Source organism: Nocardia sp. NPDC059229 (assembly GCF_042754165.1).
In the GTDB taxonomy this organism is placed as follows: domain Bacteria; phylum Actinomycetota; class Actinomycetes; order Mycobacteriales; family Mycobacteriaceae; genus Nocardia.
The window spans coordinates 1-56669 of record NZ_JBHZAK010000011.1 but is presented as its reverse complement, the minus strand read 5'-3'; the positions used below and the strand labels follow the sequence as shown (position 1 = coordinate 56669).

General features: G+C 66.9%; 52 protein-coding genes and 2 pseudogenes (1 of these 54 running past the window's edge). 31 read left to right on the top strand and 23 right to left on the bottom strand.

What is annotated here, in order from left to right; all coding sequences use genetic code 11:
• On the bottom strand, positions 1–482 hold the 5' portion of the coding sequence (locus tag ACFXHE_RS24370) for a phosphotransferase family protein (protein WP_379386524.1). 655 nt of this gene lie to the left of the window's left edge; 482 of the gene's 1137 nt are visible here — the first part of the coding sequence; its start codon is at positions 480–482; its stop codon lies off the left edge, out of view.
• Between the two features lie 325 nt (positions 483–807).
• Here ACFXHE_RS24370 and ACFXHE_RS24365 point away from each other — a divergent pair, with 325 nt between their 5' ends.
• Positions 808–2163: a DoxX family protein gene (locus ACFXHE_RS24365; RefSeq protein WP_379386522.1), complete on the top strand. Its 1356-nt coding sequence runs from the start codon at positions 808–810 to the stop codon at positions 2161–2163.
• On the opposite strand, the gene ACFXHE_RS24360 is transcribed toward ACFXHE_RS24365, so the two are convergent.
• Positions 2153–3115 (bottom strand): hypothetical protein, encoded by a 963-nt coding sequence (locus ACFXHE_RS24360; protein ID WP_379386520.1) that lies wholly within the window; start codon positions 3113–3115, stop codon positions 2153–2155. The two genes, ACFXHE_RS24365 and ACFXHE_RS24360, sit on opposite strands and share 11 nt — an antisense overlap.
• A 209-nt stretch (positions 3116–3324) precedes the next feature.
• On the opposite strand from ACFXHE_RS24360, the gene cobA reads away from it, so the two are divergent.
• Complete coding sequence (gene cobA / locus ACFXHE_RS24355; protein WP_379386886.1) at positions 3325–4533, top strand: uroporphyrinogen-III C-methyltransferase; 1209 nt, start codon at positions 3325–3327, stop codon at positions 4531–4533.
• Positions 4534–4585: 52 nt separating this feature from the next.
• Complete coding sequence (locus ACFXHE_RS24350; RefSeq protein WP_379386518.1) at positions 4586–6070, top strand: MFS transporter; 1485 nt, start codon at positions 4586–4588, stop codon at positions 6068–6070.
• Here ACFXHE_RS24350 and ACFXHE_RS24345 read toward each other — a convergent pair.
• On the bottom strand, positions 6067–7056 hold the full coding sequence (locus ACFXHE_RS24345) for an SMP-30/gluconolactonase/LRE family protein (protein ID WP_379386516.1): 990 nt from the start codon (positions 7054–7056) through the stop codon (positions 6067–6069). The genes ACFXHE_RS24350 and ACFXHE_RS24345 overlap by 4 nt on opposite strands.
• A gap of 56 nt (positions 7057–7112) precedes the next feature.
• On the opposite strand from ACFXHE_RS24345, the gene ACFXHE_RS24340 reads away from it, so the two are divergent.
• Together ACFXHE_RS24340 and ACFXHE_RS24335 are read left to right on the top strand one after the other, a co-directional pair.
• Positions 7113–7688: a TetR family transcriptional regulator gene (locus ACFXHE_RS24340; protein WP_364623986.1), complete on the top strand. Its 576-nt coding sequence runs from the start codon at positions 7113–7115 to the stop codon at positions 7686–7688.
• Positions 7689–7762: 74 nt separating this feature from the next.
• Positions 7763–8416 carry a metal-dependent phosphohydrolase gene (locus ACFXHE_RS24335; protein ID WP_379386514.1) on the top strand — a complete coding sequence of 218 codons (654 nt, stop codon included), beginning with the start codon at positions 7763–7765 and terminating at the stop codon, positions 8414–8416.
• A gap of 15 nt (positions 8417–8431) precedes the next feature.
• Here the strand turns inward: ACFXHE_RS24335 and ACFXHE_RS24330 are convergent, their stop codons facing one another.
• The gene (locus ACFXHE_RS24330) at positions 8432–8926 is read right to left on the bottom strand and encodes an Lrp/AsnC family transcriptional regulator (RefSeq protein ID WP_379386513.1); all 495 of its coding nucleotides are present in this window, start codon (positions 8924–8926) and stop codon (positions 8432–8434) included.
• 104 nt (positions 8927–9030) lie between these two features.
• Here ACFXHE_RS24330 and ACFXHE_RS24325 point away from each other — a divergent pair, with 104 nt between their 5' ends.
• Positions 9031–10158 carry a metallophosphoesterase gene (locus ACFXHE_RS24325; protein ID WP_379386511.1) on the top strand — a complete coding sequence of 376 codons (1128 nt, stop codon included), beginning with the start codon at positions 9031–9033 and terminating at the stop codon, positions 10156–10158.
• A 10-nt stretch (positions 10159–10168) separates the two neighbouring features.
• Here the strand turns inward: ACFXHE_RS24325 and ACFXHE_RS24320 are convergent, their stop codons facing one another.
• From ACFXHE_RS24320 to ACFXHE_RS24305, 4 genes are all read right to left on the bottom strand, one after another.
• Positions 10169–11584: an NAD(P)/FAD-dependent oxidoreductase gene (locus ACFXHE_RS24320; RefSeq protein ID WP_379386509.1), complete on the bottom strand. Its 1416-nt coding sequence runs from the start codon at positions 11582–11584 to the stop codon at positions 10169–10171.
• 289 nt (positions 11585–11873) lie between these two features.
• On the bottom strand, positions 11874–13361 hold the full coding sequence (locus ACFXHE_RS24315; RefSeq protein ID WP_379386507.1) for a gamma-aminobutyraldehyde dehydrogenase: 1488 nt from the start codon (positions 13359–13361) through the stop codon (positions 11874–11876).
• 37 nt (positions 13362–13398) lie between these two features.
• Positions 13399–14763: an aspartate aminotransferase family protein gene (locus tag ACFXHE_RS24310; protein ID WP_379386505.1), complete on the bottom strand. Its 1365-nt coding sequence runs from the start codon at positions 14761–14763 to the stop codon at positions 13399–13401.
• 12 nt (positions 14764–14775) lie between these two features.
• On the bottom strand, positions 14776–16266 hold the full coding sequence (locus tag ACFXHE_RS24305; protein ID WP_379386503.1) for a CoA-acylating methylmalonate-semialdehyde dehydrogenase: 1491 nt from the start codon (positions 16264–16266) through the stop codon (positions 14776–14778).
• A 134-nt stretch (positions 16267–16400) separates the two neighbouring features.
• On the opposite strand from ACFXHE_RS24305, the gene ACFXHE_RS24300 reads away from it, so the two are divergent.
• The 4 genes from ACFXHE_RS24300 (at position 16401) to ACFXHE_RS24285 (ending at position 23290) form a co-directional block, all read left to right on the top strand.
• Positions 16401–17972, top strand: coding sequence for a PucR family transcriptional regulator (locus ACFXHE_RS24300; RefSeq protein ID WP_379386884.1), 1572 nt, complete (start codon positions 16401–16403; stop codon positions 17970–17972).
• Positions 17973–18226: 254 nt separating this feature from the next.
• Positions 18227–21280 carry a BTAD domain-containing putative transcriptional regulator gene (locus ACFXHE_RS24295; protein ID WP_379386501.1) on the top strand — a complete coding sequence of 1018 codons (3054 nt, stop codon included), beginning with the start codon at positions 18227–18229 and terminating at the stop codon, positions 21278–21280.
• 80 nt (positions 21281–21360) lie between these two features.
• Positions 21361–22575 (top strand): FAD-dependent monooxygenase, encoded by a 1215-nt coding sequence (locus tag ACFXHE_RS24290; RefSeq protein ID WP_379386499.1) that lies wholly within the window; start codon positions 21361–21363, stop codon positions 22573–22575.
• A gap of 142 nt (positions 22576–22717) precedes the next feature.
• Positions 22718–23290 carry a methyltransferase family protein gene (locus ACFXHE_RS24285; RefSeq protein WP_379386497.1) on the top strand — a complete coding sequence of 191 codons (573 nt, stop codon included), beginning with the start codon at positions 22718–22720 and terminating at the stop codon, positions 23288–23290.
• A gap of 2 nt (positions 23291–23292) precedes the next feature.
• Here the strand turns inward: ACFXHE_RS24285 and ACFXHE_RS24280 are convergent, their stop codons facing one another.
• Entirely contained in the window at positions 23293–24135 is an 843-nt protein-coding gene (locus ACFXHE_RS24280; protein ID WP_379386496.1) for a hypothetical protein, read from the bottom strand.
• A gap of 250 nt (positions 24136–24385) precedes the next feature.
• On the opposite strand from ACFXHE_RS24280, the gene ACFXHE_RS24275 reads away from it, so the two are divergent.
• The 5 genes from ACFXHE_RS24275 to ACFXHE_RS24255 all read left to right on the top strand — a co-directional run bounded on the left by ACFXHE_RS24275 (position 24386) and on the right by ACFXHE_RS24255 (position 29519).
• Positions 24386–25900: an APC family permease gene (locus tag ACFXHE_RS24275; protein WP_379386495.1), complete on the top strand. Its 1515-nt coding sequence runs from the start codon at positions 24386–24388 to the stop codon at positions 25898–25900.
• Positions 25901–25913: 13 nt separating this feature from the next.
• Positions 25914–27302, top strand: a complete 1389-nt coding sequence (locus ACFXHE_RS24270; protein WP_379386494.1) for a purine-cytosine permease family protein — start codon at positions 25914–25916, stop codon at positions 27300–27302.
• Positions 27303–27307: 5 nt separating this feature from the next.
• Positions 27308–27757, top strand: a complete 450-nt coding sequence (locus ACFXHE_RS24265; RefSeq protein WP_354851255.1) for a nucleoside deaminase — start codon at positions 27308–27310, stop codon at positions 27755–27757.
• Positions 27754–28713 carry an isopenicillin N synthase family dioxygenase gene (locus ACFXHE_RS24260; RefSeq protein WP_379386492.1) on the top strand — a complete coding sequence of 320 codons (960 nt, stop codon included), beginning with the start codon at positions 27754–27756 and terminating at the stop codon, positions 28711–28713. The genes ACFXHE_RS24265 and ACFXHE_RS24260 overlap by 4 nt, the downstream gene beginning before the upstream one ends.
• A gap of 128 nt (positions 28714–28841) precedes the next feature.
• Positions 28842–29519: an NADPH-dependent F420 reductase gene (locus ACFXHE_RS24255; RefSeq protein WP_379386490.1), complete on the top strand. Its 678-nt coding sequence runs from the start codon at positions 28842–28844 to the stop codon at positions 29517–29519.
• Positions 29520–29595: 76 nt separating this feature from the next.
• Here ACFXHE_RS24255 and ACFXHE_RS24250 read toward each other — a convergent pair whose 3' ends face one another.
• Both ACFXHE_RS24250 and ACFXHE_RS24245 read right to left on the bottom strand, forming a co-directional pair.
• Positions 29596–29958, bottom strand: a complete 363-nt coding sequence (locus tag ACFXHE_RS24250) for a DUF4189 domain-containing protein (RefSeq protein WP_379386488.1) — start codon at positions 29956–29958, stop codon at positions 29596–29598.
• Positions 29959–30499: 541 nt separating this feature from the next.
• A complete protein-coding gene (locus ACFXHE_RS24245; RefSeq protein WP_379386486.1) occupies positions 30500–30898 on the bottom strand; it encodes a PPOX class F420-dependent oxidoreductase in 399 nt (132 codons plus the stop codon).
• 699 nt (positions 30899–31597) lie between these two features.
• Between ACFXHE_RS24245 and ACFXHE_RS24240 the strand changes: the two genes are divergently transcribed.
• A complete protein-coding gene (locus ACFXHE_RS24240) occupies positions 31598–31801 on the top strand; it encodes a DUF5988 family protein (protein WP_379386484.1) in 204 nt (67 codons plus the stop codon).
• 533 nt (positions 31802–32334) lie between these two features.
• Here ACFXHE_RS24240 and ACFXHE_RS24235 read toward each other — a convergent pair.
• From ACFXHE_RS24235 to ACFXHE_RS24225, 3 genes are all read right to left on the bottom strand, one after another.
• Positions 32335–33303 carry a zinc-dependent alcohol dehydrogenase family protein gene (locus ACFXHE_RS24235; RefSeq protein ID WP_379386482.1) on the bottom strand — a complete coding sequence of 323 codons (969 nt, stop codon included), beginning with the start codon at positions 33301–33303 and terminating at the stop codon, positions 32335–32337.
• An 83-nt stretch (positions 33304–33386) separates the two neighbouring features.
• On the bottom strand, positions 33387–33680 hold the full coding sequence (locus ACFXHE_RS24230) for a hypothetical protein (protein ID WP_379386480.1): 294 nt from the start codon (positions 33678–33680) through the stop codon (positions 33387–33389).
• Positions 33681–33781: 101 nt separating this feature from the next.
• The gene (locus ACFXHE_RS24225; protein ID WP_379386478.1) at positions 33782–34297 is read right to left on the bottom strand and encodes a hypothetical protein; all 516 of its coding nucleotides are present in this window, start codon (positions 34295–34297) and stop codon (positions 33782–33784) included.
• Between the two features lie 312 nt (positions 34298–34609).
• On the opposite strand from ACFXHE_RS24225, the gene ACFXHE_RS24220 reads away from it, so the two are divergent.
• Positions 34610–34990, top strand: coding sequence for a hypothetical protein (locus ACFXHE_RS24220; protein WP_379386476.1), 381 nt, complete (start codon positions 34610–34612; stop codon positions 34988–34990).
• Here the strand turns inward: ACFXHE_RS24220 and ACFXHE_RS24215 are convergent.
• Together ACFXHE_RS24215 and ACFXHE_RS24210 are read right to left on the bottom strand one after the other, a co-directional pair.
• On the bottom strand, positions 34987–35508 hold the full coding sequence (locus tag ACFXHE_RS24215; RefSeq protein WP_379386474.1) for a hypothetical protein: 522 nt from the start codon (positions 35506–35508) through the stop codon (positions 34987–34989). The genes ACFXHE_RS24220 and ACFXHE_RS24215 overlap by 4 nt on opposite strands.
• A 294-nt stretch (positions 35509–35802) precedes the next feature.
• Positions 35803–36963: an IS110 family transposase gene (locus ACFXHE_RS24210; protein WP_379386472.1), complete on the bottom strand. Its 1161-nt coding sequence runs from the start codon at positions 36961–36963 to the stop codon at positions 35803–35805.
• Between the two features lie 390 nt (positions 36964–37353).
• On the opposite strand from ACFXHE_RS24210, the pseudogene ACFXHE_RS24205 reads away from it, so the two are divergent.
• Together ACFXHE_RS24205 and sigJ are read left to right on the top strand one after the other, a co-directional pair.
• Positions 37354–38609 (top strand): annotated as a pseudogene (locus tag ACFXHE_RS24205) (NAD(P)/FAD-dependent oxidoreductase).
• Positions 38606–39525: pseudogene (sigJ, locus tag ACFXHE_RS24200) on the top strand (RNA polymerase sigma factor SigJ). Before ACFXHE_RS24205 ends, sigJ begins: the two co-directional pseudogenes overlap by 4 nt.
• Positions 39526–39825: 300 nt before the next feature.
• Here the strand turns inward: sigJ and ACFXHE_RS24195 are convergent.
• Both ACFXHE_RS24195 and ACFXHE_RS24190 read right to left on the bottom strand, forming a co-directional pair.
• Positions 39826–40734 (bottom strand): class I SAM-dependent methyltransferase, encoded by a 909-nt coding sequence (locus tag ACFXHE_RS24195; protein ID WP_379386470.1) that lies wholly within the window; start codon positions 40732–40734, stop codon positions 39826–39828.
• A 185-nt stretch (positions 40735–40919) separates the two neighbouring features.
• Positions 40920–41270, bottom strand: a complete 351-nt coding sequence (locus ACFXHE_RS24190) for a VOC family protein (protein ID WP_379386468.1) — start codon at positions 41268–41270, stop codon at positions 40920–40922.
• A gap of 76 nt (positions 41271–41346) precedes the next feature.
• Here ACFXHE_RS24190 and ACFXHE_RS24185 point away from each other — a divergent pair, with 76 nt between their 5' ends.
• The 3 genes from ACFXHE_RS24185 to ACFXHE_RS24175 all read left to right on the top strand — a co-directional run bounded on the left by ACFXHE_RS24185 (position 41347) and on the right by ACFXHE_RS24175 (position 44271).
• On the top strand, positions 41347–41907 hold the full coding sequence (locus tag ACFXHE_RS24185) for a TetR/AcrR family transcriptional regulator (protein ID WP_379386466.1): 561 nt from the start codon (positions 41347–41349) through the stop codon (positions 41905–41907).
• A gap of 220 nt (positions 41908–42127) precedes the next feature.
• On the top strand, positions 42128–42535 hold the full coding sequence (locus ACFXHE_RS24180) for an SgcJ/EcaC family oxidoreductase (RefSeq protein WP_379386464.1): 408 nt from the start codon (positions 42128–42130) through the stop codon (positions 42533–42535).
• Positions 42536–42861: 326 nt separating this feature from the next.
• Complete coding sequence (locus ACFXHE_RS24175; protein WP_379386462.1) at positions 42862–44271, top strand: FAD-binding protein; 1410 nt, start codon at positions 42862–42864, stop codon at positions 44269–44271.
• Positions 44272–44655: 384 nt separating this feature from the next.
• On the opposite strand, the gene ACFXHE_RS24170 is transcribed toward ACFXHE_RS24175, so the two are convergent.
• Positions 44656–45342, bottom strand: a complete 687-nt coding sequence (locus ACFXHE_RS24170) for a TetR/AcrR family transcriptional regulator (protein ID WP_379386460.1) — start codon at positions 45340–45342, stop codon at positions 44656–44658.
• 35 nt (positions 45343–45377) lie between these two features.
• On the opposite strand from ACFXHE_RS24170, the gene ACFXHE_RS24165 reads away from it, so the two are divergent.
• From ACFXHE_RS24165 to ACFXHE_RS24155, 3 genes are all read left to right on the top strand, one after another.
• Complete coding sequence (locus tag ACFXHE_RS24165) at positions 45378–46751, top strand: FAD-dependent monooxygenase (protein ID WP_379386458.1); 1374 nt, start codon at positions 45378–45380, stop codon at positions 46749–46751.
• A gap of 207 nt (positions 46752–46958) precedes the next feature.
• Positions 46959–47645 (top strand): sensor domain-containing protein, encoded by a 687-nt coding sequence (locus ACFXHE_RS24160; RefSeq protein WP_379386456.1) that lies wholly within the window; start codon positions 46959–46961, stop codon positions 47643–47645.
• Positions 47646–48061: 416 nt separating this feature from the next.
• Entirely contained in the window at positions 48062–48343 is a 282-nt protein-coding gene (locus ACFXHE_RS24155) for a hypothetical protein (protein WP_379386454.1), read from the top strand.
• A gap of 370 nt (positions 48344–48713) precedes the next feature.
• On the opposite strand, the gene ACFXHE_RS24150 is transcribed toward ACFXHE_RS24155, so the two are convergent.
• On the bottom strand, positions 48714–48887 hold the full coding sequence (locus ACFXHE_RS24150) for a hypothetical protein (protein WP_379386452.1): 174 nt from the start codon (positions 48885–48887) through the stop codon (positions 48714–48716).
• A gap of 293 nt (positions 48888–49180) precedes the next feature.
• On the opposite strand from ACFXHE_RS24150, the gene ACFXHE_RS24145 reads away from it, so the two are divergent.
• Positions 49181–50047 (top strand): tyrosine-type recombinase/integrase, encoded by an 867-nt coding sequence (locus tag ACFXHE_RS24145; RefSeq protein ID WP_379386450.1) that lies wholly within the window; start codon positions 49181–49183, stop codon positions 50045–50047.
• Between the two features lie 228 nt (positions 50048–50275).
• Here the strand turns inward: ACFXHE_RS24145 and ACFXHE_RS24140 are convergent, their stop codons facing one another.
• A complete protein-coding gene (locus tag ACFXHE_RS24140; protein ID WP_379386449.1) occupies positions 50276–50497 on the bottom strand; it encodes a hypothetical protein in 222 nt (73 codons plus the stop codon).
• 638 nt (positions 50498–51135) lie between these two features.
• Here ACFXHE_RS24140 and ACFXHE_RS24135 point away from each other — a divergent pair.
• Positions 51136–51462 (top strand): ricin-type beta-trefoil lectin domain protein, encoded by a 327-nt coding sequence (locus tag ACFXHE_RS24135; RefSeq protein ID WP_379386447.1) that lies wholly within the window; start codon positions 51136–51138, stop codon positions 51460–51462.
• 312 nt (positions 51463–51774) lie between these two features.
• Here ACFXHE_RS24135 and ACFXHE_RS24130 read toward each other — a convergent pair whose 3' ends face one another.
• The gene (locus ACFXHE_RS24130) at positions 51775–52269 is read right to left on the bottom strand and encodes a hypothetical protein (RefSeq protein ID WP_379386445.1); all 495 of its coding nucleotides are present in this window, start codon (positions 52267–52269) and stop codon (positions 51775–51777) included.
• A 309-nt stretch (positions 52270–52578) separates the two neighbouring features.
• On the opposite strand from ACFXHE_RS24130, the gene ACFXHE_RS24125 reads away from it, so the two are divergent.
• The 4 genes from ACFXHE_RS24125 (at position 52579) to ACFXHE_RS24110 (ending at position 56276) form a co-directional block, all read left to right on the top strand.
• Positions 52579–52968: a hypothetical protein gene (locus tag ACFXHE_RS24125; RefSeq protein ID WP_379386443.1), complete on the top strand. Its 390-nt coding sequence runs from the start codon at positions 52579–52581 to the stop codon at positions 52966–52968.
• Between the two features lie 33 nt (positions 52969–53001).
• Positions 53002–53526 (top strand): DUF4265 domain-containing protein, encoded by a 525-nt coding sequence (locus ACFXHE_RS24120; protein WP_379386441.1) that lies wholly within the window; start codon positions 53002–53004, stop codon positions 53524–53526.
• A 312-nt stretch (positions 53527–53838) separates the two neighbouring features.
• A complete protein-coding gene (locus tag ACFXHE_RS24115; protein ID WP_379386439.1) occupies positions 53839–55035 on the top strand; it encodes a hypothetical protein in 1197 nt (398 codons plus the stop codon).
• Positions 55036–55112: 77 nt separating this feature from the next.
• The gene (locus tag ACFXHE_RS24110) at positions 55113–56276 is read left to right on the top strand and encodes an IS30 family transposase (RefSeq protein ID WP_379386437.1); all 1164 of its coding nucleotides are present in this window, start codon (positions 55113–55115) and stop codon (positions 56274–56276) included.
• A gap of 150 nt (positions 56277–56426) precedes the next feature.
• Here the strand turns inward: ACFXHE_RS24110 and ACFXHE_RS24105 are convergent.
• A partial coding sequence (locus ACFXHE_RS24105) for a transposase (RefSeq protein ID WP_379386435.1) occupies positions 56427–56669 on the bottom strand: 243 nt, incomplete at its 5' end.

Below are 56669 nucleotides of genomic sequence, written 5' to 3'. Positions count from 1 at the left end.
TCCGGGGTGGCCTCGTGCAGCCAGCCGATGAATACGTACGGCGGATTGTCCTCGGGCACACGGCCGTTCACGCGGCGCATGACGAAGAACGGTGCGCCGAGCACATTGTCGGAACCGGTTTCCAGCCAGCACAGCGGGGGCACCGGCAGGTCGGTGGCCTCGGCGACACCGGCCATGACCGCGAACTGCGTTGCCAGGTCGTAGTTCTCGAACACCGGGAAGGAGCTCTGATCGGGCGCGAGCCGCGCCACGAAGGACCCGCCGGCCGCCTGCCCCTGCTCGGTCCACTCGGCGTCGAAGAGCAGCGTGGTGCTGGACATGCCGCCGGCCTGCGGCCGGGTGATCGAGGTGACCTGCGGCGGCTCGTCGGCCTCGACCTTGGTCCCGAGCCACTGCGCGAGTTCGGTCGCGAGTTCATCGAGGTTCTGGTCGGAGACCGTGAGTTCCATCCGCTGGTTGGGATCGGCGTGGGCCGAAGTCATGGGGTCCTCCCTGCGCGGGTGTAGCGGAGTGTGCCTGCGGGCTACCGGATGCGGCCGAGTCGCCGCTGTGGTAAGTCCGGTCGGCACGTTGGATGAAATGTAACGCGTTCTAAATAGCTCCGGTAGGGGATCGGCGAGACCCGTTTCACCAGTACCGGTGACCGGGATGTGGCTTTGTCGCCACGTCGTGGTCGTGCTGACACGTACGCCTCGAGAAGTAGTTCCTATCAGGCATATTCCGGGTCGGCTCAGGGTGAATCCGGAAGCGTGCGGGCCGCCGGACCGCCTACCGTCGAAGCTTCCGAATGGAAGTGAGGGACGGGGCATGAGCGTGCAGACAATCGACATCGCGACCGATCGGGAGCGGAGGGACACCGAACCCGCACGGTCCTGGAATCCGATCGGACGCATTCTCTTCCGCTTCGGATTCCTGTACTTCGGGCTCTTCTGCGTCTTCTACCCGCAAATGCTGATCGACTTCGCGGGACCGCTGCAACGCTGGCTCCCGGACGACTGGCCCCGCCTCTGGATGAGTGTGTCCCTGCCCGTGGTGAAGTGGACGGGCCACACCGTCTTCGGGACCGATGTGGCGCTGCACGAAACGGGCAGCGGTGATCAGGCGGTCTTCTGGATCCTGGTGTTCTGCCTGCTCGTGATCGCGGCGGCCGGGACCGTGCTCTGGACGATGCTGGACCGCGCCCGGACCGAGTACCACCGCCTGTCCGCGTGGTTCCTGTTCTTCATCCGGTTGTGCCTGGCCGGTCAGATGCTCGGATACGGGTTCGCCAAGGCGATTCCGACGCAGATGCCCGAGCCCGCGCTCACCACGCTGCTGACCTCGTACGGCGACTTCGCGCCCATGGGTGTGCTGTGGAGTCAGGTCGGCGTGTCACCGGTGTACGAAACCCTGCTCGGGACCGCCGAGGTGCTGGGCGGTGTGCTGCTGCTGGTGCCGCGCACCCGGTTGGCGGGTGTGCTGCTGAGCCTGGTGAGCATGGCGCAGGTGTGGGTGCTGAACATGACCTTCGATGTGCCGGTGAAGCTGCTGTCGTTCCATCTGATGCTGCTCTGCCTGGTCCTGCTGGTGCCCGAGGCCCCGCGGCTCACCGCGCTGCTGACCGGCCGGGCCGCCGGTCCGGCCGCCACACCAGAGCCGTTCCGCACGCGCCGGACGCTGCGCTGGGCGGCCGCCGCGCAGGTGCTGCTGATCGTGTGGTTGTCGGCGGGCTACGTCTGGATCGGGGCGGACAACTGGCACGAATACGGCGGTGGCAGCCCGAAATCCGAGCTGTACGGCATCTGGATGGTCACCGAATTCACCCGCGACGGCCAGCCGGTGCCGCCGTTGCTGACCGATGAGAGCCGCTGGCGGCGACTGGTTTTCGACCAGCCCAAGATGGCCGTCGTGCAGCGCATGGACGATGAGTTGATGCCGCTGGGCGCGCAGATCGACACCGGCGCACACCGATTGGTGCTCCGCGGCGCGCAGGCGACCACGGACCTGGCGGATCTCGGCTACGAGCAACCGACGCCGAACCGGCTGGTGCTCGACGGCCGGCTGGACGGCCACCCGGTCACCATCACGCTCGATCAGGTCGATCTCGGCCAGCTGCCGCTCCGGAAGGGCCGTGGCCTGCACCTGATTCAGGAAGACGCGAACTTCGGCAAGGTCATGGGGTAGTGATGTCGCTGATCTGGTTGGTCCACAGTGGATTCGGGGCGAGGAATTCGCCGGATCCGGCCGCGAACGCCCGCTGGGCGTCGGCCCTGCCGAGCAGCCGGGCGGCCAGCCAGGCGGTGGGATAGCCGAGGTAACCGGAGACGCCGGAGGTGCACGGCCAGGAGGCGTCGGCGCAATCCGGTTGGCCCTGAACATCATTGTGATTCGGGCCGACCAGGGTGCCCCACGCCTTCTGGACGCCGGCGGGCACCGCGTCGTAGAAGGCCCGCAGTGATTGCAGGCCGACGGCCGTTGGCGGCAAGGTCTGCTCGGACGGCGAGATGACGGTGTCGGCCGAACCGTTCACGAAGAAGACCGAACCGCCGGCCAGTCCATGGGTATCGGGGCACCAGCCCAGGAAGCACGACAGCTGGATGGGCAGCTCGATCGGCACCGCGGTCTTGATCCGGCCGCCCGAATGCATCATGGCGTTGAGGGCGCCCGTCGCCCCCTGCGAATGCCCCACCGCGCCAATCGCATCCGGGTCGAGCCGGTCGTGGAAGACGCTGCCCGGGTCCGTGGCCAGGGACAACAGCCGGTCGACCGCCCCCGCGATGTCGATCCCCGACCCGGTGGCCGAGCTCTCGGTGGCGATCACCACGAACCCCCAGGACGCGAAATGCCGCAGCAGATACGCGTATTGGTTCGGATGCGCGTTGGTCCCGTCACCCCAGGTGATGATCGGATGCCGGAACCCGTTGGCCCCCAGCTCGGTCGGATACCAGATGTCGTAGGCGGCCCCGGTGGAGTCGCAACAGGTGAAGGCGCGCTGTTCGGTCACCGCCCAGGACCCCGGCTGCGCATAGACGGCCTCCACCGGAGGATCGGCGTGACTGATTCCGAAGGGAATGCCGAGCACCACCAGTGCGGCGAGCAGGCAACAGCGAACAAGCACGGTGGCACTGCGTGTCATAGCTATTGAGCATAGAAATGACCGGCGCGTTGGATGCGCAAGATGACCGCGACCGTTGTGAACTCTGTATCGATTGCCACCCGGATGCCGGGCGATTGTCGTGCGCCCCCGCTCACGCCGTACCCTGAATCCTTGTGCAGAACCCCGCAGCCACCCCCGATGACCAGCCGGTTCCCGAGTCCCGGGTCGACACCGGCGATCCGAACTACCTGGTCGGCCTCGATCTGAACGGTCGTCGCGTGGTCGTGGTCGGCGGCGGCACGGTGGCGCAGCGGCGGCTCGGGCTGCTCATCGCCTCCGGCGCGGATGTGCACGTGATCAGCCGTGAGGCCACGCCCGCGGTCGAGGGCATGGCCACCTCGGGACAGCTGACCCTGGAGTTGCGTGCCTACGCCGACGGCGATCTCGACGGCGCCTGGTACGTCATGGCCTGCACCGACGAGCCCGAGACCAATGCGGCCGTGGTCGCGGAGGCCACCCGCCGCCGCATTTTCTGCGTCCGCGCCGACACCGCGCGGCTGGGCACCGCGGTCACTCCGGCCACCGCGCGCTACGACGGCATGACGATGGGCGTACTGGCCGGCGGACAGCACCGCCGCTCGGCCGCGGTGCGCAACGCGCTGCTGGAAGCCCTGCAATCCGGTGTGGTGACCGATGATTCGGCCCCCGTGACCCCGGGCGTGGCGCTGGTCGGCGGCGGCCCCGGCGATCCGGATCTCATCACCGTGCGCGGCCGTCGCCTGCTGGCCCGCGCGAATCTCGTTGTCGCCGACCGGCTTGCGCCGCCGGAGCTGCTGGCCGAGCTCGGGCCGGAGGTGGAGGTCATCGACGCGGCCAAGATTCCCTACGGCCGGGCCATGGCGCAGGAGGCCATCAATGCCGCGCTCATCGAGGGCGCGAAGGCGGGCAAGTTCGTGGTGCGGCTCAAGGGCGGCGACAACTATGTCTTCGGGCGCGGCTACGAGGAACTCGAAGCCTGCGTCGACGCCGGTATCCCGGTGACCGTGGTTCCCGGTGTCACCAGCGCGATTTCGGTGCCCGCCCTGGCCGGTATCCCGGTCACCCACCGCGGTGTCACGCACGAGTTCGTGGTCGTCAGCGGCCATGTCGCCCCCGACCACCCGGATTCGCTGGTCGACTGGCCCGCGCTGGCCCGGCTGCGCGGCACCATCGTGCTGCTGATGGCAGTCGAGCGGATCGAGAAGTTCGCCGACGCGCTGATCTCCGGTGGCCGTGCCGCCGACACCCCGGTCACCGTCATCCAGGAGGGCAGCCTGCGCACCCAGCGCATCCTGCGCGCCGACCTGGCCACCGTCGCCGAGCGGGTGCGCACCGAGGGCATTCGCCCGCCGGCCATCATCGTCATCGGCCCGACCGCGGGCTTCACGGCGGGTGCGCCGGACCAGGACAACTCCTGACGTCGCGTAATGAGTTCGGTTCGCCGGATAGTGCATCCATTACAGTGGGCGGGTGCTCGATAACCCCGCTGCGACGATGCAGTATCCGGTGACCAAGCGGGCGTTCGGGCTCGCAATTCTCGTCCTCAGCGGGCTTCAGCTGATGGTCGTGCTGGACGGCACCGTCATGATCCTGGCGCTGCCGCGACTACAGGAACAGCTCGGCCTGTCCAGCGCGGGCAGTGCGTGGACGGTCACGGCCTATGGTCTTCCGTTCGCGGGCCTCATGCTCCTGGGCGGGCGTCTCGGCGACTCGTTCGGCCGCAAGCGGATGCTGATTCTCGGCGTCGCGCTGTTCACCGTCGCCTCGGCGCTGTGCGGCACCGCGCAGAACGAAGCCTGGCTGATCGCGGCCCGCGCGCTGCAGGGCACGGGCGCGGCCATTGCCGCGCCGACCGCCTTCGCGCTGGTGGCGAGCACCTACGCGCCCGGCCCGGCCCGCAATCAGGCGGTCGCCATCTTCGGATCCATGGTCGGTGTCGGCTCGGTCGGTGGTCTGGTCATCGGCGGCGCGCTGACCCAGGTCGACTGGCGCTGGATCTTCTGGATCAATGTGCCGATCGGCCTTCTCATCGTCTGGGGCGCGATCTACCAGCTGCGCGACACCGCGCACCACCGCATGTCCATGGATGTGCGCGGCGCCATCCTGGGCACGCTGGCCTGTGTGTCGGTCGTCTTCGGCGCAACCGAGGGGCCCGAAATGGGTTGGGGCTCTCCGGTCATCCTCGGCACGCTGATCGGCGGCTTCGTCCTGCTGATCGTGTTCATCTTCGCCGAGCGTGATGTGGACAACCCGCTGCTGCCGTGGTCGCTGTTCAAGAGCCGCGACCGCGTGATCACCTTCGCCGCCATCTTCCTGACCTCCGGCGTGCTCGGCGCGACCACCTTCTTCGTCGCGCAGTTCCTGCAGAACGTGCTGCGCTACAGCCCGCTGCAGGCCGGTCTGGCCAGCATTCCGTTCACCCTCGGCGCGGGCGTCGGTACCGCGGTGGCGTCCAAGGCGTGCATGTATGTCCGGGCGCGCTGGCTGCTGCTGGCGGCCGCCCTCGTGCTGGCGGGCGCGCTGTATTTCGGTTCGACACTGGACAGTTCGGCCGACTATTTCCCCACGCTGCTGGTCATGATGTCGATCGTCGGCTTCACCGTGGGCACCGCCATCGTGATCCTGCCGCTGTGCGTGCTGGTCGGCGTGGACATGGCCCACATCGGCCCGCTGTCGGCGGTCGGGCAGATGTTCATGAACATGGGCACGCCGTTCGCGGTCGGCGTGCTTAGCCCGGTCGCCCTGTCGCGCACCCTGGCGCTCGGCGGCAAATCGGGCAAGGTAAGCGAGATGTCGCCGAGTCAGATCGATGCGCTGGGCAGCGGGTACACCCTCGTCCTGCTGGTGTGCGCCATCGGCACCGCGGTCATGGGCCTGCTGGCGCTGACGCTGCGGTACACGCCCGGGCAGCTGGCCCAGGCGCAGCACGCGCAGGACGAGGCTCAGAAGAGCTAGGGCACCGCGGTGACCGCGATCGCCGATTCGGTCAGGCTGCCGAGGTAGATCGCGCCGTCCTGTTCGGCGACCCCGGTGACCATGGCGTAGTCGGTGCCCTCGCGCTGCAGGTCGTGGACGAGATTCCCGTCGAAGTCGAAGGCCTGCACCCACACCGTGCGGGCCGGTTTCGGTTGCAGCGCTTCGGGAATCGCCCACACCAGCCGGCGCAGCACGCCGGGCAGCGGAAGTAGCATGTCCAGCAGCGGATTTCGCGGCGACACCAGCGCCACCCAGGCCAGCCCGTCACTGCCGAGGCCCATATTGTCGGGGAAGGCGGGCAGGTTCTCGGCGAAGTAGTCGTGGGTGCCCGCCTTCGGCCCGGTCAGCCAGTAGCGGGTGATGCTGTAGCCGCCGGTCTCGGCGACCAGCAGGCACGAGCGGTCCGGGGCGAGCACGATGCCGTTCGCGAATTTCAGCCCGTCGACCAGGGTTTCGACGCCGCCGTCGGGATTGCGGCGCAGCAGCCGCCCGGTCTCGGAGTGCTCGAGCATGTCGCCCATGTATTCGCCGAGCGACCAGTGCCGGGTGGATTCGGAGAAGTAGACGGTGTCGCCGTCGGCGACCACATTGCTGGTGAAGTTCAGCGGCACGCCGTCGACCTCGGACACCAGCACCTCGACCTGCCCGCCCGGCTTGTCCAGCCGCAGCAGCCCACGGTTGGCATCGCAGATCAGCAGCGAGCCATCGGGGTTCGCGTGCAGTCCCAGCGGCCGTCCGCCGGTGTGCCCGATCCGCTCGACCGTGCCGTCGGCCGGGTCGACCGCCACCAGGGTGCCGTCCGCGAGTCCCGCGACGACTCTGCCGTCGGGGGCGATGACCACATCCTCGGGCCCGTCGCCGGGCACCTCGAGCCGCCGCACGGGCGGCATGGGTGGCGCACTGTGGTTTTCGTGGGCGCGGGCCGTCGCCTTGGGCGGCGTCCAGCGCTTGGGCTGCATGGACATGGCTCACTGTAACCCGGCCCTTGGTCGTCAACAGTTGTTGGCCTACACTTGTGGGCATGACTGTGGAGACGGGGCCGCGGCGGTCGGATGCCACCCGCGCGGCGATTCTGGAGGCGGCGCGCCGCCGCTTCGCCGAGGACGGCTACCGGAAGGCGACCATCCGGGCGATCGCGGCCGACGCCGGGATCGACCCGTCGATGGTGATGCGCTATTACGGCAACAAGGACGGATTGTTCGACGCCGCACTGGATGTCGACCTGGAGCTGCCGGATCTCGGTGCGGCCGCACCGGATTCGCTGGGCGCACTGCTCGCGGCGCGTTTCCTGGAGCTGTGGGAGCAGCCGCCGACCAGCGAGATCCTGCTCACCCTCATCCGTTCGTCGCTGACCGACGAGGACGTGGTGGAACGCACCCGGCGCATCTTCGCCCAGCAGCTCATGCCGGCCGTGCTCCGTTTCGGCGATCCGGCCGACGCACCGCATCGCGCGGGTCTGATCGCCACCCAGATCCTGGGACTCGCCCTGTGCCGCTACGTCTTACGGCTGCCGCCGGTGGTGGCGCTGAGCTCGGAGCAGATCGTCGCCGACATCGGGCCCACCATTCAGCGCTACCTCACGCTCGGGAACGCTTGACCTTATGAGCCAGTGGTGAAAACCACGCTGCCGGAGGGGTTTTCTCCGGACCGAAGATTGGGCACACTGCCCGGATGGGGATGAGTCTGGACGCGGATCTGCTGGACCGCTGGACGAAATTGGCCGGGCCGCAGGCGCGCGCGGTGGGGGAGGACCTGGTCCGCCGTTACCGTGAGCCGCACCGCCGCTATCACACCGTCGAGCACCTGGCCGCCATGCTGGCGGTCATCGACGATCTGGCCGCCGACGCGGAGGATCTGGACGCGGTGCGCTACGCCGCCTTCTTCCACGACGCGGTCTACGCCGTCGACGGCACCGACAACGAGGAGGCCAGCGCCCGCCTGGCCGAAACCGCCCTGCCCGCACTGGGAGTCGGCGCGGACACGGTGGCGGAGGCCGCGCGGCTGGTCCGGCTGACCGGCGGCCACCATCCGGACCCGTCGGACCGCAACGGCGCGGTGCTCTGTGATGCCGATCTGGCGATCCTCGCGGCCGATGCGACCGCCTACGCCGCCTACACCGCCGCCGTCCGCGCCGAGTACGCCCACGTTCCCGACCCGCTCTTCCGCTCGGGCCGGGCGGCCGTGCTGGCGGCGCTCGCTGGGCAGCCAGCCCTCTTCCGCACGCCCACCGCCCGGGCCCGCTACGAGTCCGCGGCCCGCGCCAACCTCGCGGCCGAACTCGCCACGCTCACCGCGGAGCCGGCGGGCGAACCCGGGGCCGAGTGAGGGTTCGCGCCCCGATCAGCGGGTGCCGTACTTGTAGGTCTGCTTCCGCAGCTTGAGGTACACCATGATCTCGGCGTGTCGGACCCCGGCCAGCCCGCGAATCCGGTTGGACACCAGGTCGAGCAGGGCTTCGTCGTCCGGGCACACGGCCTCGCAGAGGATGTCGTAGCGGCCGGCGCACACCACCACATAGTTGATTTCCTCGATGGCAGCCAAGATGTCGGCCACCTGCTGCACCGGCCCGTCGACGGTGATGGCGATCATGGCCTGCCGGAAGAGACCGACCTGCAGGGGATCGGTGACCGCGACGATCTGGATCACCCCGGCATCGGCCAGCTTCTGCACGCGCTGGCGGACGGCGGCCTCGGAGAGTCCGACGGCCTTGCCGATGGTGGCGTACGCGCGTCGCCCGTCCTCCTGGAGCTGGTCGATGATCCGCTTGGAGATGTCGTCGAGGATCGGAGCTCCCCGGCCGGAGTTCTGGTCGATCACGAGATCATCCTTCCTCATCGCGGCTGGTCGGGCGAACGCCCGACCAGCGGTCGCGAGCGCGCGGGTATGTTGGGATCGGTCGCCGGGTCCGGCGGTTTTCGGTCCGACAAGGATGATCTCCCGTGAAGTACGTTCCGCGCGCGGTTCTGTTCCTCGGCATTCCCGCGCTCCTGTTCGCCCTCCCCTGGTGGCTGCTGGTCTACACGACGATGTCCGGGACATGGTTCTGGCTCGGGTCGGCGGTGTTCCTGCTCGGCTATCTGGCGCTGCCCGCGGGCATGCTGCTCGGGCACGGCCCGCGGCAGTCCGACGCGGCGTCGCTGGTGGGCGACACCATGCTGGGTGTCATGTGGGTGGTGTTCACCTGGTCGGTGATCGGCGCCGCGGTCCGGGGTGTGCTGGCGGTCGCGGGGGTGGACGATCCGGTGCGCTCGCGCGTGGTGGCCGTCGGGGTGCTGGCGGTGTCGGTCGTGCTGTCCGCCTGGGCGATCTACGAGGCGCGCCGGGTGCCGCGCGTTCGCACGGTCGAGGTCGAGATCCCCGGTCTCGGTGCGGGTTTGGACGGTCTCCGGCTGGTGGTCGTCACCGACACCCACTACGCCGCGACCGATCGGTTGCGCTGGTCGGAGCGGGTGGTCGAGGAGGTCAACGCGCTGCATCCCGATATCGCCTGTCACGCGGGCGATCTCGCCGACGGCTCGGTGGAGAAGCGGAGGGCGCAGGTCGATCCGCTGGGCAAGGTCGAGGCCGAGTACGGCCGCTTCTACATCACCGGCAATCACGAATACTTCGGCGACGCACCGGGCTGGATCGACCACATGTCCGGCCTGGGCTGGCAGCCGCTGCGCAACCAGCACGAGGTCATCACCCGCGATGGCGACAGCCTTGTGCTGGCGGGCATCGACGACCCCACCGGTAGCGGCCTGCCCGGCCACGGCCCCGATATCACCGCGGCCCTGGCCGGCGCTGATCCGGCGCTGCCGGTGGTCCTGCTGGCCCACCAGCCCAAACAGGTCACCGATGCGGTGTCGGCCGGTGTGGCCCTGCAGATTTCGGGCCACACCCACGGCGGGCAGATCTGGCCCTTCCGGTACCTGGTCCGCCTGGACCAGCCCGTGGTGGCCGGGCTCAGCCGCCACGGCGAGCGCACCCAGCTCTACACCAGCCGGGGCACCGGCTTCTGGGGTCCGCAGCTGCGCCTGTTCGCGCCGAGCGAGATCACGGTGCTGATCCTGCGCCGGCCCAACTGATTCCGGCCGCTCAGCTGTCGAAGCCCAGGCCGGTGTAGTCGAGGGTTTTCAGCCACAGATTGCGGCGTCCCTGGTGCGCGTCCGCGCGGGCCAGGGACCAGCGGGTGAGGTGAATTCCCGCGGAGCGCAACGGTTCCGGTGGCAGCGGCAGCGGCCGGGAGCGGACCATGCGCAGGCGGGTCCGCTCGGTGTCGCGGCCCCACAGCTGGTCGAGCATGACCTCCGCGCCGAAGCGGGTCGCGCCCACCCCGAGCCCGGTGTAGCCGGCGGCGTAGACCAGCCGGCCCTTGTAGGCGGAGCCGAAGAAGGCGCAGAACCGGCCGCAGGTGTCGATGACCCCGCCCCAGCGGTGGGTGAAGCGCAGGCCGTCGAGCTGCGGGAAGGTCTGGAAGAAGTGCTGGGCGAGGGTTTCGAAGGTGGCCTCGTTGTATTCCAGGGCGGGGGCGATGCGATTGCCGAAGTGGTAGATGGCGTCGTAGCCGCCGAAGAGGATGCGGTTGTCGCTGGTCAGGCGGTAGTAGTGGAATCGGTAGGAGGCGTCGCCCAGACCCATGCGGATGCCCCAGCCGATGCTGTCGAGCTGTTCGGCGGTGAGTGGCTCGGTCATGAGCGCGTAGTCGTAGACCGGCACCACATGGCGTGACACCTTGGGCACCGGGCCCGCGAAAGCGCTGGTGCACAGGGCGACCCGGGGCGCGCGGACCTCGCCGTGCGGGGTGTGCAGGGTCAGCGTGCCGCCGTGGGATTTCGAAAGGCGTTGCACCGGAGTGCCTTCGAAGATGCGGACACCGGAATCCAGGCAGGCGCGCCGTAGTCCCCAGGCCAGCCGGGCCGGATCGAGCATGGCGACCCCGTCGCGGTCCCACCAGCCGCCGAGGTAGGTGGGGGAGTGCACCATGCCCTGCACCTGGCCGGCGTCGAGCAGTTCGGTGCGGTAGCCGAGGGCTTCGGCGGCGTCGTGGCTCTCCTGCAGCCATTCGACCTCGTGGGGCGCGGTGGCGACCTCCATTTCGCCGGTGCGCTCGAAGTCGCAGTCGATGCCGTACCGGAGGATGGCCTTCTCGATGTCGTCCAGGTTGGAGCGGCCGAGCCGTTCGAGCTGGCCGATCTCGTCGGGGAAGCGCTCCATGCCATTGGCCAGGCCGTGGGTCAGGCTGGCGGAGCAGAATCCGCCGTTGCGGCCCGAGGCCGCGTGTCCGCAGAGACCGGACTCCAGCAGCACCACATCGATGCCGGGACAGCGTTCCTTGGCCAACAGCGCGGTCCAGAGTCCGCTGTAGCCGCCGCCGATGACAGCCAGATCCGCCGTGGTGGCGGTGGTGAGGGGGTCGGTGGGGGTCGGCCGCTCGGGCCGGTCGGTCCAGTACGGCGTCGGCGCTGCATCGATGAGTGCCGACGCCCACAGTTTGCTTCCTTTGGCCGACATGGCCGATCAACTCCTTCTCTCGTGCCGATACGGCGAACGTTCGCGCCTGCGTGCTCGGGGTACGTGGAAGCCGCCGATGGTCACCCGTGGGGGACCAGTCGGCGGCTTTCGAGAGAGTCAGCTGGTGGCGGCGCGATCCTCGGAGCGGCGGGGCATACGCACGGTGGACCGCAATACCTGCGTCGGCGACGTCGGCCGGTCCATTTCCGCCTCCTCCTGTGTCATGAGGATAGCCCAGAAATTCGCGGGCGGGTCCGATCGGAGCCCGCCCGCGCGATATCGCCGCCTTTTACCCGGCCCGGAAGACGACGTCGTGCCAGGGCTTGTGCGCCGCGCCGGTGATATCCGACATGACGTGCTTGATATTCGTGTACTCCTCGAATGCGTAGGCGGACATGTCCTTTCCGAATCCGGAGGACTTGTACCCGCCGTGCGGCATTTCGCTGATGATCGGAATATGGTCGTTGATCCACACGCAGCCGGCCTGAATTTCCCGGCTCGCCCGCTGGGTGCGGAACACGTCGCGGGACCACGCGGAGGCTGCCAGCCCGTAGACGGTGTCGTTGGCCAGCGCGATGGCCTCGTCGTCGGTCTCGAAGGGCAGTACGACCAACACCGGGCCGAAGATCTCGTGCTGCACGATCTCGGAGTCCTGGGCCGCGCCGGTGATCAGGGTCGGCTCGAAGTAGGAACCGGCCGCCGGGGTGTGTTCCGGAATTCGGCCGCCGCGAACGATTTTCGCGCCGGATTCGCGGGCGCGTTCCACCATGCCCAGCACTTTCTCGCGGTGTGCGCGCGAAATGAGGGGTCCCATATCGGTTTCCGGGTTCTCGACCGGACCGAGCACCACCCGGTCCATGAGATCGGCTACGCGGCCGACGAATTCCTCGAACAGCGGGCGTTGCACATAGGCGCGGGTGGCGGCCGTGCAATCCTGGCCGGTATTGATGAGCGCGCCCGCGACCGCGCCCCGCGCCGCGGCTTCCGGGTCGGCGTCGTCGAAGACGACGAAGGGGGCCTTGCCGCCGAGTTCGAGGTGGACCCGCTTGACCGCACCGGCGGCGGTGGCGGCCACCCGTTTGCCGACCCCGGTGGAGCCGGTGAACGACACCATGGCCACGGCCGGATGCTCCACCAGCGGCTGTCCCGCCTCGGCGCCGGTGCCGGTGAGCACATTGATCACGCCCGGCGGCACGCCCGCATCGGTGGCGGCCTCCGCGAACAGCAGCGAGGACAGCGGGGTCAGCTCGGAAGGCTTGAGCACCACCGTGTTTCCGGCGGCGACGGCGGGCAGGATCTTCCAGGCCGCCATTTGCAGCGGGTAGTTCCAGGGCGCGATGGATCCGATGACGCCGAGGGGTTCCCGCCGGATCGACGAGGTGTGATCACCGGAGTATTCGGCCGCCGCCTTGCCTTCCAGGTGCCGGGCGGCGCCGGCGAAGAAGGCCGTGTTGTCGATGGTGCCGGGCACGTCGAATTCCGCGGCGAGGCGAATCGGCTTGCCCGTGTTGACACTTTCGATCGCGGCGAGGTCCGCGGCACGAGCGCGCAGGATCCGGGCCCATTCGTGCATGAGGTCCGACCGCGCGCCCGGGGTGAGCCCGGCCCAGCCGGGGAAGGCCGCCCGGGCCGCGGTCACCGCCGACTCGACGTCGGCCGCGTTCGCGCCGGCGCCCGAGGCGATGACCGCGCCCGTGGCCGGCGCGATGATCGACAGCGGCGCGCCCGACCCGGATCGTCGTGCGCCGCCGATGAATTGCAGTTGTTCCTGACCCATCGCGCTCCTCGCGTTCTCGAAAGTCACCGTCTCCGGGTCACACGGTATGGGCGTCGGCCACCGTGAGCGCCTGATCGAGGATGGCGAGTCCCTCCTTGGCCTCGGCCTCGCTGATGGTGCAGGGCGGGACCACGTGCAGGCGGTTGAAGTTCACGAACAGGAGCAGTCCGGCGGCCCTGGCGGCGGCGACGGTCTGGTTCATGGCCGGGCTGGTGCCGCCGTAGGGCGCCAGGGGTTCGCGGGTGGCGCGGTCGCGGACCAGTTCCACGGCCCAGAACACGCCCAATCCGCGGACCTCGCCGACGCTCGGATGCCGCTCGGCCAGTTCCCGCAGGCCGGGGCCGATGACGCGCTCGCCCATGTCGGCGGCGTTCTCGACGATGCCCTCCTCGCGCATGGCGGTGATGGTCGCGACGGCCGCGGCCGTGGCCAGCGGATGCCCGGAGTAGGTGAGCCCGCCCGGATAGGCGCGATCGTCGAAGGTGGCCGCGATGTGCGGTGCGATGGCGACGCCGCCCAGCGGCACATACCCGGAGTTGACGCCCTTGGCGAAGGTGAGCAGGTCCGGCGCCACGTCGAAATGGTCGATGGCGAACCATTCTCCGGTGCGGCCGAAGCCCGCCATCACCTCGTCGGCGATGAACACGATGCCGTACTTGTCGCACAGTTCGCGCACGCCGGCCAGGTATCCCGGGGGCGGCACCATGATTCCGGCCGTGCCCGGCACCGATTCCAGAATGACGGCCGCGATGGTGCTCGGCCCCTCGAGCGCGATGGTCTGCTCGAGGTGCTGCAGCGCCCGTTCGGTCTCCTCGGCCTCGGTGGTGGCGTGGAACTGCGAGCGGTACAGGAACGGTCCGAAGAAGTGCACGACCCCCGCATTGCCGTGGTCGTTCGGCCAGCGCCGCGGGTCACCGGTCAGATTGACCGCGGTCTCGGTGCCGCCGTGATACGACCGGTAGCGCGCGAGTACCTTGTACCGCCCGGTGTGCAGCCGGGCCATGCGCACCGCGTGCTCGACCGCGTCCGCGCCGCCGTTGGTGAAGAAGATCCGGTTCAGCTCACCGGGGGTGCGTTCGGCGATGAGCCGCGCCGCCTCCGAGCGGGCGTCGTTCACGTAGGCCGGGCCGATGGTGCACAGCGTGGCCGCCTGCTCCTGGATGGCGGCCACCACCTTCGGATGCTGGTGTCCGATATTGGTGTTCACCATCTGCGAGGAGAAGTCGAGCAGCCGGTTGCCGTCGCCGTCCCACACGTAGCAGCCCTGAGCGGCGGTGATCACCATGGGATCCAGCGACTTCTGCGCGGACCAGGAGTGGAAGACGTGCTTGCGGTCCAATTCGTAGGCGCGGGCGGCTTTTTCGCGGGCCGCCTCCGGGGTCAGCCCATTGGGCAGGGTCATCGCGGACTCCGTTCAGTGGTTCTGGGGGAAGCCGAGGTTCAGGCCGCCGTGGCTGGGATCGAGCCAGCGGGTGGTGACGGCCTTGGTGCGGGTGAAGAAGTGCACGCCGTCGGTGCCGTGGGCATGCGAATCGCCGAACAGGGAGTTCTTCCAGCCTCCGAAACTGTAGTAGGCCATGGGGACCGGAATGGGGACATTGATGCCGACCATGCCGACCTCGACCTCGTTGTGGAAGCGCCGGGCCGCGCCGCCGTCATTGGTGAACAGGGCGGTGCCGTTGCCGTAGGGGTTGGCGTTGACGAGGGCCAGCGCCTCGTCGTAGCTGTCCACGCGGACCACCGACAGCACCGGGCCGAAGATCTCGTCGGTGTAGACGCTCATGTCGGTGGTGACGTGGTCGAGAACGGTGGGGCCCAGCCAGAATCCGTCGGAGGCGCCGTCGGCGGCCACCCCGCGGCCGTCGAGAACCACGGTGGCGCCGGAGGATTCGCCCGCCGCGATGTAGGACGCCACCTTGTCGCGGTGCGCCTCGGTCACCAGCGGGCCCATATCGGTGCCGCGGGTGCCGTCGCCGGTGCGAATGGTCTTGGCGCGCTCGGTGATCCGCGCTACCAGGTCGTCGGCGATGTCGCCCACCGCCACCAGCGCGCTGATGGCCATGCAGCGTTCACCGGCCGAGCCGAAGCCCGCGTTCACGGCGGCGTCGGCGGCCAGGTCCAGATCCGCGTCGGGCAGTACCACCATGTGGTTCTTGGCCCCGCCGAGGGCCTGCACGCGTTTGCCGGCGGCGGTGCCGTGCTCGTAGACGTACTTGGCGATCGGGGTGGAGCCGACGAACGACACCGCCTTGATGGCGGGGTTCGCGAGCAGTTCGTCCACCGCCACCTTGTCGCCCTGGACCACGTTGAACACCCCGTCGGGCAGCCCGGCCTCGCGCCACAGCTCGGCCAGCCACAGCGAGGGCGAGGGGTCCTTCTCGCTCGGCTTGAGCACCACGGTGTTGCCGGCCGCGATGGCGACGGGGAAGAACCACATGGGCACCATGGCCGGGAAGTTGAACGGCGAGATGATGGCCACCGGGCCCAGGGCTTGCCGCACGGAGAAGATGTCGACCTTGGTGGAGGCGTTCTCGGTGTAGCCGCCCTTGAGCAGATGCGGTATGCCGCAGGCGAATTCGACGACCTCGAGGCCGCGGGTGACCTCGCCCATCGCGTCGGCGAGCACCTTGCCGTGCTCGCTGGTGATGAGGGCGGCCAGCTCCTCCTTGCGCTCGTTGAGCAGTTCGCGGAAGCGGAACAGCACCTGGGTGCGCCTGGCCAGGGAGGCGTCGCGCCAGGAGGGGAACGCGGCCACGGCGGATTCGATCACGGTGCGGACGTCGGCCGCGGAGGCCAGGGCGACCTGTCCGGTCACCACGCCGGTCGCAGGATTGGTGACCGGTGCGGTCGCCGTGCTGGAACCGGTGAAGGACTTGCCGTCGAGCCAGTGTGCGATGGTCTGCATATCTCCTCGATTCCGTGAGTGTCCGTCCCTACTCTGCGCCATTACCCGCCGGTTGATTCCCGACGTTGTGTATCCATTTTCCAACTTCGTATTACGATTCGTCGGTGCTCCTCTCCGTTGCTGATGTGCTGGCCATGCCGGTCGTGCGGGCCGGGCAGCCGCAGGTCGTGGGTGGCGGTCCGCTGGATCGGCCGGTGCGGTGGGTGCATGTGAGCGAACTGCCGGACGTGGCGAAACTACTGGTAGGACGGGAATTGATTCTCACCACCGGACAGGCGCTGGCCGGTAGCGACGCGGCCACCGTGGCCTACCTGGAATCGCTGGCCGCGGCCGGGGTGTCCGGGCTGGTCATCGAATTGGGCACCTACGTGCGGGAATTGTCGCCGGTGGTGGCCGAGACCGCCGACCGGGTGGGGTTGCCGATCGTGGCGCTGCACCGGGTGGTGCGGTTCGTGGAGGTCACCGAGGCGGTGCACCGGGTGATCGTGGCCGACCAGTACGCGGAGCTGGAATTCGCGCGCACGGTGCACGAGACGTTCACGGCGCTGAGCGTGCGGCGGGCGTCGCTGGCCGAAATCGTGAAAACCGCTGCCGGGATGCTGGACGCCTCGGTCGTGCTCGAGGACCTGGCGCATCGCGTGCTGGCCCTGACCGCGCGCCACACCGGTACCTCGGCCCTGCTGGAGCACTGGGAGACCACCTCCCGGCTGCTGCCCGACACCGACCCGAATGTGGTTCCGGTGGGCCCGCATACACAGCGCTGGGGCCGGCTCATCCTGCGCTCCAGCCGGGTGCCCACGGCCCGCGCGCGCATGGTGCTCGAACGCGCCGCGCAGACGCTGACCCTGCACCGGATGATCGAGCGCGACCGCTTCGGGCTGCACCGGCAGGCCCAGACCGGGCTCATCGACGATATGGTCAACGGCCGCCTCACCGACGAGCGCGACGCCGTGGCGCTGGCGGCGGCGCTCGGGCTGGCCCGCCGCGCCCGCTATGTCCCGCTCGCGGTGGAGGTCGCGGCGGCGGCCGAAGCGGATCCGGTGGCGCAGCAACGTCGTACGGCCGCACTGCTGGACGCGGCGCTGCACGGGGTGGCGCTGGCCAAGGCCACCGCGCTGGCCGCGCCCGACCACGGCAATCGGGTCACCATCGTGCTGGGTGTCGCCCGGAGCGGCGAACTGGACAGTGCGCTCACCGCGATCTGCTCGGCCATGCTCGCCGAGATCCGCCGCGTGGCGGGTGTGGAGCGCGCGGTCATCGGCGCCGGCGGTGAATCGGACTCCCTCCTCGACACCGCGCGCGAGCTGGCCCAGGCCGCGCACGTCGCCGAAGTCGCTCTCTCCCTGGACCCTTCGGTGCCGCGCCCCTTCTATCGCAGTGGCGACGTCCGCCTGCGCGGCCTGCTGTCGCTCATTCGCGACGAGCCGGGCGTCCAGCGCTTCGCCGAGACCGAGCTGAGCGCCCTGCTCCGGCACGACATCCGCAATGCCGCCGATCTCACCCGTACCCTGCGCCAATTCCTCGACCTGGCGGGCAACAAGACCGAACTCGCCAAGCGCCTCAATATCAGCCGGCCCACCCTCTACGACCGCCTGTCCCGCATCGAACGCATCCTCGACGTCGATCTCGACAACGGCGAGACCCGCACCTCCCTCCACACCGCCCTGCTCATCCGAGACCTGGTCGCCGCCCCCGAACCCCGCTGACCGCCGCCCCGGCGAGATCCTCCGACGTGAATTCCGTGGTCGGGGGCCGGCCCGAGAAGCGCTGTGCGCCAGCGCATTCTCGAGGCGGTGATCCGGATCGCCGCCCGTCATCCAGGTATGTCGCCGGCCTGGCCTTCGAACCGGCGGTGCTTCCGACGTGGGTCGGTGGGCTGCGGGCAGAGCGCATCGGAATGACCGGGAGCGGCTGAGGTCCGCGCGTTGGGGGCCAGGTCCGGCCCGGGCATACTGGCCGCGTGGAGTTCGGGATTCTGGGTCCGATCGAGGCGCGACGGGCCGATGGGGGCCCGTTTCCGGTCGGGGGTCCGCAGGTGCGGGCCTTGCTGGCGGTGTTGGCATTGGATGCCGGGCGGGTGGTCGGGCGGGAGCGGCTGATCGACGACCTGTACGGGTCGGAGCCACCGGGGGATGTGGGACATGCGTTGCAGTCGCAGGTGTCGCGGCTGCGGCGGGCGCTGCGCACTGGTGTGGGGGACGGCGAGTTCGTCGAGTCGGCCGGGGCGGGTTATCGATTGGCGGTCGACCCGGAATCGGTGGATGCGCTCCGATTCGCGCGGCTGGCAGAGCGGGGGCGGAAAGCCTTGCGGGACCGGGATTCCGGCGCGGCGATGACACTGCTGGACGAGGCGCTCGGATTGTGGCGCGGTCCGGCGCTGGCCGATGTGCGGGACGCGCCCTTCGCCGAGAGTCAGGGCGCGCGGCTGGACGAGGCCCGGCTGGCCGCCGAGGAGGATCGGGCCGAGGCGGCGCTGGCGGTGGGGGATTCGCAGGCGGTGGTGGCGGTACTGTCGGAATTGGTTGCGGCGCAGCCCCTCCGGGAGCGGGCGCGCGCTCTGCTCATGCGTGCCCTGTACGCGGCCGGCCGCCAGGCCGAGGCGCTGGAATCCTTCGAAGCGGGACGGCGGCTGCTCGCCGACGAGCTCGGGGCCGATCCCTCGGCCGAGCTCATGGACGCCCACCTGGCGATCCTGCGCGCGGATGAGGTTGCGGCCGTGTCGAATCGGCGGCTGCCCACCCCGCTCACCAGTTTCGTCGGCCGGGAGGACGAACTCGCGCGGTTGGTGCCACTGGTCGCCCAGGCCCGCCTCGTCACCCTGATCGGCCCCGGCGGCACCGGGAAGACGCGCCTGGCGCTGGCGGCGGGCGGCCGGGTCCGCGGCGACGTCTGTTTCGTCGAATTGGCGCCGCTGGTGGACGGTGTGCAGGCGGCCCAGGCGATCGCGAGCGTCCTGGGCTGCCGCGACCTGTCGGCGCATGCGGCCCCCGGACCACGCGATTTCGAGTCGCAGCTGGTCGCCGTGCTCGCCGACCGTCCGCTGCTGCTCATCCTCGACAATTGCGAGCACGTCGTCCTCGATATCGCCCGCCTCGCGCGCCGCCTGCTGGTCGCGTGCCCGGGCCTGCGGATTCTCGCCACCAGCCGCGAGGCGCTGCGGGTCACGGGCGAAACGCTGTTCCCCGTCCCCCAATTGCCCATGGCCCCACCGGATTCGCCGCTGGCCGACCAGCTGGCCGCCCCGGCGGTGCGCCTGTTCGCCGACCGGGCCGCCGCGGTCCGGCCCGGCTTCCTTCCGGACGCGGGCACCATCGCCCTGGTCGGCCGCATCTGCCGCCGCCTCGACGGCCTCCCGCTCGCCATCGAGCTCGCCGCCGCCCGCCTGCGCACCCTCGACCTCCCCGAGATCGACGCCCGCCTCACCGACCGCTTCCGCCTGCTGGCCCGCGGCGACCGCACCGCCGAACCCCGTCACCAGACCCTGCAGGCCGTGGTGGCCTGGAGCTGGGAACTCCTCGACCCCGCCGAACAGCAACTGGCCCAGCGCTTCTCGGTCTTCGCGGGCGGCGCGACCGCCGAACAGGCCCGCCGGGTGTGCGACATCGACGATATCGACGACCTTCTCTCCGACCTCGCCGACAAATCCCTCCTGGACATCGCCGCCGGTCGCTACCGCATGCTCGAAACCATCCGCGAATTCGCCCGCACCCGCGCCATCGAGTCCGGCGACCACGAGGAAACCCAACGCGCCCACGCCGAATACTTCGCCGACACAGCCGAGACCGCGGACCCCCTACTCCGCACCGCCACCCAACTCCAGCACCTGGCCCGCCTCACCACCGACCACGACAACCTCCAGTCCGCCCTGCACTGGTCTGCCACCGCCGACCCCGCCCTCGCCGCCCGCCTCATCGCCGCCCAAGCCTGGTACTGGTGGCTCACCGGCCACTCCGGCGACGGCCCCGCCCTCGCCAACCGCCTACTACCCGAACTGAATTCGGCGGTACGTCGGCCGGCCACTGCCGCCCGGCCGCAGGGTCAGCCGGTGCGCCGTGATGACGTCGGCGACCGCCGAGACGCAGATCTCCACGAGCCAGCAGCGCTGATCACTCCCACCGCGGCGCACAGGTCGGATGCGCGCCCTCCAGCCGAGGAGCGGCGCGTGCCGTTCGTTGCGGAAACCGCTGCTGGGCATGATGCACCGGGAGTGGGGTCGAGCGTCGCCGCGGCGGCTCGCATATCCCGGCCCGAGTGGCTGGTTGCCGTGGATGCGGAGCAATACGCGCTGGTGGTGGCGGTGGCGGCGCGGGGACGGGATGATCTCGCGGCCGAGGTCGAGCGGGCGGCGGCGGGGGTTGCGGCGCTGGAGCATCCGATGCGGCAGCCGCATCTGATCTTTCTGCTCGCGCTCGCGGGCGGGATGCTGCCCGGGGAGCCTGCGGAGTTGCGCCGGCCGTTCGGAGCGGATGACTGGTCGCAGGCGTTTCTGCGGCTGGGGGACGGGATGGCGTTGTTCATGGCCGGGCAGGTCGGCGAATCCGAGCCGGAGTTCGCGGCGGCGCTGGCGGGGTTCCGGCGGATCGGGGACCGGTGGGCGATCGCGGCCGCATTGGACAAGCTGGCGGCCGTGGCCGAGCGGCGCGGCGATCGGGCCGCCTCGCTGACTCTGATCGATGAGGCGATCGCGGTGAACACCGAATTGGGTTGGGCCGCGGACACTGCCGACCTCTTGACCCGTCGCGGCGATATCCACCTCGGCGGGGCGGCGGAGCAGGATGTCGAGGCGGCGCGCGCGGATTATGAACGGGCAGCGGAGCTGTCGCGGACCCACGGCGCGATCGACATGTACGCCGGTGCACTTCGCGGCCTGGGGGATATCGCTCGTGCCGAGGACCCGGCCGCAGCGCGGAATCTGTACCGGTCGGTGCTGGAGATCCCGGCCGGAGGTTCGATCGCCATCACTGAGGCGCACGAGCGGGCGCGGGAGGGTCTCGCACTGTTGGACGACGCTTGAAATCGCAGGTCAGGATGTTGGTGAGGGCCGGTGAGCCGACGGTGAGGGGTTGGTGAGCGCCCCGGCCGAAGCTGTGTGACATGACCAGCACACAGCAGTTCGCCAACAAGACCGTCCTCATCTCCGGCGCCAGCGTCGCCGGCCCGGCCCTCGCCTTCTGGCTGAAGAAGTACGGTTTCACCGTCACCGTCGTGGAGCAGGCTCCGGCCCTGCGCGAGGGCGGGTACAAGGTCGATATCCGCGGCGTGGCAATGGAAGTCGTCGAGCGGATGGGGCTCACCGACGAGATCCGCAAGGCCTCCACCGATATGCGCGGCGGCGCGTGGGTGGACGCGACCGGCAAGGCGATCGCCACCCTCGGACCGGACCTGATCGGCATGCGTTCGCCCGGCGACGACGAGGTGCTGCGCGGCGACCTGGCGCGAATCCTGTTCGACGCCGGCAAGAGCGGCGTCGACTACCGGTTCAGCGACGCCATCACCGAGCTGATCGAGCACGCGGACGGCGTCGAGGTGCACTTCCGTCACGCGGCTCCCCAGGTGTTCGACCTGGTGATCGGCGCGGACGGCATGCATTCCACGGTGCGCCGCAGCGTCTTCGGCGCGGAGGAGCAGTTCGCCCGGCACACCGGCATGGCCGCCTGCGTCATCTCGGTGCCGAACTACCTGGACCTCGATCACTGGGAGCTCATCCACGCCGCCCCCGGCAAGGTCGTGCAGGTGTACAGCACCCAGCGCTCGGCGGCCAAGGCACAGTTCATCTTTCCCGCCCCCGAGCATCTGCCGGACCGCCGCGACACCGCCGCACAGCAGCGACTGGTGGCCGAGGTCTTCGCCAGCGGCGGCTGGGAGACGGCGACCCTGCTCGACGCCATGCCGGACTCACCGGACTTCTATTTCGACACGGTGAGCCAGATCCATCTGGAGCGCTGGTCCTCGGGCCGCGTCGCGCTGGTCGGCGACGCCGCCTACTGCCCGTCCCCGCTGTCCGGGCAGGGCACCAGCATGGCCCTGGTCGGGGCGTACGTGCTGGCCGGTGAGCTGCGCGCCGCCGCCGGCGACCACCGCGTCGCCTTCGCCGCCTACCAGGAGCGCATGCGTGAGTACGTCGACGAGAACCTGACCCTCGGCTGGAACAACGCCACCCAGATGGTCGCCGCCGACGCCCGCGCCCTGCGCATGCAGATGACCATGATGCGCATGCTGCGCTGGATGCCGTGGAAGGGCATGGCCCTGCGCCCGATCATGAAGCCGATCGCGAAGGCCGCCAATGCCATTCGACTCGAGCGGTACTGATCGGGGCGCGGTGTCGTCATCGAGCGGGGCGCAGTGTCGTCATCGAGTCTGATCCGGGGCGGTCAGGGTTCATTCTCCGGGTGGATCCCTGATGCGGGCCGATCCCGTTTGATGGTTATCTCGAACTGGAAGGGAGTCCGACGTGACCATCGCCGTGTACACCACCTGGGCGTGGATGGCATTCGAGATCGCGCTGCGGGTGCGGGATCGCATGCGCGGCACCGGCTCCACCGCCGGGGACGGCCACACCAGGCTCCTCATCTTCGTGCTGGTGGCTGCCGCCATGACGGTCGCCAGCTTCGCCGGAATCCTCCTCCCGGCCGACAGCCCGCTGCGTTTTCCCGGCCCGGTCCTGCCGTGGCAGATCCTCGGCGTCGCTCTCATGTGGCTGGGCCTGGTCGTGCGAGCCTGGGCGATCGCGGTGCTGGGCAAGCACTTTCGCACCACCGTCGAGGTGGACCGCGACCAGCCGGTCATCAGCACCGGCCCCTACCGGTGGATCCGGCACCCCTCCTACACCGGCATCCTGCTGCTGACGCTGGGTTTCGGCCTGGCCGCCGGCAACTACGTGTCCCTGCTGCTCACCACCGTGGTCCCGGTCTACGCGTTCCTGCGCCGGATCACGCTCGAGGAGAAGACGCTGGTGGCGACCCTGGGCGCGCCCTACGAGACCTATCGGCACACGACCAAGCGCCTGGTCCCCGGCGTCTGGTGACCTCAGGCGGGGTCGGCGCCCATCGGGTTCGGGTAGGGGACCTCGCCGCTGCGGACCACGGCGCGGGCGGCCGGCGTGAGGGCGGACAGCATTTCGAGGATGCCCGGGACGCCGCGGTAGGCGGTCATGGCCAGGGCATCGGTGCGGGCCTCGATGTGCGCGCGCAGGGCACGCCCGGCCTCGGTGATGCCCTCGGAGTTGAGCAGGCCGCGGTCGGTGAGCCGCTCTCGCGCTGCCTTCCAATCGGTTTCGCTCCAGCCGCGATTGTCGCGCCACAGCTGCGCGGGCGTGCCGGTGGACGCCGAGAACAGTACGTGCGCCTCGCAGCCGTCGATGCCCTCGCTCAGCAGGCATGCCACATGGCCGTCGCCGCGGTGTTCGCGCAGCGCCGTGACCGCCTGCCAGAGGGCGTGGACGGAGTCGTCCGGGGTGGGCAGGTCGCGATTGGCGGCAAAGAGCGGGCGGCCCGCCGCCGGCGCGGTGGCAATGGCCTGATGGAGGCGCGGGACCGCGCGGGCGGCGATGTCGGCGATATCGGGCACGACGGTGCGCAGGACCGCGGCCGCGGCGATGGTGCGGGTGGCGATGATCGCGTCCGGTGCGGCGAAACCCCAGGCATCCGGAATGGCCCGCCGGACCATGGCCGGATGGAAGTTGTAGAAGGTCGCCTCGACGACCGACGGTCCGACCGCGCCGAGCGGGGCGGAGCGCGACGCGAAGTAGCCCATCCAGAAGCCGCGCAGGCCAACGGCTTTGTTGGCGGCGATGCAGTCGGCGGCGAAATAGGTGACGGCGTGCAAGGGCTCCAGCACGCGCCACACCTCGCGGGCGAGGTCGTTGTCCATGCACCAACCCTAGTGGCTGAATTCAGCTAACTGAAGCCAGATTGGTGACGCGATCCGCTGCGGTGTGCGAATCGAACTGGCTGTGCGCCATACGATCCGTAAAGTACCGGACCGGGTTTCCGGCTGACTGTAAGAATAGTGACCTGAGTCACTCCTTTGGTTTCTGCCGGTAACTCCGTTTCATATCCAGGCAACATTCCAGCCCGAACATTCCTCGCAGGTCAGTCGACCAAGATTGAGGAGCTTCACCATGGAATCGAGTGCACCAACCGTACTTTCCGGGGGATCGGACACATCCGCAGCGGGGGTGTCGCGGCTCAAACCCAATGTGGTCGGTCTGCTCGGTGTGGTGTTCATGGCCGTCGCGACGGCCGCGCCCATCACCGCCATGACGGGCAATGTGCCGTTCATGATGTCGGCCGGCAGCGGAATCGGCACGCCCGCGGCGTTTTTGATCGCCATGGTGGTGCTGGCCATCTTCACGGTCGGCTACACCACCATGGCCAAGCACATCACCACCACCGGCGCGTTCTACGGTTTCATCTCCTACGGGCTGGGCCGCACCGCGGGCCTGTCGGCCGGGCTGCTGGCCACCTTCGCCTACATGGTGTTCGAGCCGTCGCTGATCGGCATCTTCTCGAGCTTCGCGCACAACACCGTCTCCGACCAGGTGGGCGTGAACATTCCGTGGTGGGTGTTCGCCATCCTGATGCTGGTGATCAATGGCCTGGGTACCTGGTTCGGCGTCGCCGTGGCCGAGCGGCTGCTCATCGTGCTGCTGGTCACCGAGGTGACCGTGCTGACGGTCATGGGCCTGTCGGTGCTGCTGCACGGCGGCGGGCCGGACGGGTTGTCGCTGGCCCCGATCAATCCGGTCAACGCCTTCCACGGCGCGTCCGCGGGCCTGGGACTGTTCTTCGCCTTCTGGTCGTGGGTCGGGTTCGAATCCACCGCCATCTACGGTGAGGAATCCAAGGATCCGAAGCGAATCATCCCGCGCGCCACCATGATCGCCGTCCTCGGTGTCGGCGTGTTCTACCTGTTCATCTCCTGGATGACCATCTCCGGCAACGGGCAGGGCAGGGCCATGGAACTGGCCGCCTCCGACAATCCGATGAATCTCTTCTTCGCGCCCACCGAACGCTATGTCGGGCACTGGGCCGTGGACGCCATGCAGTGGCTCATGGTCACCGGTTCGCTGGCCTGCGGCATGGCCTTCCACAACTGCGCCTCCCGCTACCTCTACGCGCTCGGCCGCGAGGACGTGATTCCGGCGTTGAAGCGGACGATCGGAAAGACGCACCCGCAGAACGGATCCCCGTACATCGCCGGTCTGGTGCAGACCGTCTTCTCGGCCGTGCTGGTGCTGGCCTTCGGCCTCGCGGGCAAGGACCCCTACGCGAGCCTCTACACGCTGATGGCGGTGCTCGGCACCATGGCGATCCTGATCGTGCAGGCCGTGTGCTCCTTCGCGGTCATCGCCTACTTCCGCAACCACCACCCCGAAACCCGGCACTGGTTCCGGACTCTGGTGGCCCCGCTGGTGGGCGGCGTGGCCATGATCGGCGTGGTGCTGCTGCTGGTCCTCAATATGGACACCGCGGCCGGAAGCGAGGCCGGATCGCTGATTCTGAAGGCGACGCCCTACCTGGTGGCCGCGGTGGCCATCGCCGGTATCGGCTACGCCCTGTACCTCAAGCGCACCGACCCCGGCCGCTATGCGTTGCTGGGCCGGACCGTGCTGGAAGAGTCCCACGAGCGCTGAGAGGCGGAAAGCTATGACCGACACCGAGATCCGTTCCGCATACGGCGACCGCGTGATAGCCGTCGAGCCCGGCGGCGACGACTACATCCCCGAGGACGCCCGGCACGGTACGCCGCGAAAACTGTTCTGGACGTGGATGTCTCCGAACATGGAGTTCGCCACCGTCTTCGTGGGCGTGCTCGCCGTCACCGCGTACGGCATGACCTTCTGGCAGGCGAGCCTGGGCATCGTCGTGGGTACCGGGATGGGCGCGGCCGCCCACTACCTGCTGTCGGCGCGCGGGCCCCTGCACGGTGTCCCGCAAATGGTGCTGGGGCGCTTGGCCTTCGGCTATCGCGGCAACACCCTGCCCGCCGCGTTCATGTCGGTCATGTGCGGGGTCGGCTGGTTCGCCACCAACTCCGTCAGCGGCGCGTTCGCGCTGAATTCCCTGACCGGCATGCCGAAACTGACCGCGCTGCTGGTGATCGTGGTGGTGCAGACCGCCTTCGCCTTCTTCGGCCACAACCTGGTGCAGGCGGTGGAACGCATCGCCTTCCCGCTGCTGGCCATCGTGTTCGCCATCGTCACCGTGGTGATCTTCATCAAAGCCTCGCTGGGCGCACCCGCACCGGCCGGGGGCGTGGGCGGCATGGGCGGATTCCTGCTCACCGTCGGCACCGCCTTCGGTTACGGCGCGGGCTGGAATCCCTACGCGGCGGACTACTCCCGCTATCTGCCCGCGACGGTGTCACGGGCCGCGACCGGTGCGTATGCCTCGGCGGGCCTGTTTATTTCCTGTGTCTGGCTGGAGGTGGTCGGTGCGGCCTCGGCGACCGTGGCGAGCACCGCGCAGGGCAGCCCCACCGATGTGTTCACCGCCAACCTGCCCAAGCTGCTGGCGGACCTGACCCTGCTGGCCATCGCGGTGGGCGCGGTGGCCGCCAATGCGCTCAATGTCTACTCGGGCGCAATGGCTTTCGTGACCATGGGCTTCACGTTCTCGGTGCGCACGCAGCGGGCGCTGGTGTCGGCGGCCTTCGGCGTGATCGGGTTCCTGGTCGCCTGGTGGGCGCTGCCGGACGCGGCGGCCAGCTACGAGGGCTTCCTGCTCATCGTCGCGTATTGGATCGGGCCGTGGCTGGGTGTGGTGTTCGCCGACGAGTACCTGCGTCGCGGTCAGCGCATCGACCATCTGCTCTACGACCGCGACCACCGCAACTGGGCCGGCGTGGCGGCGTTCGTGGCGGGGCTGGTGGTGTCGGTGCTGCTGTTCTCCAATCAGGAGAAGTTCGTCGGCTTCGTCGCCAAGGCGGTGCCGCAGCTGGGCGACATCACCTTCTTCGTCGGCTTCGTGCTCTCCGGCGCGGCCTATCTGATCGTGAACCGGTCCCGGATCGCACGCGTCGCGGTGGCAGCATGATCGGCATGATCAACGCACAGGATCTGCTGGTCACCGCCTATGACGAGGCGCAACTCGGGCTACGGGAAGGCGGGATTCCCATCGGGGCGGCCCTGTTCGACAGCGCCGGCAACCTGCTCGGCCGCGGCCACAATCGCCGCGTCCAGAACGACGACCCCAGCGTGCACGCCGAGACCGACGCCTTCCGCAATGCCGGCCGCCGCCGCGACTACCGCGACACCATCATGGTCACCACCCTGTCCCCGTGCTGGTATTGCAGCGGCCTGGTCCGCCAGTTCGGCATCGGCGCGGTCATCGTGGGGGAGTCGCGCACCTTCACCGGCGGCCACGACTGGCTTGCCGCACACGGGGTTTCCATCACCGTGCTCGACGACCCGGCCTGCGTGGACATGATGACCCGCTTCATCGCGGAACGGCCCGAACTCTGGAACGAGGACATAGGAGTGGCGGAATGACCCCTATCGCGACCGTCGACCTGGACCGCTGGCGCGAAGGCGGCGAGACCGCGGCCACGGTGCTGCGCGAGGTGGACGCGGGCATGCAGCGCGCCGGATTCCTCCTGGTGCGCGGACATGGTGTGCCGCACGGGCTTCCGGCCGACCTGCGTGCGGCGGCCCGGCGCTTCTTCGCGCTCCCGCCGGAGGTGAAACAGCGGTACGCGGTCTCCGTCGGCGGGCGCGGCTGGATCGGTCCCGGCCTCGAGGCCAACGGCTACGCCGAGGGCACCGAGACCCCGCCGGACCTCAAGGAGACCTTCGCGATCGGCGCGGACACCCGCACCGGCGACGCCCTGATCGACACCGTGTGGTTCCTCGACAATGTGTGGCCCGAGGAGGTGGGCGAGCTGCGCGAGCTGTTCCTCGCCTACACCGCGGCCATGCGCACCCTCTCCGACGAACTGCTCGCCCTCTTCGCCGCGGCACTCGACCTGCCGCACAACCCCTTCGAGGGCCTGGCGAGCCGCCCGACCTGGACCTGCAATATCAACCGGTACCCGCCGCTGGCCGAGGTCGGCCCGCCCGAACCCGGCCAGTTCCGCATCGGTCCGCACACCGACTTCGGCACCGTCACCGTCCTCGACCGCGAACCCGGTGCGGGCGGATTGCAGGTCTACACCGAGGACGGCGGCTGGGCGGACGCGCCCTACGACCCGTCCGCCCTGACCGTGAACATCGGTGACCTGCTGGCCTATTGGAGCGGCCAGCGCTGGCCCGCGGGCCGCCACCGCGTACTCCCGCCCCAGGCGTCCGCACCCGACGAGGACCTGGTGTCGCTCATCTACTTCTACGAACTCGACCACGACGCCCGGGTGACACCCCTCGAGCCGCCCATCGGGCGGGTCTCCGGCCTGGCGCCGGTCGTCTCCGCCGAGTTCCTGCGCACCTGCCTCGACGCCATCACCCTCGGCTGAGACCACCCGGCGAGCTCCCACGGCCGTCGCGTGCCGGCGGCCGTGGGAGCGACCTGGACCCGCCCACCCGGTGACCGCCGGCGGATCTCGCGGGAACATTGCCCGCCGCGACCGCGTTACCAGCGGGCATGACGACGCTCGGATTGATCGGAAGCGGAAATATCGGCGGCACCCTGGCCCGGCTGGCTGTGGCCGCGGGAATCGATGTGGTGCTGAGCAATTCACGAGGGCCGGAGAGCCTGGCGGAGCTGGTGGCCGAACTGGGGGAGCGGGCCCGTGCCGCGACCCCGGCCGAGGCGGCCGCCGCGGGAGACATCGTGGTGGTGACGGTACCGCTCAAGGCCTATCAGCAGGTACCGGCCGATCCGCTGGTCGGCAAGGTGGTCATCGACACCAACAACTACTACCCCGGTCGCGACGGCGAATTCGCCGACCTGGACGCGGGTGTGGCCACCAGTTCCGAACTGCTGCAACGGCATCTGCCGCGCTCACGGGTCGTGAAGGCGTTCAACAACATCCTGTTCAAGCATCTGGCCGTGCTGGCCCGCCCCGCCGGGGCGGCCGATCGCACCGCGCTGCCCATCGCCGGTGACGATACCGCGGCGAAAACCGCTGCGGCGGAACTGATCAGCAGGCTCGGTTACGACACCGTCGATATCGGCTCGCTCGCCGACAGCTGGCGCACGCAACCCGAAACCCCCGTCTACGGCACGCCCTACGCTGTCGCCGCGCCGTTCTGGGAGAACGAGGCGGCCCCCGCCGATGCGGAGACGGTACTCAAGGCGGTCGAAGCCGCCGAACGCTGAAGCCCCGAAAGGGGCTCCAGCGCAAGGACTCCGGGGTCGGCCGACCATGTCAGGGCGGTCGTCCGGCTCCCCTGGGTCAGTCGTTGCAGATGGCCGTGCGCACCAGGTAGGAGTCGGAGTACCACTTGGCGGAGTTCTCGGCGTCGTCCGGCGTCGCGCCGTAGCCGCCGGTGTACTTGTTCATCGAATCCGAGAAGGCCACCGCGCCGCAGCCGGTGAAGGTGGTGACGGTCGAGCAGCTCGCCTTGGCGCACTTGTCGATGGCGGCCTGGCTCGCCGAGCCCTCGGTGTCGTAGTTCCAGGACCAGCCCAGGTCGCCGTAGTCGGACACCGCGATCGCGCCCCAGGAGCCGGGGGCGGCCTGGGCCGGGGCCGCGGGCAGCACCGCGGCGGCGGTGGCGAAGGCGAGGCCGGACAGGGCGAACAGAGTCTTGCGCATGTTGTTCCTTGCATTGATCGAACTGGCGCGCGCATCCCGGGGTGGGGTGCGCGCGCCGCTGTCGAGTCAAGATCGGCGGGCTTCGAAGACGCGTTAACCGGCAAGTGGTTGGGGCACAGCGTGTCCGGGGTTACGTGGACGGCGGAAGCGGGCTTCTTCACCGGCAAAGTCCGATGTCCGAACGGAGCCCCTTGCGGAGGACCCCTCCTGAGCGGGTTAATTGGTGTTCGAGCATTCCGCCCCCGCCGGGTCGACCTGCCCAGCGGACCGAGCGCAATCGAGTGCACTCGGCTAGGTCGTCCGGGTACCACTACAGCGGAGGTTGCCATGACCAAGAAATCGAGTGCACTGACAACAGCCCTAGCGATTGCATCCGTCATCACCGCCGGTGCGGGCGTGGCCACAGCCGAACCGGCATCTGCCCCCGTAGCGGAGCAACGGTCCGAAGCCATGGCCGGCTATTCCGCTCTCCCCTGCTTACCCTGGATCCTTCCGCCCGCCGTCAACGTCGGAGCGTTCTTGATCTGTCTTGTGTAGTGGCCTACTCGGCGCCGCGACTGATGAAGTCGAAGGATCCGCCGTCGATGCCCCAGGAGATGATCCGTTCGGGGTGAATTCGGATGACCGCGCGTTCCTGGGGCTGGAACGGGGGCTCCTCGTCATCGAGCGCCTCGGCCGTGCCGCGTACCTCGATGCCGCGAATCACATATGGCTCCAATGAAACCTGCTGGTCGACGACGAACGACACCCGGCTGCCCGCCTCGACATTGCGGTACTTTCGACTGGCACGCATCCGCATGCCCCCGATGTCGATCGTGCCGTCGGCGTTCACCCGGTAGCTGGTCGGGTTGTTCTGCACAACGCCGTCGGGCGACACCGTCGCCAGCCGACCGATCCCGGCCTCCGCGAGGAACTGCTGTTCATTGATGGTGAAGGTCATTTCAGTTACTCCTCAGTGAATTCGATATCAGGTGTGCCCCGGCGATCAGCCGGAAGTTGTTGGGTGCGGGAAGCGCAAGCTGTTGCCTGCCGCGTCCCGCCCGTCTTGCGTCGGCGGTTCAGCGGGACCGCGACATCGCGGAGGATGGCTACCCGCTCTGAGATCAAAACAGAATCAGCGCGGTACACAGTCCGGCAATGGCAATGAACAGGTGATCATGGGCATTGGAGCACTTTCGGCTTCCCTTTCCTGATGTCTAGCATGGCTAGAAACTGGAGCAACGGTAACACCCTCCTCAGCAGCTTGTCTAGCGTTGCTAGATTTCAGATCGCTACAGCGGGATTACGCTCGGATCAGCAAGCTGCACATGCCCGTTCCGGCCGAGCGGACGCTGTCGCCCGGCAAGCCGCTCACCGAACGCTGGCAGATCCTCGGCCTGCTGGTTCCGCTGGGGCTCATCGCGGTCCCGCGCCGCCTGGGCGGTCGTGGCATCACTGGGCGGCAGGTCAGACTCATCTGCCGCATCTCGCGGGTCCGAATCGGCCAGAGCGGGCGCGGCCGGCAACGAGACAGACTGCGACCCAGGACATCCTCTTCTGTCGAATGGAGGATGTGTATCGGCAGTTTTCCGTTGCCCCACTTCTGCCGTTAACTGATCGATAGAATGCCGCTGAGCTGGTCAATCAACGAGAGGAGCGCATGATGTCGACGAAGTGTTTCATCGAAGGCGGACCAGATGACATGCCCACACGAATCGTGCCGATCACGCCGCCCGGTTTCGAGGTGAAGATCGAGCGTCGTGCTGGCTACGAACATTACAAAAGCACCCCAAGGTTCACCGATACCGTCGAGGGGCGGCTGCCTGTGTACGAGTGGTTCGAACGAACCGAGATTGCGGAGTAGATATAACCGGCGCGACCGTTTGCTCGCTCGCGGCGTGAGCAACGTCCGGTCGTGCCGCATGCCGCGCTGACCGAACCGGCCAGCGCGGGGCATCGGAAGATCCCTATGTCGATTGCCGGGGTCTCGGGGCGGTCGTAGGGTCTCGAGTACCCCGGGGTGCCGGGTGTGGCTACGGAAGATCTGCCGTGGGTGGCTGACGTTGATTGGCCGCCCGGCACCCTCTCAGGACGACTCGGCTGCTGATCGAACATTGCGGACAGTCGCTGTGTAGGGGTCTGCCAGCGAGGTCGTCTGCGGGACAACGCTTTACGACGACCATGGGAGACCGAGTCGGAGCAGGCATGGGTTGGGATCGATATCGATAAACACCACCATCATGCGGTGGTGATCGACCACGACGGGCCCAGGCAGGTCGACGGGTCTTCTAGGAGCATGGCCTGCAGTGTTATGGCGATGCGGCGACGGGGATGCCGTCCATCTTCGCTCGGTGATGGGTTCGAGGGATATCCGTGCCGAGGGCGCGCTCGTCGCCTTTATCGCCCGGCCACTTTCAGCAGGATCTTGCCGCCGCGGAGGAGATGTTGTACCGCGTCCTGGATGTGCTCGAGGGGGTACACGCCCGCCACGGGGACAACGAGGGTGCCGTCGGCCACCAGCGGTGCCGCCTCGCGAATGACGGGCATCACCTTGTCGTGGTAGTCGAAGTCGCCGACAAAGAATCCGCGGACGGTGAGGTGTTTGCCGACCAGTGTCGAGGTGTCGACCCACATGGGTTCGTCCCTGGCCCAGGCATAGCTGACCAACCATCCACCGTCGGACAGCAATTCGAGCAGCCGCCCGACCCCCGGACCGCCGACGGCTTCCACTGCCAGCGCCACTCGTGCGTCGCCGATCACTGCTCGGACATCGCCGACGGCATCGGGGTCGTCGACGTGGACGACGTCGGCCCCGGCTGCTGTGAGCTCGGCGAACGTCGAGTTGTCACGGGCGAGGTTGATCGTGTTCAGTCCCCGGAGTTTGGCCAGCGCGATCAAGGATCGTCCCACGCCGGAGTTCGCGGCGTTCTGAACCACCCAGTCACCGGGGTGCAGGGGGGTGCATTCGCTGAGCATCAACCCTGCCGCCGGGGGGTTGCTGCCCAGCATCGAGTACTGCTCGATGTTGCCGCCGGCGGGGAGTGCGAACAGGCCGTCGGCGGGCACGACGAGCCGCTCACGCCACGCGCCGGCATACAGGGGTAGCACGACCAGATCGCCGACTTGAAGTCCATCGACCTCGGCGCCGGTGGCAAGAACGCGCGCGACGCCCTCTGCGCCTGGTATGTGGGGCAGGGGTGGTCGCGCCAGCATGCCGGTGACAACCAGTAGGTCGTGTTTGTTCAACGGCGAGACCTCAACGCTCAACAGAACCTCATGCGGGCCCGGTGGCGGCGGCTCCTCGATGTCGACGACGCGGAGCACCTGCGCGGGGTCGCCGAACTGTTCAATCTGGATGGCGCGCATATCAATTCCTCTCCATCGAAGGTGAGGCCGCTGTGTGAGCGGCTGCCTACCGAGCTAGGAGGAAGCAACACCCGGTGGGCGCGTCAAACCAGGCGCGTCCACCTTTCCCGCCGGAAGTATATCCGACGGGACCCCGTGGTCGATGTCCTGCAGCCAGCGGCAATCGAATCCAGAGGCCAAGTGCGGTAGGCGTGATTGAAGGTGTTGTTCCAGTCATAGCTGGTGTCCTCGTCGAAGATCAGCCTCCGCAAGGCTTCGAGCTCACCGATCTCCTCGGGCTCGCGCTCCTCGAGGTCGGCTTCGAGGTCTTCTCGGTTCTCCTCGACGATTCGGTCGAAGAGTTCACTGTCACGAGAACCGGCCGCGGCCTCGATCACGCGGCGACCTCGAAGACCAACGGGCAGAGATTATCTCGGGTAGCGCGCGGCCGTCGGCACTGCACGGTAATGCCGATGAGGCACTGAGGCGGTTCTGGTCGTCACGGGCCCGGGAACTCGAATCCCCTTGTGATAGAACTACCCTGTCCGAGCCGCAGCGATTGTCTGGTAACGCGGATGAAGTGCTCCCGAGAGCGGTGTTGCTCGTCCCGAGCGGCGATCCATTCATCATCGTCGGTTGGTGGCTGCTGGCGGGCGAAGGTGGCGCGCATGACACCGTAGTCGGCGAGGTGGAGCGCCTCAGCAGCCGACACGACACTCCTTGGTGCGATGAGGCGAAGTCGAGTAAGCACAACAGCTTGGGCGTTGTACGCGTCGTCCGTTCGCGTTCGCATCTCCGTGTACATGCTGGCGTCGTGGCCCTCGACTCGAGCAATTCGCGCGTACGCGCCGCCGCTACGGAAGCTGGCGTCCAAGTAGTCCACGTAGGTATCAATCAGAGACTCGCGCAGCCATTTTCGGTTCTCGCGACGGCCCGAGATGTACAGAGTAATACCTGCTAACGCAGCCGCTATCGATGCCGCAACTGCGCTGATTACCGAAGGCACAACGGACATGCGAACCTCCGACAAGCAAAGGATGGTCCTCTATAGGTTCGCACGCTCATGGCGCATACCGCGCTGACCGAACCGGCCAGGGCGGGGCATCGGAAGGTCAACGGGCAGAGCGCCGTACGACCACCGGCAGTGCGCGCTCATGCCGAGTTTCGGACGACCGGTGCAATCCCGCACAATCCGCTGTGGAACAGCAGTTTCACGCCAATTCCTCAGCTGTAGTGCGCGTCTAGAACGGTTGGGTTGGCAGTTCATGCGCGCATGGCAGTGTGCTCTTTTGCCGCAACCCGCGCGTTCTGACCGGCACGCGAACGCATGGACGCTGCCCGCAATCATGAAGGCCGGCTGGTGTCGTGGCAGTCCACGAAGACATGGAAGTCCGGCAACGACCCGGCGTTCATCGAGAAGATGAACCGGGTCCCGGACCTCTACGACAGTCCGCCCACCGACGGCCAGGTGATCTGCGTGGACGAGTTCGGGCCGTTGAATCTGCTGCCCCGAGCAGGCCACAGCTGGTTTGCCACTGGTCGGCCGAAACGGTTGCGGGCGATCTACCATCGCACCCAGGGTGTCCGGCATATGTTCGGTGCCCTGGACTTGCGGACCGGCCAGCTGTACCGAGTTCCGGGACTTTGCGGTCGGGTCAAAGGTCCGGAGTGCGGATCACCGACCAAACGTTGCTTGACGCGGCACTAGCGGATCTCCAACTGATAGGTGATCTCGACCCAGAAGCCGCCGGGCTCGTATTCGCCACCGAAGGTAAGGACGTAGTCGCCAGGCGCGAGATCATCGAGACGGACCCACAGACCCCAAGCTTTGGCCTTGAACCGGCCGGTGTGACCGAAGGGACCGCCCGCTGCCGCCGTGATCCGGAATGCCTTGTCGTTGGTCACTGCTCGCACAGGCAGCGGGACTCCGTTCAATGCGGCGTGACCGGACGCCGCGGGCGCCACCGGCACCTCGCCACGCGCGAATAATCCGTCCGGAACCTTCTGGAACATATTGAAAGCCGGGAAGAAGATCGGCCGGCCGTGCGGAATCGTGCACCGCCGCTCGACTCGCCCACCGAAGGTGCCTGCCAGGAACCAGACATCGGTCGGCTGATCGATCGCGGCGAACTCTCCGGTCTTGTCCACTACCGGATTCTTGGCGTTCGGCACCGACATCGCCCACTGCCACCAACGAGCTGCCAGCTCGACGTCACTACTCGCCATCTCTCTACCCCATACAACCATCGACGCGAAGAAGAGTGCGAGCCACGCCGGATCGCCCTCTTCCGAAGTGGACCTGGAGGAGGGTATACGAACCGGCCGTCTGCGCCGCTCCACGCCACCCCGGGTGACGGTTACAGCATCGACCTTTCCGGACACGGCACCAGCCGCTCGTAGGCAACGCACTCTTGTGCCGCATACCGCGCTGACCGAACCGGCCAGCGCGGGGCATCGGAAGATCAACGGGCAGAGCGCCGTGCGGCCGCCGGCAGTCCACGCTATTGGCACCCCTCTACGTCAAGACTTCGGTGTGGGTGTGGGGTTAGCCTGGATCTCGGGTCCGGGATGTGGCTTGTCCGAAGGATCGGTGTGCGGGTTGGAGCCGGTCGCGCTGGAGTCAGAAGTCGTTCCCGATTGCCCTCCCGGGCCTGCTAATTCACGACGCCGCTGATCGGCGAGCATCCGGGCGTAGACGACGTTCGACAGTCGTTGTTTGAGGGCGCGCAGCGCTTCCATCGAGGTCTTCCCGCCTGCTTTGCGGCCGTCGTAATAGAGCCGGCCTGCGGTGCGGTTGCGGAGTTGGACGATAGCCATGATGTGCAATGCTCGGTTGATCTTGCGGTTGCCGGCGCGGGAAAGCCGATGCCGTTGCTGATCACCCGACGACGCATCCAGTGGTGCGGTGCCATTCCAGGACGCGAACCGGTCCCGGGTGGCGAATCGACCGATATCGCCGGTATCAGCCGAAAGCCTTGCCGCTGAGGATGGTCCGATTCCGTGTAAGTCCATCAACGTGGAGCCGCGCTCGGTGACCAGGGCCCGCACTTCCTTGTCCGCGGCCATGGTCTTGCTGTCGATGGTTTCCAGATCCTCGATCAGCTCGGTGACCAAACGCCGCCGGATCCGGGCAGCGGCATCCTGCGGGGTGATCGTGGCGATCAGGTCACGGGCTTGGCGAGCAGACAGAAACGTCTTGGCGCCACCGGGAATCAACTCCAGCAGCAGCCGGTGCAGTCGGCACAGGGTTTCGGTGCGTGCCCGGCCGAGTTCGTCTCGGCGGTCGGCGAGCATGCCCAGGGCGATCAGTTCCGGGTCGGCTTCGACGCGTCGCAGGTTCGGTGCGTGCAGGGCGGCCAGGGCGACCGAGTGAGCGTCGACCGGGTCGGTTTTGCGGCCGTTGCCGGTGGCGAAGACCCGCACCTGCGCCGAGAGTTTCGCGGGCACGTCGATCACGGTCTCCCCGTCGCGGACCAGCCGGTGCGCCAGCTGGCGCCCGATGCCGTTGCAGCCCTCGACAGCCCAGACCCCCTCGGTGAACTGCCGTCCCGCAGAGAGTATTTCGTTGTATCCGGCGGTATCGGTGGCATACCGGCCGCCGGTCAGGACCCTTCCGGTGGCGTCGATGATGTCGATGGTGGCCGAGCGTTTGTGCGGATCCATCCCGATGATGACCCTCATCGCCGGTTCCTCCCGTGGTCGACATCGTGGTGTCGTGCGGGAGGGCACCGCTAGTTCGAGCATGGGGCAGGCCCCTCTTCAGCCACTCCCTGCACGGCACCCGATGGGAGGCAAGCCATTAGAGAGCCACACCAAAACGGACGGTGGGCAGCCGAATATTGCGAGCATCCCACCGGGCACCTGGACCAAATCCTGGCCGGGATCCGATCCTCACACCAGTCTCCAACTAGCCGAATGGCGTGCGGTTCGCAGGATTACCCGATTCAGGAGATGTGCTACTCGGCTCTTTCCGTCGAGTGCTGCATCGACCGGACGAAGCGGCCGAGGTGGGGTGGATATGACGCGTGTCACTTCATGTCAGATCTGGGTGGTGGGGCGTGTCCGGAGGGTATGACTGATTTCAACACGATCACCAAGGTTGTCGTTCTCGGCGGCGGTTACGCCGGCGCTGTGGCGGCCAATCGGTTGCGGCTACGTCGTGATGTCGAGATCACGCTGGTAAATCCGCGGCCGCAGTTCGTCGAGCGGATGCGGCTGCATCAGTTCGTGGCCGGTACCCATGAGGCCGACATCGGCTACGACACATTGCTCGGCCCGGGCGTACGGCTGGTCGTCGACCGTGCCGTCCGTATCGATACCGCCGGCCGCACCGTGGAGCTGGGTTCGGGTCGCGAGCTCGATTACGACTATCTCGTTTATGCGGTCGGCAGCACTGCGGCGATGCCCACCTCGATTCCGGGTGCGGCCGAGTATGCCTATCCCATCGCTGAATTCGAGCATGCGAAACGGCTGCGCGACGCGATCGGGGAGGTGCCCGAAGCAACGCCGATCGTCGTCGTGGGCGGCGGGCTCACCGGAATCGAGACGGCCGCCGAGCTGGTCGAGCAGGGCCGCGCCGTCACATTGGTGTGCGGAGATAAGTTGGCCGTGAGCTTGTCGAAACCGGCTCGGCGGACGGTCACGAAAACTTTGTCAACGAGATGGACAAGCTCGACGCGAATGGCTTGCCATTGAGCCGATGGGCAAAGTGGCTGACCAAGAATGGAGTCGAGATACTCGAGGATGCGCGGGTGAGTGAAGTGCGGCGTGATGCCGTCGTGCTGTCGAATGCCAGTGTGCTGCCCAGCGCGGTCACGATCTGGACCGCTGGATTCGGTGTGCCCGATCTGGCCTCGCGTAGTGGCCTGCGTACCGACGCGCTGGGCCGGTTACTCACCGATGAGACGTTGACCAGCATCGATGACGACCGCATCGTTGCTGCCGGCGACGCGTCCGCCCCGTCGAGCCGCCCACTGCGGATGAGCTGCTATGCCGCCCAGCCCTTGGGCGCCCAAGCCGCCGACAACGTGCTGGCCCGCATCGCGGGCACCGAGCCCGTCGTGTTGGATGTAGCCTTTGTGGCCTGCACCGTGGGATTGGGCCGCCGCGCCGGTGCGATGCAGTTCAGCCGTCGCGACGACACTCCCGTGAATCTGCACATCGGCGGGCGTGTGGCCGGGGTGATCAAGGAAGGGGTGGGTCTCGCGGGTCCGGTGAGTACCATCCGCAGGGAGGCCCGTAAGCCCGGTGCGATCCCGTCCTTCATGGGGCTCGGCAGGCGGAAGAACATACGAGGTGCCGAGCCGGAGGCGGTGTCGCACCCGTGACCGAGGCCGACGAGCACACTGAGCGCTTCCTGCACCTGCGACCCCTGCTGTTCACCATCGTGTATGAAATCCTCGGCTCCACAACCGATTCCGACGATGTGCTGCAAGACAGCTACCTGCGGTGGAGGCGGGTGGATCTGGCAACGGTCCGTGATACCAAGTCGTATCTCGCGCAAGTGGTGACCCGGCAGGCCCTGAATGCGTTGCGGGCCAGTGCCAGCCGCCGCGAGGAGTATGTCGGTCCGTGGTTGCCCGAGCCGTTGTTGCTCGCCGACAGTGACGCTTCCGCTGATGTCGTGCTCACCGAATCAGTGTCGATGGGGATGCTGGTGGTACTGGAAACGCTCACCCCGGCGGAACGGGCAGTGTTCGTGCTGCGCGATGTCTTCGACTTCGACTACATCGAAATCGCTTCGGCGACTGGTCAATCCATTGACGCCGTGTACCAGATGTCCCGCCGCGCCCGAATCATGTGCAGGCGCGGCGCAACCGGTTCGGTCCTGTCGACACCACCAGAGCCGCCGCGGTCGCCGAACGATTCATGTCCGCCGCGACCACCGGTGACATGGATGGCTTGCTGTCGCTTCTCGCGCCGGATATCACCTGGACCACCGACAGCGGCGGCAAGGCGACCGCGCTTCGCGAGTTGGTCATGGTCGGCGCCGAGCGTGTGGGCGCCATACTCATGGCGGTCTTCCGGTATGCCCAGCGACACCAGGACGTCCGGATCGAGGCGGTGAACTGCAACAGCCAACCCGCACTCGTCTGCCATATCGGCGACAACCTGGAAGCGGTGCTCGTGTTCGAAATCGCCGACGACAAGATCATCAACGGCTACGGCATCCGCAACCCCGACAAACTGGCAGCCCTCGACATCCCACGCGTCATCAGCCGTACCACCACACCACGACCCTGACCTCGCACACCGGACTGACGTCCGCACATGCCGCGACCCGGGCGATCAGGAGCGACCACGGCATCCGCCGGCGAACGCACCATCATGTCGAATGTCGTGTGTTCGGCGGTTACGATCCGCAGCGGTAGTTTGCTTCGCCTGAACAGGCTGGTTGCCCGTTTCGTTCACGATGACCGACAAGCCAACCAGAGACTAGTAACTAATCTTGTCCAGTTTGTCGAGTTCCTTGTCGGAGAACGACAGTCCCACGCCGACGAGGATCTCGCGCAGGGGTCGTCGACGACGTGGCCGGTCAAGCGGCTACCTCCTGACGCCTCTGACGTAGAGCATGTCGCCCATGCGCATGTCGTCGTCTTTCAGTGCTGGAAGGTTGTTGGCGGCGAGCAGGTCTCGGACGCTGATTTCGTTCAGCGTCCAGCCGCAGTCGGTCAGGTAGGGAGCGGCTTCGTTGCGTTCACCGAAATATCGCAGCCGCGCCATGTCTGGATCGAAACCGTGCAGACGCCAGCGATCGGAGAGGCCGTTCAGGCGCTGCTGCGTCCTGTCCTCTTGGCCTGGTTGCGGGTTGGGCCGGCTTTCGGTGGCTATCCGGCTTTTCGGCGCGCTGAGTTCGGTGATGGTGTCGAGCAGGCGGTCCTGCGCCTCGGGCGGCAGATAGCTCAGCAGGCCTTCGGCGCTCCATGCGGTCGGCCGGGCCGGATCGAATCCGGCGGTGCGCAGTACGGTGGGCAAATCGTCGCGCAGATCAACAGCGGCCACTCGACGGTCAGCGGTGGGCGCAGCACCCAAATCGGCCAGTGTGCGGGTCTTGAATTCGACGACCCGCGGCTGGTCGACCTCATACACCACGGTTCCGGGCGACCAGGGCAGCCGGTACGCGCGCGAGTCCAGCCCCGACGCCAGGATGACGGCCTGCGTGATGCCCGCGTTCGTCGCCTCACGGAAGAACTCGTCGTAGAACTTGGTACGGACCTTGGCCAGGTCGATCCAAACCTGTTCGACCAAGCCGTCGGGGGCCAACTCGCCGGTTGCCAGCCGGGTGGCAAGCTCGATACCGACCGCCTTCACGAGCGGTTCGGCGAACGGGTCGTCGATGAGCCTCCGATCTGTGCGGGTTGCTATCGCCCGGGCCGCCGCGGCCATGGTGGCGGTCGCACCGACACTGGATGCCAGATCCCAGCTGTCTCCGTCGTACCTGGTCGAAGTCAAGTGCTGCCCCATCCTTCTCTGAACTCAGATTGTATTCGGCAAGTGGCATAACGCTTTTCAAGGCTGAGGTAGATTTGCTCGACTGGCTGTCAGGAGTGCCCCGTGGTAGCCGAGTCGTTCGGCATATCGAGCATGGTCGGTGCACGCAGCCGATAGCCGCAGCGAGCAGCACAGGCGCACGGCGGCTACTGGTCTGCGGCCTGCCACAGTGCCAACGTCGCGCCGCCGGGCTCGTCGATCACAACCACCGAGCCAGGCGGCAGATCGATGCGGGGCTTGACGATTCGCCCGCCGAGCGCGACCGCCTGCTGCGCCGCAGCCTCCACGTCGGGCACCGGCACGTACGGAATCCATTGCGGGCGACGCGAATCGTCGGCGGCGAGCGGGGTGAACCCACCCCAAACGCCATCACTGGTCCCGAACACCGGGCCGGCGGCGGATTCTGTGATCAGCCAGCCGAACAGCTCGGAGTAGAAGCGGCGCGAGGCGTCGAGGTCGGTGGTGCGGACGTCATGGAAAACGAAAACTTGGGACATGCGTCCTGACTTTAGGTCGAGTGTCCCAACTTGGCAACGGGATGGGTAGATTGGTGACGTGACAGCGACGAGACCAGTGATCGAGGCCAACCGGCGCGGCAAGCGCGAGCAGATCATCGACGCGGCCAAACAGGTTCTCGCGCGTGATGGTTTGGCCGCGTGTACAGCGCGCTCGGTGGCGGAGGCGAGCCCGCTCACCAAGAGCGCGGTGCACTACTACTTCGACGACATCCACGAGCTCGTGGACCTTGCCATGCGCGACCACGTGACCGCGATGGTGACGGTTCTGCGTCAGGCCGCCGACGCCGAAAGCGATCCAGGCCAGAAGTTGTGGGCGGTGGTCGACGCCTACCTGAGGACGTTCGCCGAGCAGCCCAACGCCGCTTTCCTGTGGTTCGAGTACTGGATCGACACCGGCCGCCGGAAATCCGCCGACGCCGTCGGGGCAACCCTCGACGACATGCACACGCTACTGAGCGACATCACCGCCCAGCTCCCCGTCGAGGATCCCACCGCAACGGCGCGCATGCTGATGTCCTGGCTATTGGGCACCGTTGTGCAACAACAAGTACAGCCGCATAAACCAACCGCCATACGCCAAGAGCTGAACTCGATCCTCCGAAGCGCGACCGCATAGATCGACCGTGAGCGATCAGCGCGACATCGCCGCATGCCGCGCTGACCGAACCGGCCAGCGCGGCAACTCGGAAGATCAACGGGCCGTGGGCATCCCGGGCGCCTAACAAACTGTCGGCAGTGCACGCTATTGCCGATTATGTATCGCTGCAGCGGCGTAACCGAACCGACCGATCTTGGCCATTTGACCTCGAGTGGGGTTGGGGTTCGAAGATAGCGGCATGACAACCACAGACCTCGATCAGACCGAAGATGTTGCCGCCATTCACGCCGTCGTGGCCGCGGTGGCCAAGGCGCAGCGCGCCGAGGACGCCGACGCCTTCCTCGCCCTGTTCCACCGCGACGCCATCTGGACCACCGGCGGCGGCAAGTTCCTCAACGGGCTCAACGAGATCTCCGAGTTCACCCGCGCCGTACTGCCCGGCGCGACCAAGGATGGCTACGCCACCTACGAGCCCTTCTTCATTCGCTTCATCCGACCGGACGTGGCTGCGGTCAAGGTCCGCCAGCAGTACTTCAACCACGCCGATGAACTTCAGTCCCAGGGCTCGCCGCTGTACGGCATGACCAAGGAGGACGGCCGCTGGCTGCTCACCTTCTGCCAGAACACCCCGGTCGCCGACCACTAACCGACCTGTCCGTCTGATGCGCGCTGCCGGTCCCACACTGGTTAGACAAGATCGTCAAAACGCACTGTCTATGCCGCATACCGCGCTGACCGAACCGGCCAGCGCCGGGCATCGGAGATCAAACTGGCCGTGCCGATCCGAGGCCGGCGGAACGTCCGCTACTGCCGATTACACGATGGTCTGTGGGCCACAGAATCTGAGTCGATTCTCAGTTGTGGCAGTCGACGAAGGAGATCAGCTACTGGCGTGGCTCAGGCCATCTGGCCAACGGGCAGGTGAAGCCGGTTGGTATCGAGGATCGGTAATCAGCCGCTACGGTGGCGGACGTGCATTTCACAAAAGGGGGATCGGTGATCGATCAACGTCCGCTGGCTGGCTGGAGCCGCACGGCACCGACTGTCGCGCAGGTGCTTTCTACTCCGGACATCGACTCGGTGGCGAAGGCAGTCCGTGAGGCGGGACCGCGTGGTGTCATCGCCCGAGGGTTGGGGCGCAGCTACGGGGACCCGGCGCAGAACGGTGGTGGTCTCGTTGTCGACATGACCGCGTTCGACCGCATCCACACGATTGATCCGGATAGCTGTGTCGTCGATGTCGATGCCGGCGTCAGCTTGGACATGTTGATGCGGGCCGCTCTGCCTCGCGGCCTGTGGGTTCCGGTACTGCCGGGCACGCGGCAGGTCACCATCGGTGGCGCGATCGCTTCGGATATTCATGGCAAGAACCACCACTCCCAGGGCAGTTTCGGCAACCACGTGCTGTCGATGGACCTGCTGACCGCCGACGGCTCGGTACACACGATCGAACCTGATGGCGTCGACACAGACCTCTTCTGGGCAACCGTGGGCGGGATGGGCCTTACCGGCATCATTGTGCGTGCCCGAATCCAGATGAAGCACACCGAAACCGCGTACTTCTTCGTCGACAGCGACCGCACCAATAATCTCGACGAAACGATGGAGCTCCTGACCGGCGGCTCCGACGACGGCTACGAGTATTCGGTGGCGGTGCCCGACACGATCAGCACCGGCGCGAAACTCGGTCGTGCGGGGTTCAGCCGCGGCAACCTGGCCACCGTCGATCAGCTACCAGCCAAACTGCGCAAGAATCCGCTGCATTTCAATGCGCCGCAGCTGTTTACCGTTCCTGATGTCTTTCCCAATGGCATGGTCAACAACCTGACTACCCGGATCGGCGGCGAGGTCACTCACCGGACGTTCGCGAAGCAGGGCCGGGGCCTGATCCAGAACATCACGCAGTTCCTTCATCCCCTGGACCTGCTCGGGGAGTGGAACCGCGGCTACGGTCGACGCGGGTTTCTGCAGTATCAGTTCTCGATGCCCTACGGCGCCGAAGACCAACTGGCCGAGGCAGTGCGCGCCCTCGCTCACTCGGGCCATCGGTCCTTCCTCAACGTCTTCAAGCGCATGGGGCCGAGCAGTCGGGCCCCACTGTCGTGGCCGCACCCGGGGTTCATGCTGAGCCTCGATTTCCCGTTGAAGGCAGGGCTGAGCGAGTTCTGCGCCGATCTCGATCGTCGAGTGCTCGACGCCGGTGGCCGCCTCTACTTCGCCAAGGAGTCACGCACTACGCCGGAGATGATTCGAGCGATGTATCCGCGTCTGGAGGAATGGCGGCGGATGCGTGACGCCGCCGATCCGGAACGGGTGTTTGTCTCGGATCTCGCCCGACGGCTCCGGTTGGTCGATGACGAACTGGTTCGCGCCGGTCACTGACAAACCGATCAGCACAACCGCATAGGCAGTCCCTACGCGCCGCTACGCGGTCGGGCGCCCGATTTCGCCGAGTTGGGCCGCCCGGCCGCGTTTCTATCTGGCAAGTGATTAAAGGAATCTCGCGAATCTGGCGAGATCACCTGACTATCGGCGACCGGCACAGTAACGCTCTACGATCACGTCGGGCACGAGCTGATCAGCCAACGTTCTGTTCTGCCGCATACCGCGCTGACCGAACCGGCCAGCGCGGGTGCGTGGAAGATCAACGGGCAGGGGGCATCTGACCCCGCCGACCGGATGTCGTCAGTGCACGGTAATGCCGAATGCAGTGTGCCGTATAGGTGGTTCCCCGTTCGGGCGGGATCGGCCTCGGTGCATTCGTGATCACTTTGCCGTCTGCTGCGAGTCCGCGATCCCGGTGAGGATGCGGCGCAAGCCGTAGGAGAACTGTTCGGCCGGGCTCGGGTCGGCGGATTTGGTCATGCGCGAAACCCGGGGATATGCGCCGCTTTCGATGATCTTGCGCATGTAGGGGGCGACGGCGGCGCGCCACTGGTCCTCGGTTTGACCGGTGCGCCGCTGGGTCTCTTTCTCGGCGAGTTCGCGTATAACCGCGCCGCGCACGTAGTCCCTGATGAGCCCGACGGCCGAGGCCGCGTCGGCGATGTCGGAGGTCAGCGGGGCGGCTGCGCTGAGGGCGTGTTCCAGGCCGCGCAGCCAGTTGGGGCCGAGCGATGGTCGGGTGGCCAGCAGGGGGGCTAGCCAGGGGTGTCGTAGCCACAGGTCGCGTTCGTGGTGGGCGTACGCCTCGAGGTCGGCGCGCCAGTCTCCCGTCAGCGGCACGTGGTCGTCGTGTACCGCATCGGCCATGAGGTCGAGCAGGTCGTCGCGGCTGTCCACGTAGCGGTAGAGCGAGGTCGTGCCGGTCGACAGCTCGGCGGCGACGCGGCGCATCGACAGCGCATCGAGCCCCTCGGCGTCGGCGATGGCGACGGACGCGTCCACGATGCGCTCCACGCTCAGGGCCTGCCTTTTCGACCGGTACGGCTCACGGTCCCAGATCAGCGACATGGACAGGAGTCTACAGAAATGGATACAGTGTGCCCATGAACGGGAACACTGTACCCGCGGATGTTCTGATCGTCGGCGGCGGATCCGTCGGGCTGATGCTCGCGGTGCTGTTGCGCCACCACGGCGTCAAACCCCTCGTCGTCGAGGAGAAGCCGCAGCTGTCGCCCCATCCCCGGGCCACTGGCATCGGGTCGCGGTCGGTGGAGATCCTGCGCGAGGTCGGCCTGGATCACGCGGTCAACGAGGCTGCGGTCGACTTGCGGGCGGGGAAGATCAGAGGGCGCACGCTCGCCGAGGCCGACTTCACCGAAAGCGCTGAGTGGAAGGCGAAAACCGCGGCCGAGTTCACCTACACACCGGCCCGGATCCGCGGCACCTGCGCGCAGAACCGGCTCGACCGGGTACTGATCACCAGGGCGGGTGAGGTGGAGTTCGGCGTGGCGCTCGACTCGTTCGAGCAGGATTCCGGCGGCGTCACGGCGACCCTGTCCGACGGGCGTGTCGTGCGGGCGCGCTATCTGGTGGCCGCCGACGGTGTGCGCAGCCGGGTTCGGGAGATCCTCGGCATCGCCGTCACCGGTCCCGGTGTGATCGGTCAGGAGACGACGAGTGTCCTGTTCGGTGCGGAACTGCGGCCGCGAAAGCCGTTCGCAATGTGCAATATCGAGCATCCGGACGCGACCGGCCTGCTGGTGACCGTCGACGGCGTACGCGAGTGGGTGTTCCTCACCCGCGCCGACACCGAACCGACTCCCGACCTGCTCCGCACCGCGCTCGGCGACCCGTCGATCGAGGTGCGGATCCGCAGCGTGCTGAGGTTCCGGGGACGCGGCCAGGTGGCCGATCGGCTCTCCGTCGGGCGGGTCTTCCTGGTGGGCGACGCAGCGCACGCGATTCCCCCACTGGGCGCGTTCGGGTTGAACGCCGGCATCGCAGACGCGCACAATCTGGCGTGGAAGCTCGCGCACGTAATGCGCGGTGAGGCCGGACCCGAGCTGCTGGACACCTATCACGCGGAACGCCATCCGGTGGCGCTCATGACGATGGAGCAGGCGCGCCTGCGGTTCAACGATCCGTCCCTGCACTGGGGCAAGGACATGGCGGCGGCGCGCAAGGCAGCGGGGGCGATCAACGCGCCGGTGGTGCATCTCGGCTACCGGTACGGCGGCGCGGAACTCCCCTCCACCGAGGACGTCGCCCTCGACCTCGACGGGTCGCCGGGATCTCGCTTGCCGCACATGTGGGTGGCCGACGGGGTGTCCACGCTGGATCTCGTCGGATCGCAGTGGTGTGTACTCACGGCCGATCCCGATGTGGAGGCCGATGTTCCGGTGCACGTCGTGGATGGCTGGCCGTACGGGACGGTGTTGGTTCGCCCTGACGGTTTCGTGAGCCGGTCGTACCGCTAGCCCGCCCTTGTGCTATCGCAGCCCACGCGGTTCGAACCAGCCGCGGCAGTGGCTCGAAGATCAACGTCGCCAGCAAACGCACTCAATTGCCGCTGGTCGCGCGGTCTCGCAGCGAATACTGGCAATTGCCGTCCCTCCCTGGGGGTAGCCCGATCCCCTACCAGGGTTGGATGGGGTCTCGCTGGGTGTGGTCCTAGCGTTGTCTGCGTGACGATCATCCGGCGCTTGGGCCTCGACTTCGCGTACACATTCTTGGGATTGCCCCTTGCATTGGTCAGTTTCAGCCTCCTTGTGTCCCTTTTCGCGGCGAGCATCGGCACAGCGGTGATCTTCATCGGGATTCCGCTGCTCGCGCTGACGCTGCTGCTCGCGCGCGGTTTCGCCGACATCGAGCGCGTACGCCTTCGGCAGTTGACAGGCAGGGCAGCACCACGGCCTCGTTACGCCGAGGCACCGGAGGGGGCGGGGTGGTTCCGTCGGATCACCGCACCGATCGGGCAGGGGCAGAGCTGGCTGGATCTGTTATATACCGTCGTCAACCTACCGATCGCGATCATCACGTTCGTGCTGCCGATCGTGTGGTGGGCAATGACGCTGGGTGGATTGACGTACTGGTTCTGGGGCAGGTTCATTCCCTATGGCGACAGCCACGACATCGTCATCGAGACGATCATGGGCGCGGACACCGCCCACAACCGGACGGTCTTCAACACAATCGTCGGTGTCGTAGCGCTGCTCACTGTGTACACCGTCCAGCGGGGCAGCGCCGCCCTGCAGGCCGCCTTCGCGCAGACCCTGCTCATCCGGCTCGCCGTCATTCAGGGACGCATTCAGGATCCGACCACCAGCCGGGCGTCGGCCGTCTCCGCGGAGTCGACCGCGCTGCGCTCGTAGGCGGTGGTCGTGCCCCGCAGAGCAGTGACACGGCCAGACATCAACTCAGCGCAATCGGGCAGCCCAGTCGTGCGACAAGGCGAAGGTCTTCGAACGCACCATATGCCGCATACCGCGCTGACCGAACCGGCCAGCGCGGGGTGCCGGCGGCCGGAACCTGGTGCGGTGCAGAACGTCCGCTATTGCCGATTCCGTCGTTAGTGGATTGTCAGGCCCATTCTCAGCCGAGGCGGCCCTTGGTGCTGTGACACTGTGGTGCTGCCGTGTGTGCCGGACCCGTCTCGCGGGGCCGAGCTATCGGGGTGGGCTATGTTCTGGCCGGTCAGTCGGTAACCGTCGAGGGGCCTCGGGGCGATAAGGAGGGGAGGCCGGGGCGTCGCCATCGCAAATAGGTTGTGTCCCATACGATCACCGCCATGGCATTCCGTCGCAACGCTGACCTTCGGCACTATCCGGACTACGCGGACAACAGGAAGGTGCACAGTGTCGCGACACCGGCGTGCTCGGTCATCTCTATCGTGCTGTCAACCCTGTCGGTCGTCATCGGCCCGGTTCTGGTCCTTCCCGCATTCATGTTCAGCGGCATCGGCCACTGGAGACATGAGCGCGCTGCCGGCTATGCCCTGTTCTTCTCAATCCTGTCGATGCTGCTCATCCCGTTCTCTCACGCGATCACTGGCATGTTCGTCGCCCCCTGACCCACCCGACAATCCGCCCCTGCTCACCCTGCCCAGGCGCTCAGGTGGCGTGAGCATGTGCTGACGTTACGAGACGTCGAGATGGTGTGTATGCCAGTGCATTCTCGTGAGACAGCGGTTGCTCGCTAGGAGAGGCGACGACCCACGCGCATCCGGAATTGCCGCATACCGCGCTGACCGAACCGGCCAGCGCGGGGCGCCGGCGGCCGGAACCTGGTGCGGTGCGGAATGTCCGCTCATGCCGAATGCCGTGCGATTCGAAATCGTCTCCCCGGGATCCCTTGATGAATCCCGCCTGGGCCGTCCGCGACTTCGCTGTCGGATTGAAAATCCGACGGCCCGGATTACCTACCGTAGGCAGCCTGACGCATCACTGGCCGTAGAGGCGTATGAAGTCCTGGGTCGGGTCGACGGTGGGCACCGAGTAGCTCGACGAACTCCCGTCGACATGGGTCTCCTCGACGTACTGGGCGGGTTCGACGGGCAGGCGGCGCCACCGGGCGCGTGGATCATCGGCCTGCTCTCGGTGACTGTTCGACGACATGATGTCCCCCTCCATAGTCGTTTCACCACATGCTACCCGGAGTTACACGTGCAGAGCAGCACGCATTGCGGCAAAGGCCAAGCCGGGCTGGAGGTTCGAGGACGTTGCTGTGGGCCAGAGTCACGGCGAGGGCCACCCGCCTACTGTATGCGCCGATGCCTTGCGCAAGGCAATCCAAATGTCCTGTATTGCCGCGTCCCGCGCGTCGGCTCGGGCGGTTCGCGCAGATAGCGGCATCGTGAAGGATGGCTCCCCCACCCGACCTCGATGTCACGTTCGCCGGTGACGACCTCGTGCTCCGGCTGGCCGCCCTGGCTTACCTCGCCCGCTTCTCCGCGGTGTCACGTATCCACACCAAATCCGATCTGCGCCTTTACTTCTACTGGTGTACTGACCAGCAGTTGACCCCTCTCGCGGTCGCGCGGACCGAGGTCGAGCGGTATATGCGGTGGATGCAGGAAGTGCGCCGCTTCAAACCCGCCACCGTCGCCCGCCGCTTAGCCGTGGTCGCAGGGTTTTGCCGCACCTGCGTCATCGACGGCGTCCTGGACCGCTCCCCGGCCGAGTACGTACGCCGACCGCGAGTATCGAACGAGTCACCGACACTGGGGCTTTCACACTTGCAGTTCGAGGCGCTGCTGTGCGCCGCCCGCGACTCGGACAACCCGCCGGACTTCGCGCTGGTCGCCATGCTGGGCTTGCTCGGGTTGAGGATCAGCGAAGCCTGCCGGTGCGACGTCGACGATCTCGGCGAAGAACGCGGCCACCGCGTACTGCGCACCGCCGGCAAGGGAACGAAGATCGCGCTCGTGCTTTTGCCGCCTGCGGTCGGCCGAGCCATAGACCGCGCCGTCGAAACCCGAGTCCGCGGCCCGATCCTGCTCAACCTGCGCGGTCGACGCATGGACCGGCACTGCGCCACCCGCAGGCTGCGACGCCTGGCCAAACGATCGGTGGTACGCCTACCGAAGGTGAACCCGCACATGCTCCGGCATACCTTCGTCACCACCATGCTCGACGCCGGTGTGGATCTGCGCGATGTCCAGATCGCGGCCCGGCACGCCGACCCACGCACCACGATGCGCTACTACCGCGCCCGCACCAACCTCGACCGGCATCCGAACTACATCCTGGCCGCCTACATGGCTTCTGCCACATGACATCTCAACCATCCGCACATGCCGATGACCGAGCGGCTTGCCGCCCGGGAGATCAGCCCAGTTACCGGTCTGCCACTCGATGGATCTGGCGGCGGATATGCTTTTCGGGCGTCCGCCACTGCTGCGGATTGCGTCGGCTGGACGCTTCGGTGACTGGGGCACAGCCGGATTCGCCCACCGGCATGGCCTAGAAAGGTCGCCACGTGAATTCGCGGCAGTGGGGGGGAATCAGCGGGTGGCGTCAGGAACCCACATGTACCCGCTGATCCCGGTGTTGACGCAGATGACAGGTTCACCGGTGTTCACATCCCACGTCGGATGCATCAACTCGCTGTGTGGACACCAGGTGTTCACTACCGGCGTCGCCGTCGCGGACGCCGACCCGGCCGATCCGATGAGCGCCGCCGCAATGACTCCGCCGAGGACGGCTGCGCTCGCGAGTGCCTTCACTGTGTTCTCCCTTCGTCGCCTGACAAGACCACTCTGCGAGGACGGCGTTAACGAAACCTTGGGGTTCGCTTATCGACGGTTCGCACGATGCTCGACAACAGTTGGACGCGACAACTGTTCGAAAACGATCGCCGACCGAACGCACTCGCCTATCGACCTGCTCAGCCCGGACCACCCAATTCACGAGGACAAACCCGGCACTTCGCTAAGGCTGTACGCATGACCGGCCGAACAGGTCACCGACACTGCCGCCCAGCTGAGGGCAACCCGTTCGAGACACCGCAAAGCAGAAGCGTGCCGCAGATCACCTGTGCGCCAAACGAAGTCGGCATAGCTGAGGCTGTGAACGCGAGGCAGGATCATCGGGCCTCTGTGTCACGAAGGTGGCAATCGGTGAATGTCGTTCGCGCACTCCGGTGTTCAATGTCGTACCCGTCGTCACCGATCAATCGCACTGAGAAGCCATGACGCATAGCCACGGCCCACTGACGCTGGACTCGAGGGGCGGAAGGCGTATCGCAGCAGGGCTTTTCGTCAATTCTCGGGCTCGGAGAAACTGCCGAGACGGCGCCGGGTGGCTGTGCTAGCCTCCATCCGGAGTTGCTGCCAGTGGGGCTGCAACTGGAGGGGAAGAGAACGTGCTGAAAGGCATTCGTAGATCTGTCATTCTATTGCTGGCGGCTATTACCGCATTGACTCTAGCGTCGTCTACGGCGTCAGCTGACAGCCTGCAGATCCGTAGTGGTATGAATGGTTTCTGTCTCGATATTCAGGGGGCGAACCCTGATCCGGCACCGGTCGTCACGTACCCGTGCAACGGTCAAGCCAATCAAGCCTGGTACAGGAATGGCGCGGAGATCCGTAGCAATCTGAATGGTTTCTGCCTCGATATTCAGGGGGCGAACCCTGATCCGGCACCGGTCGTCACGTACCCGTGCAACGGTCAAGCCAATCAACGCTGGTAAATCTATTGCGGGCAAAATCCGGAAGGTGCCTGACCTTCTGGTAGATCGCTCCGAACGCACTATTCTGCCGCATACCGCGCTGACCAAACCGGCCAACACGGGGCATCGGAAGATCAACGGGCAGAGTGCCATACGGCCGCAGGCGGTGCGCGCTATGCCGCATGCCGCGCTGACCGAACCGGTCAGCGCATCGCGGTGGAAGATCAACGGGCTGTGCCGATCCGAGGCCGGCCGAACGCACCATCATGCCGAATTGCGGGTGCTGGTTGCAGCAGATTCATGTGTTCGCGCCCGGTTCGAACACGGAAGGCGTCATTCGAGCTTTGGATCTGCCAGCAGCACCACACGGTCAGCGGCGGGGTCGAAACCGAGTACCGGTAAACGGGTGGAGGCGGTGCTGAACTCTGAGCACATGGACACAGGCTTGCCCAACCGCCGGCCGATCGTGCAGAGGAAATCGCACAGAGTGTCCACCCCGACCTGGCCCTGTAACTCGCGAAGGTCGACATCGAAGTCCATCTCGTCGGGAGACCAGGGACGAAAGATCACCTGTACGTCGGGAACAGGCCAGACCCGCAGCATCAAGGTCTCCGCATCGGCGGCGTGCAAAAAGACCTGCGCGGCAGATGGCAGCGGCCGCTTGTCAAAACCCTCGAAGTACTCCCATGCCCACCCCTTCGAGCGAACCAGGTCGAACACCGCCTGCCAATCCTCGACCGATGTGCCCGGCACGTATACGTCCGGCAGCGTACCCATCAGGTCGGGGTCGAAGAAGTTCTTGACCTCGCTCCACTGCAAAACCGTCACCTGTTGCACAACCTTTCGATGCGACTGCGAATTCCGGTCAGGCCCTGACCCTAAAGACATACGAACAGGCACACGACCGAATATCCGCTCATGCCGCATACCGCGCTGACCGAACCGGCCAGCGCGGGGCACCGGAAGATCAAGTGGCCATACCGATCCGAGGCCGACCGAGCACATGCAACTGCCGATCGGTGTGCACCACGCAGACCGTTGTGAGGTAGCAGTCAGTACGAGCGGTACGGCCAGGTGCGGCTATTGTTCGTTCGTTCAACCCGCTCAACCCACTGAGTTCACCCGCCAGGAAGGCCAATGGACCCCCTCGGAGATTCGCTGCTCGCTCGCCTGGTCGGTCTCGAACTTGCCTCGGTGGTGTTCGTCAGGGATTACCTGCAGTTCGACTTCGACGGCCCACGCTTGACCTGCTATGTGTGGCCGACCGTTCACGCCGACGGCATTACTCGGTCGCTAGGAGATGCCGGATATCGGGATACGTTGTGCGCCTTCATCAGCCAGACCGTCGTATCGACCAAGGAAGCTGTTGGCCTCGGACTTGTCGTGCGGTTCGGGATAGGTGCGGTCTCCATCCATCCGGCACTCGAGGAACTGACTGGCCCCGAAATCGCGATGATTTCAGGCTTCCCCGACAGGAGCTGGGACGTATGGCGTCCCGGTGAAGACGTGTTCGCTGACCTGGAATGAAAGCCGGCGCTACGTCCGGCCGAACATCCGGGCATGGTGCATTCTGTGGTGATGATCGACCGGCAGACCGAATCGCATGAGGAAAGGGCGAGCCATGTTCGCGTTCATTTCGACCTCGAGGTGGATGAGGACGGTTGGCCGCCCGTAGGTACCGAATCCATGTGGGCACTCCCTTCGACCGAGCCGGGACTCGTCGAACTCGCCAACACCCCCTGGTTTGTCCGCGGGCTGGCCATCGGTGACATCATTCGGGTCGCTGCCGACAGCGCGGGCCTGCTGCGGATGACGGAGCACGTGTCGTGGTCGGGCAATTGCACGATCCGCATAATCCCTTACCGCTCAGGACCATTGGCAGGTGACCTGCAGCAAGTGATCGATACCTTTGCGTCACTGGGAGCCAACTACGAGGGCCTTCAGCAATACGGGATGGTCGCCGTCAGTATTCCCCCGCATGCCGATCTGTCCGCCGTGAAACGTCTGCTCCGCCAAGGCGAACGAGACGGGTGGTGGGCTTACGACGAGGGATGCATCGGCGACGAATGGGACGAGGCAGGGTAGCCGACCGCCTTCGGCGAATCCACTCGTGGTATCCGCTCATCAGCACCCGAAGCACAGAACGTCTTTCTATGCCACTGGTCGCGCTGACCGAAGCGTCTAACGCAGGGTTCGAAGGATCAACGGACAGAGCACCTTACGCTGATATTGAGGCGGCCGTCCGAGCAATCGAGGTCGCCAAGGCGGGTGTGACGGTCGGTCGTCGACATCGGGTCCGCCTCGACAGTCGGATTCCAGCCGGGCCAGTTGCGAAGGCTGTCAACGCCTGTCACCATCGACTCCCATGATCGAAAGAATCGAGTTTTCCATCGCGCAGTGAGCGCGTTCTCCGACTCGGCTCGGCCCGGTCCCAAAACCACGTTGTACGACCATGCCGTCGCCCTGGCCCGGCAATATCCGGACGTACCACTGCCTGCAGACGGCAAGCCCTACCCGAACGCCGACGAACGGGACGTTTCCCAGCTCAACGACGAAAGATCCGACAGCGACGGCACCCTCACGAGTCAGCTCATCGACAACTACTTCGCCACCCCGACGCAGCATCGCGACATTGCACAGCTGTATCGGACGGTCATCGAGTACAACGTTCCGATCCACCCCAGCCCAGCGATTGTCGAGGCGATCGGACGCGCGGACCCGGACCAGGTTCGCCAGCTCGGTCGGCATCTAGCCCGCACCAGCACCGACCCGGAGCCGACAGTGCTCGGCATAGCGATACTCGCCGAAGTCGGTACCGCAGAAGACGTTCCGTTGATCCAGACGATCGGTCTGCTGTCCAACACCTTCGGTCCACTGTCCGCCAAGGCCCTTGCCCGGCTACCCGATGCCACGACCAACCTCATCTGGCTCGCCGACCGTGCTGCTGGCTGGGGCCGCGTGTATCTCGTCGGAGCAATCTGCAGGCTCGGAGATCCCGCCGCCGAGCCGTGGCTACTCCGCAAGCCCTGCGACGGCGACTACCTCAACGGCTACTTCGCCCACAAAGTGGCCGCAGCCGCACCGTTCCATGAAGCGATAGCACAGCCGGACGCCGACGAGGACCTCGTCGACCACACCGGGACTCTTCTGTCCACCCTGGTGTGGAGTCAGGGCATGAGCGGCACCATTCTTCACTACGACCACTCCGAACAGGTCCTGTCCGACTACCTCTCACACGTAACCCGGCTCGCGCCGAACCTGTCTCGCTATGGCTTGTTGTGGACACTCGCTCGCTTTCTGGACGGTCACGCCGACTTCTCTCCACCGGACTGGGCGACATTGGAGTCGCTGCGAACTGGGTACTGGTTGGTTACTCCTGACTGCACCGCCGTGGCGCTCCGTACTGACCGCAGCAACAAACAGCGGACGCGAACGGACACGCGAATGGGCGTTATACGTTCAGCGCGAGCTAGATCGAAGTGCCGCCGACAGTGGCGGAAGAGTGTGATCGACCACAACCAGATCCACTGCCCACCAATCCTGGTCAGAGTGCTGATACCCCAAGGCCGATCGTCGAACCCACTGCCTCACTGAACATCCGCTACTGCCTGTGGTCTCAATGGGTTAGCGCAACACTGGGTTTGGCCTGTTGGAACGGGATGTGATGCGCGATGGCCTCGACAAGACCGTTGTCGGAGAAGAGAACACCGTTGACCGAAGCCCAAGTCGAGGAGGTGTGGCGGCGGTGGAGATCTGGGCAGGCGATCAAGGTCCTTGCCCGGGAGATGCGTCGGCATCCCTCGACGGTGCGCGAACTACTCAAACGCTGCGGCGGAGTCCGGCCCGCCCCGCGCCACCGAAGCGAGCGTCGTCTGAGTCTGGCTGAACGAGAAGAGATCTCACGCGGATTGGCCGCCGGTGACTCGTTGCGCGCGATAGCCCAGGGTTTGGGCCGGACGCCGTCCACGATCTCCCGCGAAGTCGCCGGTCATGGCGGTCGCTTCGCTTACCGGGCGCTGCCCGCGGACCGAGCGGCCTGGGCGCGGGCAGCGCGACCGAAACCGACCAAGCTGTCCCAGGATCCGCGACTGGCGCAGGTGGTGACCGAGAAACTCACCCAACGCTGGTCACCGCAGCAGATCGCGGGCTGGCTGGCCCGAAACCCACAGTCCAGCATGGGTTGTGTGTCGCACGAGACGATCTACCGGACACTGTTCGTCCAGGCCCGCGGCGAACTGCGCCACGAACTGACCCGCTACCTGCGTACTCACCGCGCCATGCGCCGGCCCCGCACCGCGCGCCAGCCCGACGGCCGCGGTCAACGCCGCGGCGTTTTGAACATCTCCCAACGACCTGCCGAAGCCGATGACCGGGCTGTTCCTGGTCATTGGGAGGGCGATCTGCTGTTCGGCAGGGGTATGTCACCGGTCGCAACGCTGGTCGAGCGGTCGAGCCGGTTCGTGATGCTGGTGGCGCTGCCCGACGGGCACCGCGCCGAGCTGGTCGCACCGGCCTTGGCGGCGAAGATCGTCACCTTGCCGGTCGCGTTGCGGCGCACCCTGACCTGGGATCAAGGCCACGAGATGGCCGAACATGCCGCGTTCACCGTTGCTACTGGTGTCCCGGTCTTTTTCTGCGATCCGAAGAGTCCGTGGCAGCGCGGCAGCAACGAGAACACGAACGGTCTTCTCCGCCAATACCTTCCCCGTCACCTGGATTTGCGCACCTACAGCCAAGCCGATCTGGATGCGATCGCTGACGAACTCAACGGACGCCCTCGACAAACCCTCGGATTCCGCACACCATCACAAGCACTCGATGAAGTGTTGCGATGACCGCCTGAGGCCGCACGCATACCGCACTGACCGAACCGGCCAGCACCGGGCGGCCGGCGGCCGGAACCTGGTGCGGTGAAGAACGTCCGCTACAGCCGAATGTGGGATGTCTGCTCATCCTTGACTGGGCCCCGGTTGCAGGTCCACCGGTTATGCGAGTTGGATTTGTTGCTCGAACTCGGTCGGTGACCATTGCTGACGGAATGCGTTGGGGCTGAGGAAACCCAGCGATCCGTGTGGCCGGTAACTGTTGTACTCGATGCGCCAGTCCTCGGTAAGGACCTGCACCTCGGTCAGCGAATGAAACACCTCGCAGGACAGGAATTCGTCGCGGAAACGGCCGTTGAACGATTCGCAGATCCCGTTCTGCCAGGGCGATCCCGGGTCGATGAA

Coding starts and splice junctions, on each gene's coding strand:
- ACFXHE_RS24365 (WP_379386522.1), top strand. CDS start 808: ATGAGCGTGCAGACAATCGACATCGCGACCGATCGGGAGCGGAGGGAC.
- ACFXHE_RS24360 (WP_379386520.1), bottom strand. CDS start 3,115: ATGACACGCAGTGCCACCGTGCTTGTTCGCTGTTGCCTGCTCGCCGCA.
- ACFXHE_RS24345 (WP_379386516.1), bottom strand. CDS start 7,056: ATGTCCATGCAGCCCAAGCGCTGGACGCCGCCCAAGGCGACGGCCCGC.
- ACFXHE_RS24340 (WP_364623986.1), top strand. CDS start 7,113: ATGACTGTGGAGACGGGGCCGCGGCGGTCGGATGCCACCCGCGCGGCG.
- ACFXHE_RS24335 (WP_379386514.1), top strand. CDS start 7,763: ATGGGGATGAGTCTGGACGCGGATCTGCTGGACCGCTGGACGAAATTG.
- ACFXHE_RS24330 (WP_379386513.1), bottom strand. CDS start 8,926: ATGAGGAAGGATGATCTCGTGATCGACCAGAACTCCGGCCGGGGAGCT.
- ACFXHE_RS24320 (WP_379386509.1), bottom strand. CDS start 11,584: ATGTCGGCCAAAGGAAGCAAACTGTGGGCGTCGGCACTCATCGATGCA.
- ACFXHE_RS24315 (WP_379386507.1), bottom strand. CDS start 13,361: ATGGGTCAGGAACAACTGCAATTCATCGGCGGCGCACGACGATCCGGG.
- ACFXHE_RS24310 (WP_379386505.1), bottom strand. CDS start 14,763: ATGACCCTGCCCAATGGGCTGACCCCGGAGGCGGCCCGCGAAAAAGCC.
- ACFXHE_RS24305 (WP_379386503.1), bottom strand. CDS start 16,266: ATGCAGACCATCGCACACTGGCTCGACGGCAAGTCCTTCACCGGTTCC.
- ACFXHE_RS24300 (WP_379386884.1), top strand. CDS start 16,401: ATGCCGGTCGTGCGGGCCGGGCAGCCGCAGGTCGTGGGTGGCGGTCCG.
- ACFXHE_RS24290 (WP_379386499.1), top strand. CDS start 21,361: ATGACCAGCACACAGCAGTTCGCCAACAAGACCGTCCTCATCTCCGGC.
- ACFXHE_RS24280 (WP_379386496.1), bottom strand. CDS start 24,135: ATGGACAACGACCTCGCCCGCGAGGTGTGGCGCGTGCTGGAGCCCTTG.
- ACFXHE_RS24275 (WP_379386495.1), top strand. CDS start 24,386: ATGGAATCGAGTGCACCAACCGTACTTTCCGGGGGATCGGACACATCC.
- ACFXHE_RS24270 (WP_379386494.1), top strand. CDS start 25,914: ATGACCGACACCGAGATCCGTTCCGCATACGGCGACCGCGTGATAGCC.
- ACFXHE_RS24265 (WP_354851255.1), top strand. CDS start 27,308: ATGATCAACGCACAGGATCTGCTGGTCACCGCCTATGACGAGGCGCAA.
- ACFXHE_RS24260 (WP_379386492.1), top strand. CDS start 27,754: ATGACCCCTATCGCGACCGTCGACCTGGACCGCTGGCGCGAAGGCGGC.
- ACFXHE_RS24255 (WP_379386490.1), top strand. CDS start 28,842: ATGACGACGCTCGGATTGATCGGAAGCGGAAATATCGGCGGCACCCTG.
- ACFXHE_RS24250 (WP_379386488.1), bottom strand. CDS start 29,958: ATGCGCAAGACTCTGTTCGCCCTGTCCGGCCTCGCCTTCGCCACCGCC.
- ACFXHE_RS24245 (WP_379386486.1), bottom strand. CDS start 30,898: ATGACCTTCACCATCAATGAACAGCAGTTCCTCGCGGAGGCCGGGATC.
- ACFXHE_RS24240 (WP_379386484.1), top strand. CDS start 31,598: ATGATGTCGACGAAGTGTTTCATCGAAGGCGGACCAGATGACATGCCC.
- ACFXHE_RS24235 (WP_379386482.1), bottom strand. CDS start 33,303: ATGCGCGCCATCCAGATTGAACAGTTCGGCGACCCCGCGCAGGTGCTC.
- ACFXHE_RS24225 (WP_379386478.1), bottom strand. CDS start 34,297: ATGTCCGTTGTGCCTTCGGTAATCAGCGCAGTTGCGGCATCGATAGCG.
- ACFXHE_RS24220 (WP_379386476.1), top strand. CDS start 34,610: ATGGACGCTGCCCGCAATCATGAAGGCCGGCTGGTGTCGTGGCAGTCC.
- ACFXHE_RS24215 (WP_379386474.1), bottom strand. CDS start 35,508: ATGGCGAGTAGTGACGTCGAGCTGGCAGCTCGTTGGTGGCAGTGGGCG.
- ACFXHE_RS24210 (WP_379386472.1), bottom strand. CDS start 36,963: ATGAGGGTCATCATCGGGATGGATCCGCACAAACGCTCGGCCACCATC.
- ACFXHE_RS24190 (WP_379386468.1), bottom strand. CDS start 41,270: ATGTCCCAAGTTTTCGTTTTCCATGACGTCCGCACCACCGACCTCGAC.
- ACFXHE_RS24180 (WP_379386464.1), top strand. CDS start 42,128: ATGACAACCACAGACCTCGATCAGACCGAAGATGTTGCCGCCATTCAC.
- ACFXHE_RS24170 (WP_379386460.1), bottom strand. CDS start 45,342: ATGTCGCTGATCTGGGACCGTGAGCCGTACCGGTCGAAAAGGCAGGCC.
- ACFXHE_RS24165 (WP_379386458.1), top strand. CDS start 45,378: ATGAACGGGAACACTGTACCCGCGGATGTTCTGATCGTCGGCGGCGGA.
- ACFXHE_RS24155 (WP_379386454.1), top strand. CDS start 48,062: ATGGCATTCCGTCGCAACGCTGACCTTCGGCACTATCCGGACTACGCG.
- ACFXHE_RS24150 (WP_379386452.1), bottom strand. CDS start 48,887: ATGTCGTCGAACAGTCACCGAGAGCAGGCCGATGATCCACGCGCCCGG.
- ACFXHE_RS24125 (WP_379386443.1), top strand. CDS start 52,579: ATGGACCCCCTCGGAGATTCGCTGCTCGCTCGCCTGGTCGGTCTCGAA.
- ACFXHE_RS24120 (WP_379386441.1), top strand. CDS start 53,002: ATGGTGCATTCTGTGGTGATGATCGACCGGCAGACCGAATCGCATGAG.
- ACFXHE_RS24110 (WP_379386437.1), top strand. CDS start 55,113: ATGGCCTCGACAAGACCGTTGTCGGAGAAGAGAACACCGTTGACCGAA.